General features: G+C 73.6%; 54 protein-coding genes (2 of these 54 only partly in view). 21 read left to right on the forward strand and 33 right to left on the reverse strand.

The window, feature by feature from the left end:
• The 3 genes from BLU42_RS17145 to BLU42_RS17155 form a co-directional block, all read right to left on the reverse strand.
• On the reverse strand, positions 1-1091 hold the 5' portion of the coding sequence (locus tag BLU42_RS17145; RefSeq protein WP_091077178.1) for an ABC transporter substrate-binding protein. Its footprint begins 58 nt before the window's first position; only the first 1091 of its 1149 coding nucleotides appear in the window; its start codon is at positions 1089-1091; its stop codon lies beyond the left edge, outside the window.
• Between the two features lie 225 nt (positions 1092-1316).
• Entirely contained in the window at positions 1317-3026 is a 1710-nt protein-coding gene (locus tag BLU42_RS17150; RefSeq protein ID WP_091077181.1) for a hypothetical protein, read from the reverse strand.
• The gene (locus BLU42_RS17155) at positions 3023-3775 is read right to left on the reverse strand and encodes a TetR/AcrR family transcriptional regulator (protein WP_091077184.1); all 753 of its coding nucleotides are present in this window, start codon (positions 3773-3775) and stop codon (positions 3023-3025) included. The genes BLU42_RS17150 and BLU42_RS17155 overlap by 4 nt, the downstream gene beginning before the upstream one ends.
• Positions 3776-3857: 82 nt before the next feature.
• Here BLU42_RS17155 and BLU42_RS17160 point away from each other — a divergent pair, with 82 nt between their 5' ends.
• Positions 3858-4703 (forward strand): NmrA family NAD(P)-binding protein, encoded by an 846-nt coding sequence (locus BLU42_RS17160; protein ID WP_091077188.1) that lies wholly within the window; start codon positions 3858-3860, stop codon positions 4701-4703.
• A 23-nt stretch (positions 4704-4726) separates the two neighbouring features.
• Here the strand turns inward: BLU42_RS17160 and BLU42_RS17165 are convergent, their stop codons facing one another.
• From BLU42_RS17165 to BLU42_RS17175, 3 genes are all read right to left on the reverse strand, one after another.
• Positions 4727-7036: a heavy metal translocating P-type ATPase gene (locus BLU42_RS17165; protein WP_091077191.1), complete on the reverse strand. Its 2310-nt coding sequence runs from the start codon at positions 7034-7036 to the stop codon at positions 4727-4729.
• 1 nt (position 7037) lies between these two features.
• A complete protein-coding gene (locus BLU42_RS17170; protein WP_091077194.1) occupies positions 7038-7250 on the reverse strand; it encodes a heavy-metal-associated domain-containing protein in 213 nt (70 codons plus the stop codon).
• 82 nt (positions 7251-7332) lie between these two features.
• Positions 7333-7635, reverse strand: coding sequence for a metal-sensitive transcriptional regulator (locus tag BLU42_RS17175; protein WP_091077196.1), 303 nt, complete (start codon positions 7633-7635; stop codon positions 7333-7335).
• A 765-nt stretch (positions 7636-8400) separates the two neighbouring features.
• Here BLU42_RS17175 and dnaB point away from each other — a divergent pair.
• The 6 genes from dnaB to BLU42_RS20915 all read left to right on the forward strand — a co-directional run bounded on the left by dnaB (position 8401) and on the right by BLU42_RS20915 (position 14843).
• The gene (dnaB, locus tag BLU42_RS17180; protein WP_091080829.1) at positions 8401-9744 is read left to right on the forward strand and encodes a replicative DNA helicase; all 1344 of its coding nucleotides are present in this window, start codon (positions 8401-8403) and stop codon (positions 9742-9744) included.
• A gap of 58 nt (positions 9745-9802) precedes the next feature.
• Positions 9803-10933 carry an LLM class flavin-dependent oxidoreductase gene (locus BLU42_RS17185; RefSeq protein WP_091077199.1) on the forward strand — a complete coding sequence of 377 codons (1131 nt, stop codon included), beginning with the start codon at positions 9803-9805 and terminating at the stop codon, positions 10931-10933.
• 375 nt (positions 10934-11308) lie between these two features.
• Positions 11309-12088 carry an alpha/beta hydrolase family protein gene (locus BLU42_RS17190; RefSeq protein ID WP_091080833.1) on the forward strand — a complete coding sequence of 260 codons (780 nt, stop codon included), beginning with the start codon at positions 11309-11311 and terminating at the stop codon, positions 12086-12088.
• The gene (locus BLU42_RS17195) at positions 12085-13464 is read left to right on the forward strand and encodes an alpha-L-fucosidase (protein WP_091077204.1); all 1380 of its coding nucleotides are present in this window, start codon (positions 12085-12087) and stop codon (positions 13462-13464) included. The genes BLU42_RS17190 and BLU42_RS17195 overlap by 4 nt, the downstream gene beginning before the upstream one ends.
• A gap of 124 nt (positions 13465-13588) precedes the next feature.
• A complete protein-coding gene (locus tag BLU42_RS17200; RefSeq protein ID WP_091077208.1) occupies positions 13589-14356 on the forward strand; it encodes an SDR family NAD(P)-dependent oxidoreductase in 768 nt (255 codons plus the stop codon).
• A 346-nt stretch (positions 14357-14702) separates the two neighbouring features.
• Positions 14703-14843, forward strand: coding sequence for a hypothetical protein (locus tag BLU42_RS20915; protein WP_172825816.1), 141 nt, complete (start codon positions 14703-14705; stop codon positions 14841-14843).
• 74 nt (positions 14844-14917) lie between these two features.
• Here BLU42_RS20915 and BLU42_RS17205 read toward each other — a convergent pair whose 3' ends face one another.
• Positions 14918-15409, reverse strand: a complete 492-nt coding sequence (locus tag BLU42_RS17205) for a hypothetical protein (RefSeq protein WP_091077211.1) — start codon at positions 15407-15409, stop codon at positions 14918-14920.
• 228 nt (positions 15410-15637) lie between these two features.
• On the opposite strand from BLU42_RS17205, the gene BLU42_RS17210 reads away from it, so the two are divergent.
• Positions 15638-16780 carry a L,D-transpeptidase family protein gene (locus BLU42_RS17210; RefSeq protein WP_231918240.1) on the forward strand — a complete coding sequence of 381 codons (1143 nt, stop codon included), beginning with the start codon at positions 15638-15640 and terminating at the stop codon, positions 16778-16780.
• Between the two features lie 24 nt (positions 16781-16804).
• Here BLU42_RS17210 and BLU42_RS21530 read toward each other — a convergent pair whose 3' ends face one another.
• The 4 genes from BLU42_RS21530 to BLU42_RS17230 form a co-directional block, all read right to left on the reverse strand.
• Entirely contained in the window at positions 16805-17026 is a 222-nt protein-coding gene (locus tag BLU42_RS21530; protein WP_157720065.1) for an endonuclease domain-containing protein, read from the reverse strand.
• A gap of 14 nt (positions 17027-17040) precedes the next feature.
• Positions 17041-17709, reverse strand: coding sequence for a type IV toxin-antitoxin system AbiEi family antitoxin domain-containing protein (locus tag BLU42_RS21535; protein ID WP_157720066.1), 669 nt, complete (start codon positions 17707-17709; stop codon positions 17041-17043).
• 106 nt (positions 17710-17815) lie between these two features.
• A complete protein-coding gene (gene map / locus BLU42_RS17225) occupies positions 17816-18583 on the reverse strand; it encodes a type I methionyl aminopeptidase (protein WP_091077223.1) in 768 nt (255 codons plus the stop codon).
• Between the two features lie 43 nt (positions 18584-18626).
• Positions 18627-19322, reverse strand: a complete 696-nt coding sequence (locus tag BLU42_RS17230) for a DUF429 domain-containing protein (protein ID WP_091077228.1) — start codon at positions 19320-19322, stop codon at positions 18627-18629.
• Between the two features lie 52 nt (positions 19323-19374).
• Between BLU42_RS17230 and BLU42_RS17235 the strand changes: the two genes are divergently transcribed.
• On the forward strand, positions 19375-20427 hold the full coding sequence (locus BLU42_RS17235; RefSeq protein WP_091077231.1) for an LLM class flavin-dependent oxidoreductase: 1053 nt from the start codon (positions 19375-19377) through the stop codon (positions 20425-20427).
• Positions 20428-20551: 124 nt separating this feature from the next.
• Here BLU42_RS17235 and BLU42_RS17240 read toward each other — a convergent pair whose 3' ends face one another.
• Both BLU42_RS17240 and BLU42_RS17245 read right to left on the reverse strand, forming a co-directional pair.
• The gene (locus BLU42_RS17240) at positions 20552-21316 is read right to left on the reverse strand and encodes an exodeoxyribonuclease III (RefSeq protein WP_091077234.1); all 765 of its coding nucleotides are present in this window, start codon (positions 21314-21316) and stop codon (positions 20552-20554) included.
• Positions 21317-21348: 32 nt separating this feature from the next.
• Positions 21349-22905, reverse strand: a complete 1557-nt coding sequence (locus BLU42_RS17245; protein ID WP_197680491.1) for a molybdopterin-dependent oxidoreductase — start codon at positions 22903-22905, stop codon at positions 21349-21351.
• Positions 22906-22991: 86 nt separating this feature from the next.
• Between BLU42_RS17245 and BLU42_RS17250 the strand changes: the two genes are divergently transcribed.
• Complete coding sequence (locus BLU42_RS17250; protein WP_091077236.1) at positions 22992-23462, forward strand: hypothetical protein; 471 nt, start codon at positions 22992-22994, stop codon at positions 23460-23462.
• A gap of 70 nt (positions 23463-23532) precedes the next feature.
• Positions 23533-24411, forward strand: coding sequence for a DUF559 domain-containing protein (locus BLU42_RS17255; RefSeq protein ID WP_091077240.1), 879 nt, complete (start codon positions 23533-23535; stop codon positions 24409-24411).
• Positions 24412-24472: 61 nt separating this feature from the next.
• Here BLU42_RS17255 and BLU42_RS17260 read toward each other — a convergent pair whose 3' ends face one another.
• The 3 genes from BLU42_RS17260 to BLU42_RS17270 are packed head-to-tail and all read right to left on the reverse strand — an operon-like array spanning position 24473 to position 28730.
• A complete protein-coding gene (locus BLU42_RS17260; protein ID WP_091077244.1) occupies positions 24473-26359 on the reverse strand; it encodes an ABC transporter ATP-binding protein in 1887 nt (628 codons plus the stop codon).
• Positions 26356-28095: an ABC transporter ATP-binding protein gene (locus BLU42_RS17265; RefSeq protein WP_091077248.1), complete on the reverse strand. Its 1740-nt coding sequence runs from the start codon at positions 28093-28095 to the stop codon at positions 26356-26358. The genes BLU42_RS17260 and BLU42_RS17265 overlap by 4 nt, the downstream gene beginning before the upstream one ends.
• Positions 28089-28730 carry a TetR/AcrR family transcriptional regulator gene (locus tag BLU42_RS17270; RefSeq protein WP_172825817.1) on the reverse strand — a complete coding sequence of 214 codons (642 nt, stop codon included), beginning with the start codon at positions 28728-28730 and terminating at the stop codon, positions 28089-28091. The genes BLU42_RS17265 and BLU42_RS17270 overlap by 7 nt, the downstream gene beginning before the upstream one ends.
• A gap of 116 nt (positions 28731-28846) precedes the next feature.
• Here BLU42_RS17270 and BLU42_RS17275 point away from each other — a divergent pair, with 116 nt between their 5' ends.
• On the forward strand, positions 28847-29572 hold the full coding sequence (locus BLU42_RS17275) for an HAD-IA family hydrolase (protein WP_231918242.1): 726 nt from the start codon (positions 28847-28849) through the stop codon (positions 29570-29572).
• A 24-nt stretch (positions 29573-29596) separates the two neighbouring features.
• On the opposite strand, the gene BLU42_RS17280 is transcribed toward BLU42_RS17275, so the two are convergent.
• From BLU42_RS17280 to BLU42_RS20925, 5 genes are all read right to left on the reverse strand, one after another.
• Positions 29597-30154: a YbjQ family protein gene (locus tag BLU42_RS17280; protein WP_091077259.1), complete on the reverse strand. Its 558-nt coding sequence runs from the start codon at positions 30152-30154 to the stop codon at positions 29597-29599.
• 89 nt (positions 30155-30243) lie between these two features.
• Positions 30244-31098 (reverse strand): transglutaminase family protein, encoded by an 855-nt coding sequence (locus BLU42_RS17285; RefSeq protein WP_091080839.1) that lies wholly within the window; start codon positions 31096-31098, stop codon positions 30244-30246.
• Positions 31095-32024: an alpha-E domain-containing protein gene (locus BLU42_RS17290; RefSeq protein ID WP_231918244.1), complete on the reverse strand. Its 930-nt coding sequence runs from the start codon at positions 32022-32024 to the stop codon at positions 31095-31097. The genes BLU42_RS17285 and BLU42_RS17290 overlap by 4 nt, the downstream gene beginning before the upstream one ends.
• Positions 32021-33715: a circularly permuted type 2 ATP-grasp protein gene (locus BLU42_RS17295; protein ID WP_091077262.1), complete on the reverse strand. Its 1695-nt coding sequence runs from the start codon at positions 33713-33715 to the stop codon at positions 32021-32023. Before BLU42_RS17295 ends, BLU42_RS17290 begins: the two co-directional genes overlap by 4 nt.
• 85 nt (positions 33716-33800) lie before the next feature.
• The gene (locus BLU42_RS20925; protein ID WP_091077266.1) at positions 33801-34376 is read right to left on the reverse strand and encodes a hypothetical protein; all 576 of its coding nucleotides are present in this window, start codon (positions 34374-34376) and stop codon (positions 33801-33803) included.
• Between the two features lie 82 nt (positions 34377-34458).
• Here BLU42_RS20925 and lysS point away from each other — a divergent pair, with 82 nt between their 5' ends.
• Together lysS and BLU42_RS17310 are read left to right on the forward strand one after the other, a co-directional pair.
• Positions 34459-35982: a lysine--tRNA ligase gene (lysS, locus tag BLU42_RS17305; RefSeq protein WP_197680492.1), complete on the forward strand. Its 1524-nt coding sequence runs from the start codon at positions 34459-34461 to the stop codon at positions 35980-35982.
• Entirely contained in the window at positions 35979-36413 is a 435-nt protein-coding gene (locus tag BLU42_RS17310) for an ankyrin repeat domain-containing protein (RefSeq protein ID WP_231918246.1), read from the forward strand. The genes lysS and BLU42_RS17310 overlap by 4 nt, the downstream gene beginning before the upstream one ends.
• 156 nt (positions 36414-36569) lie before the next feature.
• On the opposite strand, the gene BLU42_RS17315 is transcribed toward BLU42_RS17310, so the two are convergent.
• On the reverse strand, positions 36570-38216 hold the full coding sequence (locus BLU42_RS17315) for a YibE/F family protein (protein WP_091077274.1): 1647 nt from the start codon (positions 38214-38216) through the stop codon (positions 36570-36572).
• 176 nt (positions 38217-38392) lie between these two features.
• Here BLU42_RS17315 and BLU42_RS17320 point away from each other — a divergent pair, with 176 nt between their 5' ends.
• Genes BLU42_RS17320 through BLU42_RS17330 form a run of 3 tightly spaced genes read left to right on the forward strand, consistent with a single transcriptional unit; the run spans position 38393 to position 40692 of the window.
• On the forward strand, positions 38393-39163 hold the full coding sequence (locus BLU42_RS17320; protein ID WP_091077278.1) for a DUF3152 domain-containing protein: 771 nt from the start codon (positions 38393-38395) through the stop codon (positions 39161-39163).
• A 5-nt stretch (positions 39164-39168) separates the two neighbouring features.
• Positions 39169-39726: a GNAT family N-acetyltransferase gene (locus BLU42_RS17325; RefSeq protein ID WP_091077281.1), complete on the forward strand. Its 558-nt coding sequence runs from the start codon at positions 39169-39171 to the stop codon at positions 39724-39726.
• Between the two features lie 12 nt (positions 39727-39738).
• A complete protein-coding gene (locus BLU42_RS17330; protein ID WP_091077285.1) occupies positions 39739-40692 on the forward strand; it encodes a DNA-3-methyladenine glycosylase family protein in 954 nt (317 codons plus the stop codon).
• Between the two features lie 79 nt (positions 40693-40771).
• On the opposite strand, the gene BLU42_RS17335 is transcribed toward BLU42_RS17330, so the two are convergent.
• The 4 genes from BLU42_RS17335 to BLU42_RS17350 form a co-directional block, all read right to left on the reverse strand.
• Positions 40772-41716 (reverse strand): ferritin-like domain-containing protein, encoded by a 945-nt coding sequence (locus BLU42_RS17335; RefSeq protein ID WP_091077289.1) that lies wholly within the window; start codon positions 41714-41716, stop codon positions 40772-40774.
• Between the two features lie 269 nt (positions 41717-41985).
• A complete protein-coding gene (locus BLU42_RS17340) occupies positions 41986-43392 on the reverse strand; it encodes a sensor histidine kinase (RefSeq protein ID WP_231918618.1) in 1407 nt (468 codons plus the stop codon).
• Positions 43393-43584: 192 nt separating this feature from the next.
• Entirely contained in the window at positions 43585-44280 is a 696-nt protein-coding gene (locus BLU42_RS17345; RefSeq protein WP_091077292.1) for a response regulator transcription factor, read from the reverse strand.
• Positions 44281-44293: 13 nt separating this feature from the next.
• Positions 44294-44980, reverse strand: a complete 687-nt coding sequence (locus BLU42_RS17350; protein ID WP_091080849.1) for a TetR/AcrR family transcriptional regulator — start codon at positions 44978-44980, stop codon at positions 44294-44296.
• A 59-nt stretch (positions 44981-45039) separates the two neighbouring features.
• On the opposite strand from BLU42_RS17350, the gene BLU42_RS17355 reads away from it, so the two are divergent.
• Together BLU42_RS17355 and BLU42_RS17360 are read left to right on the forward strand one after the other, a co-directional pair.
• Complete coding sequence (locus BLU42_RS17355; RefSeq protein WP_091077296.1) at positions 45040-47889, forward strand: efflux RND transporter permease subunit; 2850 nt, start codon at positions 45040-45042, stop codon at positions 47887-47889.
• A 34-nt stretch (positions 47890-47923) separates the two neighbouring features.
• Positions 47924-50227 (forward strand): YhgE/Pip domain-containing protein, encoded by a 2304-nt coding sequence (locus BLU42_RS17360; protein ID WP_091077299.1) that lies wholly within the window; start codon positions 47924-47926, stop codon positions 50225-50227.
• A 22-nt stretch (positions 50228-50249) separates the two neighbouring features.
• Here the strand turns inward: BLU42_RS17360 and BLU42_RS17365 are convergent, their stop codons facing one another.
• The 5 genes from BLU42_RS17365 to BLU42_RS17385 all read right to left on the reverse strand — a co-directional run bounded on the left by BLU42_RS17365 (position 50250) and on the right by BLU42_RS17385 (position 52890).
• The gene (locus tag BLU42_RS17365; RefSeq protein WP_091077301.1) at positions 50250-51173 is read right to left on the reverse strand and encodes an NAD-dependent epimerase/dehydratase family protein; all 924 of its coding nucleotides are present in this window, start codon (positions 51171-51173) and stop codon (positions 50250-50252) included.
• Positions 51174-51235: 62 nt separating this feature from the next.
• The gene (locus tag BLU42_RS17370) at positions 51236-51556 is read right to left on the reverse strand and encodes a hypothetical protein (RefSeq protein WP_091077305.1); all 321 of its coding nucleotides are present in this window, start codon (positions 51554-51556) and stop codon (positions 51236-51238) included.
• 85 nt (positions 51557-51641) lie between these two features.
• Positions 51642-51944 carry an HIT domain-containing protein gene (locus BLU42_RS17375; protein ID WP_197680493.1) on the reverse strand — a complete coding sequence of 101 codons (303 nt, stop codon included), beginning with the start codon at positions 51942-51944 and terminating at the stop codon, positions 51642-51644.
• A gap of 32 nt (positions 51945-51976) precedes the next feature.
• Positions 51977-52486, reverse strand: coding sequence for a low molecular weight protein-tyrosine-phosphatase (locus tag BLU42_RS17380; protein WP_091077308.1), 510 nt, complete (start codon positions 52484-52486; stop codon positions 51977-51979).
• Positions 52483-52890: a phage holin family protein gene (locus tag BLU42_RS17385; RefSeq protein WP_091077311.1), complete on the reverse strand. Its 408-nt coding sequence runs from the start codon at positions 52888-52890 to the stop codon at positions 52483-52485. Before BLU42_RS17385 ends, BLU42_RS17380 begins: the two co-directional genes overlap by 4 nt.
• Positions 52891-53270: 380 nt before the next feature.
• Between BLU42_RS17385 and BLU42_RS17390 the strand changes: the two genes are divergently transcribed.
• Together BLU42_RS17390 and BLU42_RS17395 are read left to right on the forward strand one after the other, a co-directional pair.
• On the forward strand, positions 53271-54137 hold the full coding sequence (locus BLU42_RS17390) for an NAD-dependent epimerase/dehydratase family protein (protein WP_091077315.1): 867 nt from the start codon (positions 53271-53273) through the stop codon (positions 54135-54137).
• A 46-nt stretch (positions 54138-54183) separates the two neighbouring features.
• Positions 54184-55158, forward strand: a complete 975-nt coding sequence (locus tag BLU42_RS17395; RefSeq protein WP_091077319.1) for an aldo/keto reductase — start codon at positions 54184-54186, stop codon at positions 55156-55158.
• A 115-nt stretch (positions 55159-55273) separates the two neighbouring features.
• Here the strand turns inward: BLU42_RS17395 and BLU42_RS17400 are convergent, their stop codons facing one another.
• Together BLU42_RS17400 and BLU42_RS17405 are read right to left on the reverse strand one after the other, a co-directional pair.
• Positions 55274-56185 (reverse strand): hypothetical protein, encoded by a 912-nt coding sequence (locus tag BLU42_RS17400; protein WP_091077322.1) that lies wholly within the window; start codon positions 56183-56185, stop codon positions 55274-55276.
• A 212-nt stretch (positions 56186-56397) separates the two neighbouring features.
• Positions 56398-56728: the 3' portion of an MBL fold metallo-hydrolase gene (locus BLU42_RS17405; RefSeq protein ID WP_091077325.1), read on the reverse strand. Its footprint extends 272 nt past the window's final position; only the last 331 of its 603 coding nucleotides appear in the window; the start codon falls outside the window, past its right edge; the stop codon is at positions 56398-56400.

Here is a 56728-nt window from a genome sequence, read left to right on the forward strand (position 1 = left end):
TCGGTGGTGAGGATCGTCGGCTCTCCGCTGACCGGCGGGAGCTTGCCGTACGCGGCGGCGTCGATCGTCCCGGCCTTCTGCATCGCGTCCGCGCGGACGGGGCGGGCGCCGCCGCCGAGGAAGAGGTTCTGGCCCTCGTCGGAGTAGAGGAACTCCTGCCACAGCCGCGCGGCAGCCGGGTGCGGGGCGTCCTTGCTGACGGCCTGGAAGTAGTAGCCGCCGACGAGCGCGTCGCTCGGCACGGTCACCTTCCAGGTGCTGATCTTGGCGCTCTCGGCCGCGTTGAGGTAGTCCCAGTCGATCACCAGCGGCGTCTGCCCGGACTCGATGGTCGCCGAGGTCGGGTCGGTGGGCAGGAAGTTGCCCGCCTTCTTGAGGTCGGCGAAGAAGTCGATGCCCGGCTGGATGTCGTCGGCCGACCCGCCGTTGGCGAGCGAGGTCATGACCACGCCGTTGAAGGCGGCGCCGGCTTGCGTCGGGTCGCCGTTCAGGGCGACCTTGCCCTTGTACTCGGGCTTGAGCAGGTCCTTCACGCCGCTCGGCGCGGGCACCTTGGCGGTGTCGTAGCCGATGGACATGTAGCCGCCGTAGTCGTTGACCCACAGCCCGGAGCTGTCCTTGAAGTTCGTGGGGATCGAGTCCCAGGTGGAGACCTGGTAGGGCGCGAACTTGGCCGTGTTGGCCAGCGCGACGGCCTGGCCGAGGTCGAAGACGTCCGGCGCGCGGTCCGTCCCCTTCTGCTGGTCGGCCGCGTTGATCTCGTCCTGGCTCGCCGCGTCGGGCTGCGCGGAGTCGACCTTGATCCCGTACTTGCTCTCGAAGGTGGAGATGATCTGGCCGTAGTTGGCCCAGTCCGGCGGCAGCGCGATGACGTTCAGCGTGCCCTCCTTCTTGGCCGCGTCCACGAGGGCGTCCATGCCGCCCGCGCTCTGGGCCGAGGTCCACGTCGCCGCACCGCTCGTGCTCGCGGCGGGGTCCGCCGTCTTGGCCGGCGGGGCGCAGCCCGCGCCGAGCAGGGTGATGGCGCTGGCCGCGGCCACTGCGGCGGTGATCCTGCTGGTGAACCTTCTGCTGGTCCTGGTCGTACGCATCGTTCGGCTCCGATCCCCGCCCTCGCGGGCCCTCTGGACGTGGTCCCGGCTGCCGCCCCGGAGGGTCGCGCCGCCTGTGACAGTGCTGAGGATGGCACGCCCGCGGAGGCGGGCCGAGCAGGAGCGCGGAGCGCGTCGTCCGGGGTCCGGCGCGAGGGGGCCCCGTCGACGGCTCCGAGGGCCGAAGCCGCTGGTCAGAATTTTGTTGATCTTGGAAGGAGAACGTCAGGTGAACTCTCGCCGCACCCCGCCCGAGGGGGTCCGCGCGAGCATCCCGACCGCCTCCTCGAGCGTCGCGGCGGGGTGCAGCCCGAGCGCCCGGAGGTCGTCGCCGACCTCGACGGGGGAGTCGCCGCCGAGGTCCTGGTTGAGCCGCCCGCCCATGATCACGGGCCCGTCGTACGCCGTGTCGTCCAGCGCCGCGCGCAGCTCGCGCCCGACGTCCAGCGCCGCGCCGTTGTAGGTCCCCAGCACCACCGCGTCGGCGTCCTCGGCGACCGCGGCGTGCACGACCGAGGCGGGCGTCGCGCTGCTGGGCAGCAGCACGACCTCCGCCCCGGCACGCGGCAGCAGCCGCAGCAGGGCGTCCCGCACGACGTCGTGGACGTCGAGCACCGCGAGCACGACCCGGGTGCCGCGGAGGTCGGGCAGCCCGGCCGCCGGGCCGCTGAGCGCAGCGACCGTCGCGCCCACCTGCCGGGCCTTCCACGGAACCAGGTCGCCCACGGCGCGCGGCGGCGGGAGCCGGAGGCGGTCCTCCAGTCCCGTGAGCCCGAGCCGGCGCAGGGCGAGGAGCAGCTCCACCGGGTCGGCGACCGCGACGCCGTCCTCGACCAGCAGCGCCAGCGCCGCGTCCCGGAACCGCAGCCCGTACGCCGCCACCTCCCCCGCGAGCCGCTCGGCCGCGGCCCAGTCGAGCACCGGGGCGGAGCGTCGTACGTCCTCGTCGAGGTCGTGGGCCAGGAGCTGGACCGCCAGGTTCTCCGCGCCCGTCGGCACCCGCTCGGCCTCGGTGAGCGGGACCGGGTGGACGGCGTGCCCGGTCGGGCGGTGCTGCTGGGCGCCCAGGTCGACGGTGAGGTAGCGCCGCAGCACCTCCGCGTTGTGCGCGTGGTCGCCGGCCCGCATCGAGACGGTGTCGCCGTAGACCATCGAGCCGAGGTGGTCCCGGTCGTGCACGTCGTCGACGGCGAGGTGCACGACCGCGCGGTGCCAGGGGTCGTCGACCAGGCCGCCGTAGGAGTGGGCGAGCCGGGCGCCGCAGAGGTCCTCGACGACGTGGCGCTCGAGCGCGGCCCAGCCGACGTAGGAGCCGTAGCTGCTCGCCTGCATCGCGACGCCGTCGTCGAGGTAGGAGTGCACGAGCGCCCCGCGGTCGCGCCAGGCCGCGAGCATCCCGACCGCCCGCACCGTCGCCTCGGTGACCTGCCGGTCGTCCTGCCCGCCCGGGACCTCGAACGACCAGTACTGGCCGAGGTTGCCGATCGTCGTCACCCCGGCGGCGAGGGCCAGCCGCGCGTGCTCGGCCCCGGCCGGCGTGCCGATCATGAAGTCGCCGAGGTGCGGCTGGATCGCTGCCGCCTCGCCGAGGCCCGACCACTCCTCGGGCCGCAGCGCCGGGCCGGTCTCCTTGTGCACGCGGCCGCGCGCCGACTCCTCCACGCTCATCGCCCGCGACAGCGTCAGCCCGAAGCGGTCGCACACCGCACCGCGCTCGGCCAGCCCGGCCTCGATCTCCCGCAGCGCCGCGGCGGTCGTCGGCCAGTCGGTCGAGCCGACGTGGGCGTGGAAGGTGGTCCGCCCGTCCCGGCGGGCGCGGAGCTTGACCTCCGCCTCGCTGAGCGCGCCCTCGCGGCGCAGGTACGCCGTCCGGTGGATCGCCGTCGGGGCGGCGGCCCGCCCGGCGGCCAGGACCTCCGCGCCGCGGGTCCTCACCCGCCGGCCCCGACGACGCGGTCGAGCCACTCCACGAGCACGCCGCGCTCGGCGTCGGTGAGGACCTCGAGCCGGGGCGCCAGGGCCCGCAGCGCGACGGCGTGCGCGGTGGCCGTCCGGCCGCTGGCGTCGGCGTCGGCGTGGGCGTGGGCGTCGGCCTCGGGGTCGGCGGGCACGAGGACCTGGGCGAGGACGGCGTCGAGCATCCGCTCGGCGAGGGCCGGGTCGCGGCGGGCCGGCGGGGTCGCGAGCAGGAGCTGGATGGTTCCCTGCCCGGCGGCCTGCACCATCGCGACGGCGGTCGCCTCGCCCACCCGCAGCCGGCCGGTGGCCGCCAGCCGGTGCACCCGGGACTCCAGGACGCGCAGCCCGGCCTGCGCCGCCGGCGAGCCGACGACGCGGTCGGGGTCGCTGAGCAGCCGGAACAGCCCTGGGTTGGCCAGGCCGAAGTCGACCTGCGCCCGCCAGCTCGCGCGGAAGTCCTCGAGCGGGTCGGTGCCCGCCTCGCTGGACGCCCGCTCGTGCTCGGCCTTGGCGCGGACGAACGCGGCCATCACGTGCTCCGCCACGGCCTCCAACAGACCGTCCTTGTCGCCGAACAGCCGGTAGATGGTCGGCGCCTGCACGCCGGCCTCGGCCGCGACCGCCCGGGTGGTCACGGCGCCCGGGCCCGCGCCCTGCAGGAGCTGGGCGGCGACCTCGACGATGCGCGACCGGGTCGCGTCGCGCCCGCTCACCCCCTCGCTCACGGACCGATGCTAACGAACTCTTGCTATCGCCGTGTTTCCGACGCTACTGTCGTTCTGATTCCACTGCTACCAAGGAGTTCGCATGATCGTCATCACCGGTGCGACCGGCGCGCTGAACGGCGCCACCGCCGACCACCTGCTCGACCGCCTCCCCGCCTCCGAGGTCGTCGTCGCCGTGCGCGACCCGGCACGCGCGGGCCGCTTCGCCGAGCGCGGGGTGGAGGTCCGTCGCGCCGACTACGCCGACCCCGCCTCGCTCCCGGACGCCTTCGCCGGCGCCGACCAGCTGCTGCTCGTCTCGTCCAGCGACCCGTTCGCCGACGCCGTCGCGCTGCACGGGACCGCGGTCGACGCGGCCGTCCGGGCCGGGGTCGGCCGGGTCCTCTACACCAGCCACCAGGGCGCGCACCCCGACAGCCCCTTCTTCCCGGCGCGCGACCACGCCGCGACCGAGGCGCTGCTCGCGGCGTCGGGCCTGCCCTGGACCTCGCTGCGCAACGGCTTCTACGCCCACAGCCTCGGCTGGCTCCTCGGCCCCTGGCGCGAGACCGGCGTCATCACGGTCCCAGGGGACGGCCCGGTCTCCTGGACCGCGCGCGAGGACGCCGCCGAGGCGGCCGCGGCCGTCCTGCTCGCCGACGGCGCGTACGAGGGGCCGGTGACGCTCACCGCGCCGGAGGCGCCGACGTTCGTCGACGTGGCAGCGGCCGCGTCCGACCTGGTCGGCCGTCCGGTCCGGCTCGAGGTGGTCGACCCCGAGGAGTGGGTGGCCCGCCAGGTCGCGGCCGGCGCACCCGAGCCCCAGGCCCGCTTCACCCTCGGCCTGTACGCCGCCGCGGCCGGCGGCTACTTCGCCGGCACCGACGCCCTGCTCGGCGAGCTCCTCGGCCGCGAGCCGCGCGGGTTCCGTGAGGTGCTCGCGGGCTGATCTCTCGGCTCAGGGCCGGCGGCTCAGGGGGCCAGCGGACGGAACCGACGCAGCCGCAGGCTGTTGCCGACGACGAACAGCGAGCTGAACGCCATCGCCGCGCCGGCGAGGACCGGGTTGGCGAAGCCGAGCGCGGCCAGCGGCAGGGCCGCGACGTTGTAGGCGAAGGCCCAGAAGAGGTTGCCGCGGATGGTGCGCAGGGTCGCGCGGGACAGGCGGACGGCGTCGGCGGCCTGGCGCAGGTCGCCGCGGACCAGCGTGAGGTCCGCGGCCTCGATGGCCGCGTCGGTCCCCGTGCCCATCGCGACGCCGAGGTCGGCCTGGGCGAGGGCGGCGGCGTCGTTCACGCCGTCGCCGACCATGGCCACCCGGTGGCCCTCGGCCTGCAGCCGGCGGACCGCGTCGACCTTGCCCTCCGGGCGGACGTCCGCGACGACCTGGTCGATGCCGACCTCGGCGGCCACGGCCTCGGCCGTGGCCGCGGTGTCGCCGGTGAGCAGCACCGGGCGCAGCCCGAGGTCGTGCAGGCGGCGGACCGCGTCGGCCGAGGTGGGCTTGACCGTGTCGGCCACGGAGACGACGCCCCGGGCCTGCCCGGCCCACCCGACGAGCACGGCGGTGCGTCCGAGCTCCTGCTCGCCCGCCAGGACGGCAGCGAGCGCGGCGCCCACGGCCAGGCCCTCGGTGCCCAGCAGGTCCGGGCGGCCGACGACCACGGTGCCGACGCCCTCGACCTCGGCGACGACCCCGAGCCCCGCGGGCTCCCGGAGCGCGGTGGCGTGGCCCAACGGACCTGCGCCCGCCGCGTACGCGGCCACGGCCTGCGCGACCGGGTGCGACGACCCGGACTCCGCGGTCCCGGCCAGGCGGACGAGCTCGGCCTCGTCCACGCCGTCGGCCGTGTGCACGGCCGTGACGGCCATCCGTCCCTCCGTGACCGTGCCGGTCTTGTCGAGCAGGACGACGTCGACGTCGCGGGTGGCCTCGAGGACCTCGGGGCCCTTGATGACGATGCCGAGCTGGGCCCCGCGGCCGGTGCCGACGAGCAGGGCCGTCGGCGTGGCCAGCCCGAGCGCGCAGGGGCAGGAGATGATCAGCACGGCCACGGCGGCGGTGAGGGCGAAGGAGGCCCCCGCGCCGGCGAGGAGCCACGCGACGAGCACCACGACCGCGAGCCCGATGACGACGGGCACGAAGACCCCCGACACGCGGTCGGCCAGCCGCTGGACGGCCGCCTTGCCGCTCTGGGCCTCGCTGACCATCCGGGCCAGGCGGGCGAGCTGGGTGCCGGCGCCGACGGCGGTCGCCTCGACCAGGAGTCGTCCGGAGGTGTTGACGCACCCGCCGACCACGGCGTCGCCGGGGCCGACCTCGACCGGGACGGACTCGCCGGTGACCGTGGAGGCGTCGACGGCGCTGTGGCCCTCGAGCACGGTGCCGTCGGTGGGGACCGTGCTCCCGGGGGCGACGACGACCCGGTCGCCCACGACGAGGCGGGCGACCGGGAGCGTGACCTCGCGCCCGTCCCTCAGCACCCGGGCCTCGCGGGCCCCCAGCGCGAGCAGGGCCCGCAGCGCCGCGCCGGAGCTGCGGCGCGCCCGGGCCTCGAGCCAGCGCCCGACGAGCAGGAAGACGGTGATCGCCGCGGCGGCCTCGAGGTAGGGCTCGGCCATCCCGGTGTGGCGCTCGATGCGCAGCGTGAAGGCGTGGCGGTAGCCGAGGTCGCCGGCCGGGCCCGACAGCGCGTACGCCGACCAGCCCAGCGCGGCCAGCGTGCCGAGCGAGATGAGCGTGTCCATGGTCGCCGCGCCGTGGCGCAGGTTGACCGCGGCGGAGCGGTGGAAGGGCCAGCCCGCGCCGAGCACCACGACGGCGGTGAGCACCAGCGCGACCCACTGCCAGCCGGGCACCTGGAGCACCGGGACCATGGAGACGGCGACGACGGGCACGCCGAGGACCACGGCGAGCAGCGCCCGGACGCGGAGGCGGCGCTCGGTGGCGTCGCCCTCGTCCTCGTCGGCGGGCTCGGCGTCGGGTTCCACGACCGACGCTCCGTAGCCGGTCTTCTCCACCGTGGCGAGCAGATCGGCGACGGTCGTCCCGACCGGCGCCTCGACGTGGGCGCGCTCGGTGGCGAGGTTCACCGAGGCGACGACGCCCGGCAGCTTGTTGAGCTTGCGCTCGACCCGGCTCGCGCACGAGGCGCAGGTCATCCCGGTGATGTCGAGGTCGACGACCGACCCCTCCGACCTGACCGCCCCGCCGCCCGTGACGGCCCTACGGGCGCTCACCGCCGGGTCGGCGACCTCCGCCCGGGCGTCGGGGCGGGGCATCTCAGCGGCTGCCGAGGGTGTAGCCGGCCTCGTCGACGGCGGCGCTCAGCGCGTCGAAGTCGATCGGGTCCTCGCTCGTCACGGTCATCGTGCCGCCGTCGAGGTGGACGGTGACCTCACGGACGCCGGGGACCGCGAGCACCTCCTCGCTGACGGCCTGGGTGCAGTGCTCGCAGGTCATGCCGGCGACGACGTAGTCCTGGGTGGTGGTCATGCGGGGCTCCTGGTGCGGGTGGGGTGGGGACGGCTGACGTGGGTGGGCGACGGGGTGGCTGTGGACGACCGGAAACGCGTCCTCAGGAACGGACCAGCCGGGCGATGGCGTCCGCGGCCTCCTTGACCTTGGCGTCCGCCTCGGGCCCACCCGTGCGGGCGGCCTCCACGACGCAGTGGCCGAGGTGGTCGTTGACGAGGCCGAGCGCGACCGACTGGAGGGCGCTGGTCATGGCCGACACCTGGGTGAGGATGTCGATGCAGTACTTGTCGTCCTCGACCATCTTCTGCAGGCCGCGCGCCTGCCCCTCGATGCGCCGCAGCCGGCGGAGGTAGTCCTCCTTGCCGCCCGCGTAACCCCTGGTCGGCGCAGCTGCCCCGGTCATCGTCGCTCCTGTCGTCTGGTACCCCCCCAGGGTATGCCCCGGCTCAAGCGGGCCGCGCCGGGACACCTGCCGGGTCGGGGTGCGGCGTCGTCCGGACAAAGCTCCGGGGCCCACCCGGCGCGCCGGTGTCGGTGCCGGTCGGCGCGTGCCGGAGATCCCTCGACGACCGGTGCGGAGCCGGTGCGTGCGCCTGACCCCTACCTGAACGTGTTCTCAGGAAGTGCGGCCCGACGGTGGAAAACGTGTGGGGACGACGGGGTCCGTAGCGCCTCGTCGGTGCCGTGTCAACGTCAGGTAGCGGTCATGCCGGTCCTGGTCAGACGCGGGTCAGGAACTTTTCCTCCACGGCCTGGTCATAACGTCTTCCCTGGTCAGACGGCACTTGTCTGCCTCGTCCCCCGGTGATCCCCAGGCTTGTCCCCAAGCTGTGCACACGCTCTCAGCGTGTCCTGCACAGGGGCCACCCGGTTGTCCACAGAGGTTGGGGACAAGCGTGTGGTCCTCACAGGCGCAGGCGCGTACGTTCTGCTGATCCCCCGCCGCGGCGGGTCGGCCAGGAGTGGTCGGGACAGCGCGCTGTGTCGGTGCCGGGGTCCTCCTGACGGAGCGGGAAAACTGTCAGCGGGGCCTCCTACCGTCGTCCCGTCTGCACGTGGAGACCCGTCGGCGGAGCCGTGCGCAGACGTCGGCCCGGGGGCAGCAGCCCTGCGGGTCGTGGGGCGTGACGAGGATGAAGGAGCGTGGCCGGTGAGCCTGGCCGAGGTGATGCCGCCGTACTCGGAGACGAGCCGGCCCAACGACCGCACCCCGCCCCAGGACATGGACGCCGAGCAGAGCGTGCTCGGAGCGATGCTCTCCAGCAAGGACGCGATCGCCGACGTCGTCGAGGTGGTGCGCGGCGTCGACTTCTACCGCCCCGCCCACGAGCTCGTCTACGACGCGATCCTCGACCTCTACGGCCGCGGCGACCCCGCCGACGCCGTCACCGTCGCCGACGAGCTGACCAAGCGCGGCCAGATCGCCCGCGTCGGGGGCGCCGGCTACCTCGTCGACCTCATCGGCTCGGTCACGGTCGTGGCCAACGCGAGCTGGTACGCCACCATCGTCCGCGAGAAGGCGGTGCTGCGGCGGCTGGTCGACGCCTCGGTGCGGATCAACCAGATGGGCTACGCCGGCGAGGGCGACGTCGACGAGATCGTCGACCGCGCGCAGGCCGAGGTGTACGCGGTCACGGACCGCCGGGCGTCGGAGGACTACAAGTCCCTCTCGGAGCTGATGCAGCCGACGATGGACGAGATGGAGGCCATCGAGAACCGGGGGGCCGGTCTCGCCGGGATCTCCACCGGCTTCGCCGACCTCGACGAGCTGACCAACGGCCTGCACGGCGGCCAGCTGATCATCGTCGCCGCCCGCCCGGGTTGCGGGAAGTCGACGCTCGCCCTCGACCTCGCCCGCTCGTGCTCGATCAAGCAGGGGCTGACCTCGGCCATCTTCAGCCTGGAGATGAGCCAGATCGAGATCACCATGCGCCTGCTGTCGGCCGAGGCAAGCGTCCCGCTCGGCCACATCCGCGGCGGCCGGATGAACGACGACGACTGGCAGCGCGTCGCGCAGAAGATGGGCCAGGTCGAGTCGGCCCCGCTCTTCATCGACGACTCGCCCAACCTCACGATGATGGAGATCCGGGCCAAGGCGCGCCGGCTCAAGCAGCGCCACGACCTGCGCCTGATCTGCATCGACTACATCCAGCTGATGACCTCGGGCAAGAAGGTCGAGTCGCGCCAGCTGGAGGTCTCCGAGTTCTCCCGGCAGCTCAAGCTGCTGGCCAAGGAGCTCCAGGTGCCGGTCGTCGCGCTCTCCCAGCTCAACCGTGGCCCCGAGCAGCGCACGGACAAGAAGCCGATGCTGTCCGACCTGCGCGAGTCCGGCTCGCTGGAGCAGGACGCCGACATGGTCATGCTGCTCTCGCGCCCCGACCTCTACGACAAGGAGTCCGAGCGCGCCGGCGAGGCCGACTTCGACGTCGCCAAGCACCGCAACGGCCCGACCCGCACCCTGACGGTGGCCTTCCAGGGCCACTACTCGCGGTTCGTCGACATGGCCCGCTGACCCCTCGTCCTCCGAGATCCCTGCCGTCGCGCTAGGGAATCTCGTACGCTCGGTCCCCGTGCCCCTGACGTTCGACTGGTTCCTGCCCACGACCGGCGACAGCCGCTCCCTGGTCGGGGGCGGGCACAGCGTCCCGGCCGACCTCGGACGGGCCGGGGGCGCGCTCGACACGGCCGGACGGTTCCGGGAGCCGGACCTGCGCTACCTGGCCCACGTGGCGCGGACGGCCGAGGACCTGGGCTTCGACGCGGTGCTGACGCCGACCGGCACGCCCTGCGAGGACGCCTGGGTCATCACCTCGGCGCTGATCACGCAGACGGAGCGGCTCAAGTTCCTCGTGGCGCTGCGTCCCGGGCTCATCACCCCGACGCTGCTGGCGCAGATGGCCTCGACCTTCCAGCGCGTCTCGGGCAACCGGCTGCTGCTCAACGTCGTCGTCGGCGGCGACCGTGACGAGCAGCTGCGGTTCGGCGACCGGGTCGCGAAGGACGACCGCTACGCCCGGGCGGCGGAGTTCCTCCAGGTCTTCCGCGGCGCCTTCACCGCCGAGGGGACGAGCTTCAGCGGCGACTGGTACGACGTGACCGACGCGCGGACCCGCCAGCCGGCTCAGGTCCCGGAGATCTACCTCGGCGGATCGTCGCCGGCCGCGGGGCCGGTGACCGCCGAGCACACCGACGTCTACCTGACGTGGGGCGAGCCGCCGGCGGCCGTCGCGGAGAAGATCGCCTGGATCCGCGGTCTGGCCGAGAACGTCGGGCGGACGATCCGCTTCGGGGTCCGGCTGCACACGATCAGCCGGGACCGCACCGAGGAGGCCTGGCGGGTGGCCGACGACATGCTCGCCCAGCTCGACCCGGCCGAGGTGGCCAAGGCGCAGGCCGCGCTCGCGACCAGCGAGTCGGAGGGCCAGCGCCGGATGCGTGCGCTGCACCGGGGCGCCGCGTCGTACGCCGACGCCCGTGAGCTCGAGGTGCACCCGGCCCTGTGGTCGGGCATCGGGCTGATGCGCAGCGGTGCGGGCACCGCGCTGGTCGGCAGCCACTCCGAGGTCGCCGACCTGATCGGGGAGTACGCCGCCGTCGGCGTCGAGGAGTTCGTGCTGTCGGGCTACCCGCACGTCGAGGAGGCGTACTGGTTCGCCGAGGGCGTCCTCCCGGTCCTGCGTCGCCGCGGCCTGCTCGCCTGACCATTACGCCTGACCCGTCCACCTGACCCCGCGTCCCACCCGCGTCCCACCCGGTCCGCCCCTTGTCGGGAACCTGTGCGCGCACAGGTTGCCGACACCGAGCCCAGGTTGCAGCCCGGGCGCAGTGCGGGAGACCTGTGCGCGCACAGGTTCCCGACACCACGGCGGGGCCACCCGCGGCTGCCTCGGCTGCGAACCCCTCGTCGACGGCGCCCGGACGGGCGTCGCGGAAGGAGCCCGACCGTGAGCCCGACGCCGCTGCGACTGAGCCGCCGTCACCTCCTCGCGACCTCGGCCCTCGGTCTGCTGGCGGCCGCGGGCTGCTCGGTGGGAGCCGGGCGGTCGGGCCCGGGGGGCGGGTCGCAGGATGAGGGGGTGCAGACCCTCCGCTACGGCGACCACCCGTCCCAGTACGTCGAGCTCAGCCTCCCCTCCGGCACGAGCGTGGTGCCGGTCGTCGTCGTGGTCCACGGCGGCTTCTGGCGCGACGCGTACGGCGCCGACCTCGGCCGGCCGCTCGCCGCCGACCTCGTGAACCGCGGCTGGGCGGCCCTGAACGTCGAGTACCGCCGGGTGGGCGACAGCCCGACCGACGGCGGTGGCGGGTGGCCCGCGACATGCCTCGACGTCGCCGCGGCGGTGGACACCCTGGCCACCGAGGGCCAGCGCGTCGCCGGCGGACGGCTCGACCTGTCCCGCGTCGTCGCCCTCGGCCACTCCGCGGGCGGCCACCTCGCCGGCTGGCTCGCGAGCCGGACGGGGCAGGAGAGCGGTGCCCCGGGGGCCGACCCGCAGGTCACCCTGTCGGGCGCGGTGATCCAGGCCGGCGTGGTCGACCTGGTCGGCGGCTACGGCGCCGACCTCGGCGGGGGCGCCGTGCCCGGCTTCCTCGGCGGCAGCCCCGAGGAGCTGCCCGACGTGTACGCCCAGGCCTCGCCGACCGCCCGGGTGCCCCTGGGCGTGCCGACCGTCTGCGTCCACGGCCGCTCCGACGACGTGGTCCCGATCGAGCAGTCGGAGACCTTCGTCGCGGCGGCGACGAAGGCCGGCGACTCCGCCGAGCTGCAGGCCTTCGACGGCGACCACATGGACGTCGTCGACGTCGAGCACCCCGGCTACGCGCTCTGCGTCGCGGCGCTGGAGCGGCTGCTGTGAGCGCCGGGGCACCGACCGGCTCCGCCTTCGTCCCCAGCACGACGGTCGAGCAGGGCGACAGCCCCGAGCTCTGGGCGAGCCTGCGGCGCCCGCTGCCCGACTGGTACGCCGGCGCGAAGCTCGGGATCTTCGTGCACTGGGGCCCGTACTCGGTGCCCGCGTGGGCCGAGCCGGTCGGCGCGCTCGGCGCGGTGCCGGAGGACGAGTGGTTCCTCCACAACGCGTACGCCGAGTGGTACTGGAACACGATCCGCATCGAGGGCAGCCCCGCACAGCGCCACCACGCCGAGGTGCACGGCGGTGCGCCGTACGACGAGTTCCTCGACGCCTGGACCGCGCCGGACTTCGACCCGGCGGCGTGGGCGCGCCTGTTCGCCGCGGCCGGTGCGGAGTACGTCGTGCCGACGACCAAGCACCACGACGGCGTCGCCCTCTGGGACGCGCCGGGTACGGGCGCCCGCAACACCGTGCACCGCGGCCCGCGCCGCGACCTCGTCGGCGAGATCGCCGAGGCCGTGCGCGCCGAGGGGATGCGCTTCGGCGTCTACTACTCCGGCGGCCTCGACTGGTCGGTGACCGACCTCCCGCCGCACACCACCTTCGACGAGGTCTCCTCGCTGCGCCCGACCGACGCCGCGTACAACCTGTACGCCGGCGCGCACGTCGCCGACCTCGTGCGCCGCTACGCCCCGAGCGTGCTCTGGAACGACATCGACTGGCCCGACAGCGGCAAGTGCGGCGGCCCGGGCTCGCTGCACGCGCTCTTCGAGGCCTACTACGCGGCCGTGCCCGAGGGCGTGGTCAACGACCGCTGGGGCGACACCCACCACGACTTCGTGACCAGCGAGTACGAGCACAAGCGCGAGCACGAGGGCGACGAGCCGTGGGAGCACAACCGCGGCATCGGCTGGTCCTTCGGCCACAACCGGGTGGAGGACGAGAGCCAGTCGCTCGACGCCCGCGCGCTCGCCCGGCACCTGACCGACGTGGTCTCGCGCGGCGGGCGGCTCCTGCTCAACGTCGGCCCGACGGCCGAGGGCACCCTGCCGCCCGTGCAGCAGCGGGCCCTCGAGGGCCTGGGTCGATGGATGGCCGGGGCGAAGGAGCTGCTGCGCATGTCGACCCCGGTCCCGGTCGGGACCGCCCGTTCCGGCGAGGAGCCCTGGACGCGCTGGCTCGCCGTGCCCGGCGCGCTGGTCGCGGTCCTCGACGCCGACGGCACCGTCCCCCTCGACGTCGACCCCTCGGCCGTGGCTGCCGGCGACCTGAGCGTCGCGAACGGCAGCGCTGACGTCGCCCTCGAGGAGGGCCGTCTCGTCGCCCGGGTCACGCATTCGCCGGACGGCCCGGCCCTGCTGCGGCTGCCCGTCCGCTGAGCCGTCCTCGGCGCTCATCTGAGCGTGTTCAGGTACGCAGAGGAGTGGACGTGAGGTGCGTCGAGGGGGTCGTTCGCCTACGGTGAGCGGGTCGGGACCGTCCCGGCGGTGATAGGAGCGTGGCATGCCTGTTCTGGACCGTTTCCGTCTCGACGACAAGGTCGCCGTCGTCACCGGGGGGACCCGTGGCCTCGGCCGCGGCTTCGCCACGGCGCTGGGCGAGGCGGGGGCCAAGGTCGTCGTCGTCGGCCGTGACGACGCCCTGGGCGACGAGGTCGTGGCCGACCTCGAGGGTCGCGGCGTCGAGTCGATCTACGTGCACGCCGACATCACCGTCCCCAGCGAGGTCGAGCGGGTCCTCGAGCGGACGCTGGAGAAGTTCGGCAAGGTCGACATCCTCGTGAACAACGCGGGCACCTGCGTCCACGCGCCGGCGCTCGAGGTCACGGCCGAGGACTGGAAGTCGGTCATGACGACCAACGTCGACGCCCTGTGGACCTGCTCGCGGGTCTTCGGCCAGCAGCTCGTCGAGCAGGGTGGCGGCACCATCGTCAACATCGGCTCGATCTCGGCCATGATCGTCAACCGCCCGCAGTGGCAGCCCGGCTACAACGCCTCCAAGGCCGCCGTGCACCAGCTGACCAAGAGCCTCGCCGCCGAGTGGGCCCCGCACAACATCCGCGTCAACGCGCTGGCCCCCGGCTACGTGAAGACCGAGATGGCGCCGGTCGACGAGCCGCAGTACCGCCGGCAGTGGATCGAGGACGCCGCGATGCAGCGCTACGCCACCGTCGAGGAGATCGCTCCGCTCGTGGTCTTCCTGGCCAGCGACGCCGCCTCGTTCATGACCGGCAGCGTGCTCGTCGCCGACGGCGGCTACACGCTCTTCTGAGTCGCACCCGGTCGTGCCGCCGTCCGCGGCGGCGCGGCCGCGCGGGTGACGCGTACGAGAGCTGGGATGGGTGACCCGCCGTCGAGCTCCCCGGGACTCGTCCAGCGGGTCACCCCCGGACGGCCGGCGGGAGCAACGGCCCCCCGCGGGACGCTCCCCCAACGGTGGGTCCAGCCTCCCTGCTCCTGCTCGGCAGGACGACGTTAGGCCGTGCACCGCCACACTGTCAGCAGATCAGGGTTTTCTGGGTGGAACCTCAGCCCAGGACCAGTGCCCGGGCCCCGTGGGTCACCTGCTCCACCCGGCTACCGTTGAAGGTCTCCACCTCGACTCCCAGGAGCGTCCGATGAGCATGATCAAGTCGATTCTCAAGACCGCCGTGGCGGCCAAGGCCGTGCAGCTCGTCTCGCGCGAGCTGCAGAAGCCGGAGAACCAGCGCAAGCTCAAGGAGGGCCTGAGCAAGCTGGCCAAGCAGCGCCGCCGCTGACCTTCGTACGCACCGGAGCCCGGACGCCTGACGGCGTCCGGGCTCCGTCGTCCCCGGGACCGTCCGCAGCGCCTTCAGCTGCTGCCGACGGCGAAGAGTCCGATCATCAGCAGCACGACGCCGAGCATCAGCACCCCGACGAGGCTCAGCACGACCGCGGTCACGACCTTGTTGGGACGTCCGCCCACGACCACGACGGTCGAGCCCGTCGTGAGGTTCTGCACCGTGGCGACGTTCCAGCGGTTCGTCGCGTCGGCCGGACCGGCCAGCTCGATCCAGTCCCCGTCACGGACCGTCCCGGACAGCGAACGGCCCCGCATCAGCACGTCCAGCGGCTGCGGGTTGCCGGGCTCGGCCAGCCGGAACTCGAGCACGGTCAGCCCGAGGGTCTGCTGGTTGCTGCCCACCTGCGACTCCTGACGTACCAGGACCCCGTACGCCCGCCCGGCCCGGGCACCGGGGCTCACCGGGCGCGGGGGCAGCTCGGAGACGGGCAGGAGCGGCTGGCCGGCCGGCTCGGGCCGGCGGTCCTCGGGACCGGGGGACCCGTACGGGGAGAAGCTCATGCGCGGCATCCTGCCGCGTCCGCGGGTCGTCCGCAGGGCTTGACGGGTCCTGCGGGCCACGCGTCGGTCACGGTCGCGTCACGCCGGGACGGCGACCGCGCGGGGGTCGGCGCGAGGTCACGGGGTGGGAACTGTTCACCCGCGAGAGGGTGACGTCGGCGCCCGTGTGAATTAGCGTGACGCGGACGACGTGGCCGGACGGCGGTCGCGGCAACGCTGGGGGACGACGTGCGGACACACCCACGCAGCACCGCGAGGGCGGGCTGGGTCGGCGGCCTGGCCGCTGCCGCCCTGGTGCTGGCCGGTTGCGGAACCGTCCCGGCCGGGCCCGTCGGCGCGGCCGAGACGCAGCCGCCGGCTGCGACCGAGGCCCCGACCAGCGCCACGGCGACGCCCGGTGCGACGCCGACGGAGGCGGGCCCATCGACCCCCAGCGCGAGCCCGACCACGAAGCCCGCGTCCGACAAGGCGGCGAGCACCAGGCCCGCGCTCCTGCTGGAGAAGGGCGACAAGGGCGAGAAGGTCCGCGACCTGCAGGTCCGGCTGCGCGACCTCGACTGGTACTCCGGCTCGATCACCGGGACGTACGCCGCGAGCACGGTCACCGGGGTGAAGGGGTTCCAGGGCAAGCGCGGGCTGAAGAAGACGGGTTCGGTCGACGCGACGACCTGGAAGCAGCTGACCAAGCGCACGTCGGCCTCGACGAAGGACGAGCGCCACAACGTGCTGCGCCCCGGCAAGGCGATCTACCGGCAGGGCTCGAGCGGCGACAAGGTGCGCGACCTGCAGGCGCGGCTCAAGCAGATCGGCTGGTTCTCCGGCTCGGTGACCGGGACCTACGGCAGGGCGACGGCCAGCGGCGTGAAGGGGTTCCAGGGCAAGCGGGCCATCCCCGTCACCGGCGACGTCGACGCCCGGACCTGGAGCCGCCTCACCGCGATGACGCGCACGCCGACCGAGGACGCCAAGCACAACCGCACGCCGAAGCCGTCGAAGGCCGGGCTCGACAGCCGGTGCCTGACCGGCCGGGCGATCTGCATCAGCAAGAGCAGCAACTCGCTCACCTGGGTGGTCGACGGCAAGCCGCAGCTGCGCATGGACGTGCGGTTCGGCGCGGTCGGCACGCCGACGCGGGAGGGGACCTTCAGCATCCAGCGCAAGGAGCGCGACTGGACCTCGACGATCTACCACTCGAAGATGCCGTACTCGATGTTCTTCTCGGGCGGCCAGGCCGTGCACTACAGCTCCGACTTCGCCGCCCGCGGCTACGCCGGCGCCTCGCACGGCTGCGTGAACGTCCGCAACCTTCCCGCCCTCCAGACCCTGTTCGCCCAGGCCCGGACCGGTGACAAGGTCATCGTCTACCGCTGAGAACTTCTCGCCCTGGAAGCACCGTCACGGTTCACCAGTGGCGAGAAGTTCTCTGACCGTCGCGACGAAGCCCTCGGGGTCGCCGAGGAGGTCGTCCCAGCAGAAACGTCTGATCGTCCAGCCGTCGCGCATCAAGGCGTTGGATCGCCGCAGGTCCGAGCGGAACGCGACTGCCCCGGAGTGGAAGGCGTAACCGTCGAGCTCGATGGCCAGTCTTCTGTCCGGGAACGCGATGTCGATCTCCACCGACCGGCCGCTGCTCAGCCTGACGACGAGGTTCGGCTCGAAACCAGTGATGCCGGCGTCCCTGAGCAGCGAGACAGCCAGCCGCTCGAGCTCGGAATGAGCGCGGCCGCCCGTGCGGGCCAGCAGGTCCGCATGGTTGAGCTGCCCCAGCATCCGGGATGGCGTGCCAGTGCGCGCTCGAGGTCGATCTGACGAACAGCGCGGGTCTGCTTGGCCCGATCGATCAGGGCGACGCCGGCTCCGGCGCGTCGGCGCTCGATGAGGGCGCTGGTACGCAGCACTGCGAGCGGCCGGCTCATCGTCAGGAGCGAGCGGTGACGCCAGCGGTCCTGCGGGTCGACGAAGGCCGCGCTCAGCTGCACCCGATCAGTGCTTCGGCAGCGCGTCGGGCCGACGAACGACCAGCGGATCGGTGGGTCCTCGAGCACGCCCCACCACCAGGCGGCCGTCTCGTCCGCGAGCAGGACATCGGGTCCGAGCCACAGCCTGGCCGCCCACAGGCCGGTCTCCACGAGGGGGACGGCGGCGTGCAGCCGGAAGACTCCGGGGTGCTCCCTGATCCACTCCTGCCGGGCGAGCAGCCCGGCGATCTCCCGGTCCGAGAGCCCGGCTTCCCGGGCCTGTGCGCGCGACACCGTCCCGGCCTGACGGAGGAGGTGCTGACGGACGAGTGCGTTCTCCACGTCCGGGTCATCAGGACCTGAGCCCCGGTCGTGCCGGGCCTGGCCGGATCTGTGCACAACTTCTTGCCGTCAGCGCACCGTGACGGTGCACCGAGGGCGAGAACTTCTAGCCGCGCGAGGTGAGGACGAGCGGACCGTCCTCGGTGATGGCGATCGTGTGCTCGGAGTGGGCGCCGCGGGAGCCGTCGCGGCTGCGCAGCGTCCAGCCGTCGGCGTCGGTGTAGATCTTGTCCGTGCTCTCGCAGAACCAGGGCTCGATGGCGATGACCAGGCCCGGCTTGAGCGTGAGGCCGCGGCCGCGGCGGCCGTCGTTGGCGACGTGCGGGTCGCCGTGCATGGTGCGGCCGACGCCGTGGCCGCCGAAGTCGGTGTTGATCTTGTACCCCGCGTGGTTGGCCACCCGGGCGATGGCGAAGGAGATGTCGCCGACCCGCGCGCCGGCCTGGGCGGCCTCGATGCCCGCGGCGAGCGCCTCCTGCGTGGTGTCGATCAGCCGCTGGTCCTGCTCGCGCACCTGCCCGACGACCACGCTGACCGCGGAGTCGGAGACCCAGCCGTCGACCGACGCGGCGAAGTCCACGCTCAGCAGGTCGCCGTCGGCGAGGACGTAGTCGTGGGGGAGGCCGTGCAGGACGGCGTCGTTGACCGAGGTGCACAGCACCTTGCCGAAGGGGCTGGCGCCGAAGGACGGGTGGTAGTCGATGTAGCAGGACTCCGCGCCGCGCTCGACGATCATCTCGTGGGCCAGCCGGTCGAGCTCGAGCAGGTTCACCCCGACGTCGGCCTTGGCGACCAGCGCCGTCAGCACGTCGGCGACGAACCGTCCGGCGGGGCGCATCTGCTCGATCTCGGCGGGGGTGCGGTACTCGATCACGCCCGTGATTCTGCCCCAGCGGCCAAGGTCCGAGCGCCGGCCGTCACGCCCAGATCGCCGCGCTCAGCCCGTACGGCACGCGCTGCGGCGGGTCCGGCAGGCTGACGGCCTCGCCGCGGAGCAGGCGGAGCGCGGTCCAGGCGACCGCCGCGGCGTCGACCACGTCGTCCGGTCCCGCCGACCCCGTGTCGCCGGTGAGGCGGGTGAGGTCGACGCCCGCGGCGGCCAGGAGGGCCACGCGCTCCTGCTGCCCGGCCCACGTCTTCTTCGCGTGCTGCGCCGGCCGGCCGGCCATCGTCGCGAACGTGACCTCGGGGTGAACCTCGGCGACCCGGTCCTCCCCGCCACGGACCAGCTCGTCGACCTCCAGCACCTTGCCCCGCAGCCCCCAGGCCTGGATCGAGAACCCGCCCCCGCTGCGCTTCCGGCTCACTGCCACGCCCGTCGCGTGGTCGGCCACCTCGAGCGCCGCGCGGACGGGAGTGGTGAAGATCGACGAGCGTCGCCGCCCGAGCACCGCGGCCGCGAGGCGGTCGGCGTCGCGCCAGCCCTCGTCGAGCAGGCCGATCGGGATGTCGACGCCGACCCGCGCCACCGACCCGTCACGGTCGGCCAGCGCGAGCAGCGTGCGCAGGTCGGGTGCTGCGTAGGCCCGGGGTCCGTCGGGGTCCGGGGCCACGCCGACCCAGCCGTCGCGGCAGCCGTCGACCCCCAGCACGCGCGTCGCTGTCACCGTCACCGCGCCGGTCTACCACCGGAATGACGGGCGGACGGACCGGGTTGCACCTGGCATGAGCATCCGCCGGCTGTCCGTCCTCGACCTCATCCCCGTCCGCGACGGGCAGACCACGGGCCAGGCGCTGGCCGCGAGCGTGGCGCTGGCGAGGCGGGCGGAGTCGGCCGGCTTCCACCGCTACTGGGTCGCCGAGCACCACAACATGCCGGCCGTCGCCTCGACGAACCCGCCCGTCCTCATCGCCATGCTCGCCGGCGCGACCGAGCAGCTGCGGGTGGGCTCGGGCGGCATGATGCTGCCGAACCACGCCCCGCTCGTCGTCGCCGAGCAGTTTGCGCTGCTCGAGGCCGCGTACCCCGGTCGGATCGACCTCGGCATCGGCCGTGCGCCCGGCAGCGACCCGGTCACGAGCTGGGCCCTGCGCCACGGCGGCCCGCAGACCGGAGACGCCGACCGCTTCGGAGAGCACGTCGACAACCTCATCGCGATGATGGAGCCGGCCGGCGTCGGCCTCAGCCTCCAGGGCCGCTCGTACGGCCTGCGCGCCACGCCGCAGGCGGTCGGCCGCCCGACCCCGTGGCTGCTCGGCTCGTCGGACTACTCCGCGCGGCTCGCCGCCGAGAAGGGGCTGCCGTACGTCTTCGCGCACCACTTCTCCGGCGACAGCACCGCCGAGGTGCTCGACCTCTACCGCAGCGCCTTCCGCCCCTCCGACGTCAGCCCGGCGCCGCAGACCTTCCTCACCGTCAACGTCGTCGTCGCCCCCACCCAGGAGGAGGCCGACCGGCTGGCCAAGCCGTACGTCCTGGCGATGGTCGCGCTGCGCACCGGCGGGGAGCTGCGCCCGCAGATCAGCGTCGAGGACGCCGCCGACGTGCGGCTCCCGGAGTCCCACGCCGCGCTCGCCGCGCAGATGAGCGAGCGCTGGGTCGTCGGCACGCCCGAGACCGCGGCCCGCCAGCTCGAGGAGCTGGCCGACCACTTCGGCGTCGACGAGGTGATGGTCCACCCGGTCGCCGGCGCCTCGAACAGCGACCCGTTCGACCGCAACCCGGCCCGCGAGGAGAGCCTCGACCTGCTCGCCTCGGCGGTGTTCGCGACCGCCTGAGCGGGCTGACGCTCCCTGAGCCTGTCGAAGGGCCTCGAAGAGGTCGGCGCTGTCCTAGGGAAGAACGTCAACCCGTTCCGGGCCCTTCGACAGGCTCAGGGAGCGTCCTCGCACTTCTCGAGGTTCAGGGAGCGCTGGGCAGGGTCAGGTCGACCACCACCGGCGCGTGGTCGGAGGGCCCGGTGCCCTTGCGGGCCTCGCGGTCGACGTACGCGTCCTGGACCGTGACCGACGGGCTCAGCAGGACGTAGTCGATCCGCATGCCCAGGTCCTTGTGGAACATCCCGGCGCGGTAGTCCCAGTAGGTGAAGGGCCGGTCGTTCTTGCCCGGGCGCGCGGTGACGTCGACCAGGCCCCAGTCGATCAGCGACTCGAGCGCCTCCCGCTCCGGCGGGGTCACGTGCGTGCTGCCCGAGAACTTGGCGATGTCCCACACGTCGGCGTCGGTGCGCGCGACGTTGAAGTCGCCCATGATCACCAGCGGCTGCGCCGGGTCCTGCTCGTCGAGGGTGGCGCGCAGCTGGGCGAACCACTCCAGCTTGTACGCGTAGTGCGGGTCGTCGACCGAGCGCCCGTTGGGCACGTAGACGCTGACGGTCCGCAGCCCGCCGCAGTCCGCGGCGGCGTAGCGGGGCTCCTCCATCCCGGGCAGCTGCCGCGAGACGGGCTCGAGGCCCACCCGGGAGAGGACGGCGACGCCGTTCCAGCGGCCGTCGCCGACGTGCATCACCTCGTAGCCGAGCTCGGCGACCTCCGCGGTCGGGAAGCCGGCCTCGTTGGTCTTGGTCTCCTGCAGCGCGACGACGTCGGGCTCGCGGGTCTGCAGCCAGTCGAGGAGGCGCGGGAGCCGCGCCCCGACCGAGTTCACGTTCCAGGTCGCGATGCGCACGCGCCCATCCTGCCCGGTCCGGGCAGGGTCGCTCAGCGGACGGTGACGCGTACGGAGTGGTAGCCGGTGGCGCCGTCCGGGGCGGGCGGCGCCTCGTCGGCGACCTGCAGCTCGCCCTTCGCGTCCGTCGCGCGGACGGTCAGCCGGTGGTCGCCGGGCGTCGCGTCCCAGGCGTAGCGCCACTGGCGCCACGTGTCGGGTCCGGTGACCTCGGCCAGCTCGGCGCGCGCCCACGGTCCGTCGTCCACCTGGACCTCGACCTGCCCGATACCGGTGTGCTGCGCCCAGGCGACGCCGGCGACCGCGACCGTCCCGGCACCGACGCTGCTGCCCGGCACGTCGATGCGGGAGGCGAGCTTGATCGGCCCGCGCTCCGACCAGCCGAGCGGGGTCCAGTAGCCGGCGTCCTCGGCGAAGGTGGTCACCTTCAGCTCGACCACCCACTTGGTCGCGGACACGTAGCCGTACAGGCCGGGCACGACCATGCGTACGGGGAAGCCGTGCTCGAGGGGGAGGGGTTCGCCGTTCATCCCGACGGCCAGCAGGCAGGCGCGCCCGGTGTCCTGCAGGACGTCGAGCGGCGTGCTCGCCGTGAACCCGTCCTCGCTCGTCGAGAGCACCATGTCGGCCCCGGCCTGCGGGCGTGCCCGGGCCAGGAGCTCCCGGATCGGGAAGCCGAGCCAGCGCGCGTTGCCGACGAGGTTGCCGCCGATCTCGTTCGAGACGCAGGTCAGGGTGGTCACGTGCTCCTCGAGGGGCTCGGCGAGCAGCTCGTCGAAGGTCATCGTGACCTCCTCCTCGACCATCCCGGTGACCGTGATGCTCCACTTCTCCGGGTCGATCACCGGCACCTGGAGGGCGGTGTCGATGCGGTAGAAGTCGTCGTTCGGGGTGATGTACGGGCTGAGGTCGGCGATCCCGAGGTCGGCACCGGCCGGCACCGCGGGAGCGGGGGTCGTGGGCGTCGGGAGGCGGAGGTTCGCCCGGGCGTCGCTGATCCGGTTCGCTGCGCCGACGAGCAGGCGCCCACCGACGGCGGCCACGGCGGCCGCCCCGCCCCAGAGGGCGGTGGCCACCAGGAAACGCCGGCGCGACGGGTCGCTCGCGTCGTCCGGGCCGGGGAGGACGCGGGCCGGGTGCCACTGCCGGAGCCTCGTCAGGAGGCTGCTGAGCAGGATGGCGGCCAGCAGCATCCCGACGAGGGTGGGGACGTAGGCCTTGACGTCGGTGCCCGAGCCGAGCGCGACCCCGACGAGCCCGATCGCGGCGACGAGGGCGAAGACCGCCGTGCCACGGCCCTTGCGCCGGAGCTCGGCGACGCCGCCGAACGCGCAGAGCGCCAGGACGCCGACGGCGATGATGACCAGCAGCACCGGCTTGTCGGCGCCGCCCAGGAAGTCCTTGCCGAAGTTCACCATCCCGGCGGGCAGCAGGTCGATGATCACGCTGCCGACCGCCGCGAGCGGGGAGCCGGCCGGGGTGACCAGCCGGGCGGCGAGGTCGGAGACACCGATGCCGGCGAGCCCGGCGATGACACCGCAGAGCGCGGCCCACCGGGTCTGCAGACGGGACGGGAGCGGGCGCAGCACCTGTCCATGGTCCGTCGCGCACGACGCGCTCACAACGTCTACGCAGAACTGACCCCGGACGGCCTCCCCGGGGCTAGCGTGCCGCCATGAGGCTGAGGTGCTCGTCCCTGCAGGCGTGCGCGCCCGACCGGCTCGCCGCCGAGCTCTCCCGACCCGTGCTGCTGTGCCGGATCGCGTGGCCGCTGCTCACCTTCACCCCGGTCGACCCGCCCGTGCTCGAGGAGCGGTGGACGACCAAGCCGTACGTCTTCGCGCTGCGCCTGGGCGGCCGGCTCGGGCTGGGGGAGCACACGATCGAGCCGCGCACCCCGACCCGGCCCGACGAGGTGTGGCACGACGCCGGGCACAGCGACCTCGTGCACGTCTGGGACCACCGGGTCGACCTCGCGGAGTTCTACGGGATGACCCGGTACACCGACGTCGTCGAGGTGCGCGCCGGGGCGCTGACGCCGGTGGCCTGGCTCTTCGCCCAGGTCTTCTACCGCCACCGCCAGCGCCGCCTCAACCGCCTCGTGGCCCGCGGCCTGCTCGAGCGCCGGGAGCCCGCCGCACTCTGAGCCCGCGCCGACACCACAGGCGGGTTCTCGGACGACACCCCCGACAACACCCGCGTGACTTCATGGTGCCGTGCGCCTTCAGGACGAGGTTCGAGACGTCGTACGACGCGAGGGAGTCATCGCGCGGAAGGACCACCCCGAGCTGGCCGGGGCCATCAAGACGTTGGTGGGCCGTGGTGACCTGGTGCCGGTGCTGCCCGGGGTGTACGCCCGGCCAGAGGCCCACGACCTCGGGACGAGGGTGCGGGCTCTGGTGCTGAAGGAGCCCAACGCAGTCGTGACGGGCGACGCCGCAGCCCGTCTGGTCTTCTGGCCGGAGCTGGCCGGGTCGACCGTCGAGGCCGCGGTGCCGTGGCAGCGTGTCGACCCGCCGGGCTTTCGCTTCTCGCGCCGGAAGGTCCCGGCCGAGCTGGTCGTGCAGCGCGGGCCGCTCAGACTCACCGATCCGGCTCTGACGGCGCTGGACCTGTGCGCCTCGCGCGGTGGAGACGGTATCGACCGGGCGCTGCGGGCGCGGGCGACGACGCTCGCCCGGATGCGTCGCGCCCTGGATCTGGCGCCGGGTCGAGCGGGCAACCGGGACCGTCGCTGGTTCCTGGTGGACTCGCGGGACGAGCCCTGGTCGGCGGCAGAGCGGCGGTGCCACCGCCTGCTGCGGCAGGCCCGGATCACGGGGTGGAGGAGCAACCTCCCGGTAGACGTGCGCGGCCGGCGCTACTACCTCGACGTCGCCTTCCCGCGGTTGCGCCTCGTCCTGGAGATCGACGGGCGCCTGCACGAGGACGAGCGCGAGGTCTTCGAGAACGACCGCCGGCGTCAGAACGACCTCGTCCTCGAGGGCTGGACCGTCCTGCGCTTCACCTGGCGCATGCTCGACGAACAACCACAGCTCGTGCTCGACCTCGTTCTGGAGGCCGTCGCTGCGCTTTCTAGCGCCAGTCGGGCGTAAGCCGCCACGCTGAGCGCTTGCCGCAGCCCAGAGGTCCGACTGGCGCTAGAAAGTGCAGTCGCTACTCGACGGCCGCGGCGAACTGGGCCTCGTAGAGGCGCCAGTAGGCGCCGCGGCGCTCGAGCAGCTGCTCGTGGCTGCCCTGCTCGACGATCGCCCCGGCCTCCATCACCAGGATCACGTCGGCGTCGCGGATGGTGGAGAGGCGGTGGGCGATGACGAAGCTCGTCCGCTCCGAGCGCAGCGCAGCCATCGCCTGCTGCACCAGCACCTCGGTGCGGGTGTCGACCGAGCTGGTCGCCTCGTCGAGGATCAGCAGGGTCGGGTCGGCCAGGAAGGCCCGCGCGATGGTGATGAGCTGCCGCTCGCCCGCGCTGACGTTGCTGCCCTCCTCGTCGATGACCGTGGCGTAGCCGTCGGGCAGCGACCGGACGAACCGGTCGACGTAGGTGGCCTCGGCCGCGGCGAGGATGTCGGCCTCGCTCGCGTCGGGGCGGCCGTAGGCGATGTTGTCGTGGATCGAGCCGTGGAAGAGCCAGGTGTCCTGCAGCACCATCCCGACCTCCGAGCGCAGCGCCGCGCGCGGCACCGTGGCCACGTCGACCCCGTCCAGCAGGATCCGCCCCGACTGTGGGTCGTAGAAGCGCATCAGCAGGTTGACCAGCGTGGTCTTGCCCGCACCGGTCGGGCCGACGATGGCCACCGTCTGCCCGGGCTCGGCGGTGAGCGACAGGCCCTCGATGAGGGGCTGGTCCTCGACGTAGGAGAAGGACACGTCGTCGAACTCCACGCGCCCCCGCACGACGGGCAGACCGGCGCCACCGTCGACCGTCTGCTCCTCGGCGTCGAGCACCTCGAACACCCGCTCCGCCGACGCGACGCCGGACTGCAGCAGGTTGGCCATCGACGCCACCTGGGTCAGCGGCTGGGTGAACTGCCGGCTGTACTGGATGAACGCCTGCACGTCGCCCAGCGACAACGTCCCGCTCGCCACGCGGAGCCCGCCGACGACGGCGATGACGACGTAGTTGAGGTTCCCGATGAAGAACATCGACGGCATGATCAGCCCCGAGATGAACTGCGCCCCGAAGCTCGCCCGGTAGACGGCATCGTTCCGCTCGGCGAAGACCTGCTCCACCTCGCGCTGGCGCCCGAACACCTTGACCAGCGACTGCCCGGTGAAGGCCTCCTCGATGTGGGAGTTCAGCTCGCCGGTCGAGCGCCACTGGGCCACGAACATCCGCTGCGCGCGCTTGCCGATCACCGTGGTCAGCAGCACCGAGACCGGGATGGTCACCAGCGCGATGACCGCCAGCACCGGCGAGACCACGAACATCATCACGGTCACGCCGATCACCGTCAGCAGCGAGGTGAGCAGCTGGCTCAGCGTCTGCTGCAGCGACTGGGCCACGTTGTCGATGTCGTTGGTGACGCGGCTGAGGAGCTCGCCGCGGGTCTGCCGGTCGAAGTACGACAGCGGCAGCCGGTTGATCTTGGTCTCCACGCCGTCGCGGAGCCGCCGCACCGAGCGCTGCACGGCCCCGTTGAGCAGGTAGCCCTGCAGCAGCAGCGCCAGCGAGCTGACCAGGTAGAGCCCGAGCGCGAGCAGCAGGGTGTCGCCCAGCGCCCGGAAGTCGACCGGCCCCCGCCCGGTCACGCCGGCGAAGATGATGTCGGTCGCGTGCCCGAGGATCCGCGGGCCGAGGACGCTCATGACGATGCCGGCGACGGCCAGCACGATGGCCCCGACCAGCACGCCGCGCTCGGGCCGCAGCTGCTGCAGGAGCCGGCGCAGCGAGGGCAGGAAGTTCAGCGACTTCTCCTGCACCCGGCCCCCGAACGGTCCGCCGCCGGGACCGCCCCGGGCCTGGGCGGCGTACGCGGGACGCTCGGGCGCCTTGGCCGCCGGGCCGGCGGGGGCGGGGCGCGGGGTGGTGGGCGTGCTCACGCGAGGACCTCCTGGGCGCTGCGCTGGGAGTCGACGATCTCGGCGTACGTGGGGCAGCCCTCGAGGAGCTCGGTGTGCGTGCCCTGGCCGACCACCCGGCCGTCCTCGAGGACGACGATCAGGTCCGCCTCGCGGATGGTGGCCACGCGCTGGCCGACGATGATCACGCAGGCCCCGGCGGTCTCCCGCGCGAGCGCCGTACGCAGCCGGGCGTCGGTCGCGACGTCGAGGGCGGAGAAGGCGTCGTCGAAGACGTAGACCTCGGGCCGCTTGACCAGGGCTCGGGCGATGGCGAGCCGCTGGCGCTGGCCGCCGGAGACGTTCGTGCCGCCCTGGGAGACCGGCGCCTCCAGGCCCTCGGGCATCGCGCGGACGAAGTCCTCGGCCTGGGCCGTGCGCAGGGCCGCCCAGAGCTCGTCGTCGGTCGCGTCGGGGTTGCCGTAGCGCAGGTTGCTCGCGACCGTCCCGCTGAACAGGAACGCCCGCTGCGGCACCAGCCCGATCCGGCTCCACAGCGCCTCGGGCTCGAGGTCGCGCACGTCCACGCCGTCGACCTCGACCCGCCCCGTGGTGGCGTCGAACAGCCGCGGCGCGAGCGAGACCAGCGTCGTCTTCCCCGAACCGGTGGACCCGATGATCGCCGTGGTCTGACCGGCCTGCGCCGTGAACGTCACGTCGTGCAGCACCGGGGAGTCGGCGCCGGGGTAGGTGAAGCCGACGTGGTCGAAGCGGACCTGGGCGGTCGTGGTGCCCGAGGTGAGGCCCTCTGCGGGCGGCACGACGGAGGACTCGGTGGCCAGGACCTCGCCGATGCGCTCGGCGCAGACCGCGGCGCGCGGGGCGATCATGAGCAGGAACGTCGCCATCAGCACCGACATGAGGATCTGCACCAGGTAGGTGAGGAAGGCGGTGAGCGCACCGATCTGCATCTCCCCGGCGTCGATGCGCCGCGCGCCGAACCACAGCACGGCGACGCTGGAGAGGTTGAGCACGAGCATGACGATCGGGAACATCGCCGCCTGGTAGCGCCCGACGGAGGTCTGGGTGGCGGTCAGCTCGGCGTTCGCACGGCCGAAGCGGTCGGCCTCGAAGGGCTCCCGGACGAACGCCCGTACCACCCGGATGCCGGTGATCTGCTCGCGCAGCACGCGGTTGACCGTGTCGATCCGGGTCTGCACGACGCGGAACAGCGGCCGCATCTTCCAGATCAGCAGGCCGATCGAGACGACCAGCAGCGGCACGGCGACGATGATCAGCCAGCTGAGCACGACGTCCTCGCGCAGCGCCATGACGACTCCGCCGACCATGGTGATCGGGGCGGCGACGAAGACGGTGGAGGAGAGCAGGGCGAGCAGCTGGACCTGCTGGACGTCGTTGGTCGTCCGGGTGATCAGGGAGGGCGCGCCGAAGTGGTTGACCTCGCGGGCGGAGAAGGACAGCACGCGGTCGAACACCGCCGCGCGGACGTCGCGGCCGAAGCCCATCGCGGCCCGGGCGCCCAGGTAGGTCGCGGCCGCGGCGCAGACGATCTGCACGACGCTGACGGCGAGCATGACCCTCCCGGTGCGCCAGATGAAGGCGGTGTCGCCGCGCACGACGCCCTGGTCGATGATCGCGGCGTTGAGGCTGGGCAGGTAGAGCGAGGCCAGCGTGCCGACGAGCTGCAGGACGAGCACGCCCAGCAGCAGGCGGCCGTACGGGGCCAGCAGGCGCTCGCGGAGGAGCTTGATCAGCACGGGGTCTCCTGGGTTCGGCAGGGGTGCGCGGGGGTGCGGGCGATCCCGTGCAGCACGAGGTCGACGATGCGGTCGGGCCGGGCGAGGGACTCGTCGCCGAGCAGCGGGTGGGTGAGGGAGAAGACGGCGGCCCGCAGCGCGGTGACGGCCTCGGCGGTCGTGAACCGCAGCTGGTCGGTGTCGGGGCCGATGAGGTCGGCGAGCACGAGCTCGAGCTGCTCGCGGTCGTGCTGCTGCTTCGCGTGCAGCGACTCGTGCGCGGGCGGCTCCTCGCCGTCCTCGCGCGCCCAGCCCGGGCGCAGCCGCAGCGCGTGGAAGAGGGCGAAGACCCGGCGGGTCCGGTCCTGCAGGATCGTGACCGCCCTCACCAGCCGTACGGGCAGGGGCAGGTCCCGGTCGATGGCCAGGATCGCGTCGCGGGACCGCTGCTCGTCGAAGACCTCCTCGATGACGGCGTCGATCAGCTCGTCCTTGGTCGCGAAGGCGCGGAAGATCGTCCCCTCCGCGACGCCGGCCGCCTCGGCGATCTGACGGGTGCTGATGTCGCGGCCGTAGCGCTCGAGGAGGGGTTCGGTGGCGCTGATGAGCGCCGAGCGGCGGTCCTCCAGCGGCAGGGGGGCAGCACGGGGTGGCACGACGAAGACCATATGAGTGAGCACTCACTCACGCAAGGGCTCTGTCGGAGCAGCCGCCCGCTCGGGGGTGGTTCCAGGGTCAGGGGTTTGGGCGCGACACGGGGGAGCGGCACCGGGTGGGCGAGGATGGGGGCCTCGCCGGCCAGCAGGCCGGCCCGGGCGGAGGAGTGGGTGTGGGGCTGAACGGGCTCGAGGACAAGGTCTTCGACGCGGTCCTGTTCGACATGGACGGCACGCTGGTCGACTCGACGGCGGCGGTCTACCGCGCCTGGGCCGCCTGGGCGGTGGAGCACGGCATCTCGGAGGAGCAGATGCGCGGCCACGACGGGATCCCCGCCGCGAGCATCGTGGCCAAGTTCCTGCCCGAGGCCGAGCGCGAGGCCGGGGTGCTCCGCATCAACGAGCTCGAGCTGAACGACACCGGCGGCCTGCTGGTGCTGCCCGGTGCCTCGGAAGCCCTCGCCGCGCTGGTCGGCGCGCCGAACGCCATCGCCACGTCCTGCACGATGCCGCTGGCAAAGGCCCGGATCGCCTCGTCGGGGCTGGCCGCGCCGAGCGTCCTCGTGACCGCCGACCAGACCGAGCACGGCAAGCCGGCGCCCGACCCCTACCTGCTCGCCGCCGAGCGCCTCGGGGTCGACCCGACGCTCTGCCTGGTCGTGGAGGACGCCCCGCTCGGCCTCCAGGCCGCGAAGGCGGCCGGCTGCGCGACGCTCGCCGTCGTCACCACGACCGCGCGCGAGAAGCTCGACGCCGACGCCGTGGTCACGAACCTCGCCGAGGTCCGCTTCGAGGCCGGGCCCGACGGCATCCGCGTGCGCCCCGCCCCCGTCGAGGCCTGAGGACCGGGGCGACCGAGACCGTTCTCAGAAGGACGACGTGGGCGCGGCCTGCTCCGCGCCCGCGTCCGCCACGGGGGCGAGCGTCACCGCGGTGCCGTACGCGACGACCTCGCTGAGCGACTGCGTGATCTCGCTGCAGTCGAACCGCAGCCCGACGATCGCGTCGGCCCCCGCCTCCCGGGCCATGTCGACGACCTTGGCGATCGCGTCCTGGCGGGAGTCGGTCAGCATCGCGGTGTAGCCCTCGACGACGCCGGCGTTGCGCAGGTCCGGACGCAGCTCGCGGGTGCGGGCCACGACCGAGACGACCGGGCCGAGTACGTCCGCGGTCTCGCGGCCGGGCACGACGTCCATCGTCACGACGGGCATCCCGAACCGCCGCAGCGACGGGCGCGCGGGCGGCGGCGGGGACCACTGCTGCTGGCCGTACTGCCCGTAGCCCTGCTGCGGGGCCTGGCCGTAGCCCTGCTGGCCGTAGCCCTGCGGCTGCGGCTGGCCGTAGGGCTGCTGGGGCTGGCCGTACGGGTTCGGCTGGCGGCCCGGCTGCCCGTAGGGGGGCTGCTGGCCGTACGGGTTGCTCATGGCCTCAAGATATCCGGCGCCAGGAGCGCGCGGCAGGCGATCCGGCGCCCTCCGACGGCGGTGTCGCGCCGTAGGGGGACCCGTCCGGCTCAGCCGAGCTCGGTCATCGACACGGTCACGAACATCTCCGACGAACCGCCCGAGTACGTCCCCCGCAGCGGGGCGACGTCGCCGTAGTCGCGGCCCTGCCCGACACGCACGTAGCGGTCGGTGAGGCGCCGGCCCTGGGTCGGGTCGTAGGAGACCCACGACCCGCACCACCACTCGACCCACGAGTGGCTCTCGCCCACGACCGTGCTGCCCACCGAGCCGTCGCGCCCCGGGTGGAGGTAGCCCGAGACGTAGCGCGCCGGGAGCCCGATCGAGCGCAGCGCGCCCAGGGCCACGTGGGTGTAGTCCTGGCACACGCCGGTGCCCAGCTCCCAGACCTCGGCGGCGGTGCTGTTCACCGTGGTCGAGCCTCGGCGGTAGGAGAGCCGGTCGTGCACGATCCGGCAGACGTCGAGCCCGGCGAGGCGCGGCGGCTGCTGCGCCACCTCGGCGACCCGGGCGGTGAGCTCGGGCGGCGGCGCCGTGCGGGTGGTCACGGTGAGGAAGTCGGTCATCGGGTCGATGACGCCGCGGTCGCGCAGGGCCGGCCAGCCGAGGTCGTTGCGGGCCGGGCGGCGCTCGGTGTCCCAGGCGATCTCGTCGCCTCGGGTGTCGACGACGGCCTGGGAGTGCACGGTCAAGCGCTCGTGCGGCTCGTGGAGCTCGAAGGTGGTGACGTTCGTGCCCCAGTAGTCGACGTAGCTGAAGCTCCAGGCCGTCGGCTCGATGGTGATCCGGCTGGTCCAGACCGTCTGCCCGTCGCGGGTCTGCGGCGCCATCCGCGCCTCGTTGTACGACGAGCGCACCGGTGAGTCGTAGCGGAAGCCGGTCTGGTGGTCGATCGACAGCCTCATCGCGTCCCCTCCGTCACCCACGCGTGTTGGTCCTCCGCGGCGAAGTACTGCCGCGTCACGAGCTCGGTCACCGCGGCGGTGACGTCCTGCACCGCGCCCATCTCCTCGTCGAGGTGGGCCACCAGGTGGTGCATGTCGGCGTACTCGAGGCGGGCCCGCAGCTGGCCGAGCTGGCGCCGGGCCTGCGAGGCGCGTCCGGAGCCGGTCGGGTCGTCTACCGCGAGCTTGGCCAGGCAGTCGGAGGCGGCGTTGAGCCCGTGCATGATCGAGCGCGGGAAGCGGGCGTCGAGGATGAGGAACTCGGCCGCCGACACGTCGTCGTGCACCCCGCGGTAGGTGCGCAGGAAGGCGTCGTGGCCGCCGCAGCCGCGCAGCACCGACGGCCACTGGGCCGCGCCGCCGGAGACCGACGCCGAGGCCACCAGGCGCGAGGTCATGTCGGCCTGCTCCAGGCAGCGGCCCAGCGACAGGAACTGCCACCCGTCGTCGCGGACCATCGTGCCGCGGGCGATGCCGCCGAACATCGCGCTGCGCTCGCGGGCCCAGTTCAGGAAGCTGTTGGCGCGCGCCACCCCGAAGCCGCCGGAGGGCAGCTGGTGCCAGGTGGTGTTGATGCACTCCCACAGGTCGAGGGGGATGACCTCGCGGGCCCGCCGGGCGTTGTCCCGGGCGGCCGCCCAGCAGGAGAAGATCGAACTCGGCTCGCGGCGGTCGTACGCGAGCAGGCGCAGCAGGTCGAGGTGGGTCGGTTCCTCGACCCCCTCGACGCTCATCAGCGCGAGCAGGTTGGCGCTGGTCTGGATCTCGCTGGAGCTGTCCTCCACGAGCAGGCGCAGGTGGGTCTGCAGGAGCCGGGCCGTGTCCTCGGCCCGCTCGACGTAGCGCCCGATCCAGAACATCGACTCCGCGATGCGGCTGAGGATCATCGGGCCACCTCCCCGGCGTCCGGCCCCGCGTCGGGACCGGCCTGCTGCTGCTGCTCCTCCTGCTGGCGGTGCCCGGCGCCGCGCGGCTCGACGTCGACCCGCCGGCGCCCGACCAGCAGCGGCACCACGGGGCGCGGGAGCACCCGCTCGGCCGGGACCTCGGCGTCCGGCGCCGTCTGCACGGCCGCGGCCTCCTCCGGGGCCTGCTCCTCGGCCCGCAGCTCGGCCTCGACCGCGTCGGCGGTCTCCAGCAGGCGGGGGAGCGACGGGCTGATCACCCAGGTGTCCTTGCTGCCGCCGCCCTGGCTGCTGTTGACGACCAGCTCGCCCTCGGGGAGGGCGACGCGGGTGAGGCCGCCGGGCAGGACGTAGATGCCGTCGCCGCTGTTCACCGCGAAGGGGCGCAGGTCGACGTGGCGAGGCCGCAGGCTGTCGTCGATCAGCGTCGGCACGGTCGAGAGCTGCACGACCGGCTGCGCGATCCAGCCGCGCGGGTCGGCGACCACCCGGGCGCGCAGCGCGTCGAGCTCCTCGCGCGTCGCCCGCGGGCCGATGACGATGCCCTTGCCGCCGGAACCGTCGACGGGCTTGACCACCAGCTCGTCGAGGCGGTCGAGGACCTCCTCGCGGGCCTCGTCCTCCTCCAGGCGCCAGGTGTCGACGTTGCGGACGACCGGCTCCTCGTGGAGGTAGTAGCGGATGAGGTCGGGCACGTAGGTGTAGATCAGCTTGTCGTCGGCCACGCCGTTGCCGATGGCGTTGGCCAGCGCGACGCCGCCGGTGCGCACGGCGTTGGTGAGCCCGGGCACGCCGAGCATCGAGTCGCTGCGGAAGAAGACCGGGTCGAGGAAGTCGTCGTCGAGGCGGCGGTAGATCACGTCGACCCGGCGCAGGCCGGCCGTGGTGCGCATGTAGACCTTGCCGCGGCGGCACTCGAGGTCGCGGCCCTCGACGAGCTCCACGCCCATCGTGCGGGCGAGCAGGGTGTGCTCGAAGTAGGCGGAGTTGTAGACGCCGGGGGTGAGCACGACGACGTTGGGGTCGTCGGTCGACGGCGAGGCCTTGCGCAGCGCCTGGAGCAGCCGGGCCGGGTAGTCCCCGACGCCGCGGATCCGCTGGTGGGCGAAGGCGTCGGGCAGCGCCGTGACCATGGCCGTGCGGTTCGTCATCACGTACGAGACGCCGCTCGGCACCCGGAAGTTGTCCTCCAGCACGCGCACGTCGCCCTCGGGCGTCCGGATGAGGTCGACGCCGGAGACGTGGATGCGGACGCCGTTCGGCGGGCGCACGCCCCACACCACGCGGTGGTAGTGCGAGGAGGAGGTGATGAGCTGGCTGGGGATGACGCCGTCGGAGATGACCTTGGCGTCGGAGTAGACGTCGTCGAGGAAGAGCTCCATCGCCCGGACCCGCTGGGCGACGCCGGCCTCGATCGTGTCCCACTCGGCCGCGGCGATGACGCGCGGCACCAGGTCGAGCGGGAAGGGCCGCTCGACGCCGCCGACGTCGAAGGTGACGCCGGCCTGCGTGTAGTTGCTGGCCAGCGACTCCGCGATCGCCTTGAGCTCCGCGGGCGTCGACTGCGCGAGCGAGGCGTGGACGGCGCGATAGCTCGGCCGCACGTTGCCGTCCGGGTCGACCATCTCGTCGAACGCCGCGCCCGGGCGGTACTCGGACAGGACGTCGCGCATGGCGCTGACCCTACTCAGCGTGCCCGGCCTCACACGCAGGGTGCTCCGGGTGCCTCCAGGGTGTGAGTTCGCTGCTCGGGCGGGCTCAGGCGTTGCCGGCGATCCCGGCGACGACGGCGAGGAGCACGAGCAGGACGACGAAGACCATGAGCCCGATGAAGAGGCCCCAGCCCGGCCGCTTCTGCGGCTCGGTGCCCATCCGGCCACCCATGCCGAACGTGAACATCGGGCCGGTGTAGTAGACCTCCGCGGTGCGTCCGGGCTCGACCGGGACCGTCATCGAGGCCCGCCCGTACGTCCACAGGTAGGTCTGCGCGACGTCGACGCGCCGTACGCCGGCCGGTGCCGGGAAGGAGTTGCGGCCCCAGGAGGCGGTCGCGGTGTAGCCGTCGATGGTCACCAGCGGCGTGATCATGCCCATCGCGCCGAAGGGCTTCTGCAGGTGGAGCACGAGCTCGCCGGTGGGACCGCCGCCGTACGCCGGCGCCTGCGGGCGGGACGCGAAGCCCTCGGCGTCGTAGCCCTGCTGGCCCTGGTCGTGCTGGCCCTGGGGCTGGTAGCCCTGCGGGGCCTGCGGGGGGACGGGGTAGCCCTGGGGCGCCTGCGGGGGGACGGGGTAGCCCTGCGGTCCGTAGCCCTGCGGCGGCTGAGGAGACGACATGGCCGACATCCTGGCAGCCGGAGGGTCCCCGCGAGGCCGGAACGCGAGTTCTCCACAGGCCTTCGACAACTAGATTGAGCGGGTGCCAGACCAGCCGAACGTCCCGCCGACCGAGGCCGAGGTCTCCGAGCAGCGCCGCGTCCGGCAGGACAAGCGGGCCCGGCTGCTGGCGGAGGGCCGGCAGGCGTACCCCGTCTCCGTGCCCCGTACGCACGCGCTCCGCGAGGTGCGCAGCCGCTGGGCGAGCCTGGGGACCGGGGAGGAGACGCAGGACGTCGTCTCCGTCGCGGGCCGCGTGGTCTTCCTGCGCAACACCGGCAAGCTCTGCTTCGCCACGCTGCAGGAGGGCCTGTCGACTCACGACACCGGCACCCGCCTGCAGGTGATGCTCTCCCTGGCCGAGGTCGGCCAGGAGGCGCTCGACTCCTGGAAGGCCGACGTCGACCTCGGCGACTTCGTCAGCGTCACCGGCCGGGTGGTCTCCTCGCGCCGCGGCGAGCTGAGCGTGATGGCGGGCGACTGGGTGCTGGCGTCCAAGGCGCTGCGCCCGCTGCCGAACCTGTACGCCGACGCCGGGCTCTCCGAGGAGACCCGCGTGCGCCAGCGCTACGCCGACCTGACGGTCCGCGAGGAGGCGCGCCAGATGGTGCTCGACCGCGCCCGGGTGACGCGGAGCATCCGGGACACGCTGCACCGCCACGACTTCGTCGAGGTCGAGTCGCCGGTCCTGCAGCTGGTGCACGGCGGGGCGCACGCGCGGCCCTTCCCGACCCACCTCAACGCCTTCGACATCGACATGACGCTCCGCATCGCCCTGGAGCTCTTCCTCAAGCGCGCGGTCGTCGGCGGCGTCGACCGCGTCTACGAGATGGGGCGGATCTTCCGCAACGAGGGCGTCGACTCCACGCACAGCCCCGAGTTCACGATGCTCGAGTTCTACGAGGCGTGGGGCGACCAGCGGAGCGTCGCCGAACTGACGCGGCAGATCGTCCTCGACGTCGCCGACGTCCTCGGCTCGCGGCAGGTCGAGACGCCCGCCGGGACGATCGACCTGGACGGCGAGTGGCGCTGGCTCGGCGTCTACCCCGGCCTGTCGGAGGTCCTCGGCGAGGAGGTCACGCCGGAGACGTCGCTGGACGACCTGCGGGCGCTGGCCGCCGCTCGTGAGGTCACCCTCGACCCGGCGTGGGGCGCGGAGAAGGTCGTGCTCGAGCTCTTCGCCGAGCTCGTCGAGCCGACCCTGCTGCAGCCGACCTTCGTCTGCGACTACCCGCCCAGCGCGCAGCCGCTGGCCCGGCCGCACCGCAGCGACCCCGCGCTCATCGAGGCGTGGGACCTCTTCATCGGCGGCGTCGAGCGCGGCACCGGCTTCTCCGAGCTGATCGACCCGGTCGTGCAGCGCGAGCGTCTCACCGCGCAGTCGCTCGAGGCGGCCGCGGGCGACCCCGAGGCGATGCAGCTCGACGACGACTTCCTCGACGCGCTCGAGTTCGGCGCGCCGCCGATGGGCGGCGTCGGCCTCGGCCTGGACCGGCTGATCATGCTCTTCAGCGGCGCGGGCATCCGCGAGACGATCCTCTTCCCGCTGCTGCGCCCGGGCTCGTGAGCGGGGCGGTGCCCGAGGGCGGCCCCGGCAGCGAGGTCCCGACGGGCGACGACCCCGTCGAGCTGGCCCACTGGCTCCTCGACCGGGCCCGGTTCGGCGAGGCCGAGCGCCTCGCCGCGTACGCCGACCACGGCATGCCGGTCGACCTGACCGACGCGCGCGGCAACACGCTGCTCCTGCTCGGGGCGTACCACGGCCACGCCGAGGTGGTCCAGGTGCTGGCGGCCCGCGGGGCGGACGTCGACGTGGTGAACGACCGCGGCCAGACCCCGCTCGCCGGCGCCGTGTTCAAGGGCTACGCCGACGTCGTCCGCACGCTCGTCGAGCTCGGCGCCAACCCGGACCTGGGTTCGCCGACCGCTCGCGCGACGGCGGCCTTCTTCGAGCGGCCCGACCTCGCGGCCCTGCTTCCCGACCCGCGCCAGGGCTGATCCCTGCCGACCCGCCGCGCCTCGCTCAGCGCCGCGCCGCGCCACGAACTGCCCCTCGATCCGCCGAGAGGTAGGTTGCCGCGCGAATCCGGCCTCGAAAGTCGCGGCAACCTACCGCTCGGCGGACGTCCGGGGCTCGGTAGGAGTCGGCGCGGGTCAGCGGCTGCGGCGCGGGGACGGTTCGTCGGGGTCGCGGAGGTCGGAGAAGTCGCCGAAGTCGTCGTCGGAGCGGCGACGCTTGCGCCGCGACGTCCGCTCGGTGGCGTCGGAGACCACGTCGGCGACCGGGTCCTTGGTCGCCGGGGGAGTCGCCGGCGGGGTCGTCGGTGCTGCCTCGGCCCCCCGGTCGGACGCCGCGCGGGAGCCGCGTACGGCGGGCAGGACCTGGGTCTCGACGTCGCCGTCCTCGTCCCGGGAGGCGGGCGCCGACGCGTCGGGCGTGACCTCCGGCGCCGTACGCCGCTTCGACCGCGCCCGGCGCTCGGACGGGACCAGCGCGGCCCCCTCGGCGTCGTCCCCGGCTCCCTCGGCCGCGGGCCGGACCCGTCCGGCGCGGACGACGGCCACCCCGACGGCGGTGGTCAGCGGGACGGCCAGCACGAGGCCGATCGAGCCCACGAGCGTCCGGACGATCTCGTCGCTGAACTGCTCGGTCTGCAGGACCTGCAGCAGCGGGCGGTCGTAGACGGCGATGAGCAGCAGGACCGAGAGCGAGGCGCCGGCCGTGGCGAAGGCGATGGTGTAGACGGTCGAGGCGATGTGGTCGCGGCCGATGCGCATGGCCCGGGCGAAGAGGTCGCGGTTGCGCAGGCGCAGCGCCTTGCCGTTCTCGTCGAGGTAGTGGCCGTCGGCCAGCTCCCACACCGCGGAGGCCTGGGTGATCGTGACGTCGTTCAGCACGCCGAGACCGGCCACGATGATCCCGCAGATCACCACCGACGTCAGCCGCAGGTCGGGCGTGGAGGCCGCGAGGAGGTAGTCGTCCTCGCTCGCCACCCCGGTGAGGTGCGCCCAGCGCGTGGCGCCGTAGCCGAGGGCGGCGCTGAGGATCAGCCCGAACAGGGTCCCCACCAGGGCGGTCGTCGTCCGGGTGTTGAAGCCGTGCGCCGCGTAGAGGACCACGAACATGATCGCCGACGACCCGATCAGGCCGACGACGACGGGGTTCTGCCCGGCGACCAGCGCCGGGAACATGAACTTCACCAGGATCAGCCCGGCGAACCCCAGCCCGATCAGCGAGGCCAGACCGCGCCAGCGGGCGACCGCGACGACGACGAGGGCGAAGACGGCGGTCAGGATGAGCAGCGGCGCGCGGCGGTCGAAGTCGGAGAACTGGTACGACGCCGGCTGGCCGTCGCCCGGCGGCACGCGGATCAGGGTCACGCCGTCGCCGACCTCCGCGCCCGAGGCGTAGACGGCCTGCGTGAGCGGGACGCTCGCGACGTCGCCCTTGCCGTCGCCGTCGTTGACGGTGGCGGTCATGTTGGCGCACGCGTTCACGCCGGCCTGGCCCGGGGTCGAGCCCGGCAGGCCGTCGCAGGAGATCGGCTCGACGGCGGTGATCGTCGCGTGGGGGTAGGTCACGCCGGGGACGCTGTAGCCGCCCGCGTCGGCGTTGACGTGCTCGGACACGTCGCCGGGCCAGAGGGCGACCAGGCCGACCAGCGTCCAGATCCCCAGCGGGATCAGCACCACGATGAGGATGCGCAGCGCACGGCGGTGGCGGTAGAGCTCGGCGCCGGTGACCTGGTGGCCGCCGCCCTCGTGAAGGGCGCCTGCGGCGTTGCTGTGCGAGTGCGCCACGTGGTCCGCCTAGTCTCTTGGCCGTGAGCCGGTCGTCGGAGGGGCGGCGGACCCACGTCCCCCACGAAGATCCACGTCCCGCGCGGGTGCGCCGCGTCGGCGGACAATCTAACCCAGCGCGGCGACCGCGCCGCCGTCCCGCGCGGCCGTCGGGACGTCCGCCGGGGTCGGGGGCGATGCTCCTCTGCGTCGTCGTGGGGCTGCTCCTCCTCGTCGTCGGCGCGTCGACGCTGACGCGGCCGGCGGCGCCCGTCGCGGCCCAGGTCCGCCCCGACGCTCCCACCACGAGCGCGCCCGGCCCCGCCCCGCCGGGCGCCGCACCCTCCGCGGGGGCGGGCCCGACCGCGACGGCCGACCCGTCGCGGAAGGTCGTCGAGGGGCGCCTCGACGGGGTGTTCGTGGCCGACCGCGGACCGGGCTCGTACGCGGGCGCCGACGTCTCGGTCCCCACGAGCGCGGACTCCGGCCGGCTCTACCGCGTCGACGTGCGCGTCGAGGACGGCCTCGGGCTCGACCCCGACGTGGTCGCCCGGGCGATCGGGCGGACCCTGGACGACCCCCGCAGCTGGCGCTCGACCGGGCGCGCCCGCTTCTCCGTCGTCCCGCTGGGGCAGCGGGCCGACCTGCACGCGTACGTGGTCACGCCGGGCACGACCGACCGGCTCTGCGCCCCGCTCCTGACCCGGGGCGAGGTGTCCTGCCGCGCCGGCGACAAGGTCGTCCTGAACGCCAAGCGCTGGGTCCTCGGCGCCGACGCCTACGGCTCGGACGTCGACGAGGTGGCCGCCTACCGCGAGTACCTGGTCAACCACGAGTTCGGCCACGCGCTCGGGCGCTCGCACGTGGGCTGCCCGGCCCGGGGCCGCCCGGCGCCGGTGATGCTGCAGCAGACGAAGGGCCTGCAGGGCTGCACCGCGAACCCCTGGCCGTCGGTCACCCGGGGATGAGCCCGATGACCCCCGGCCCGTCGGGCCCGCTCGCGCCCGACGCCGTACGGCTGGAGCGCCTGCCGGTCGCGCTCGTGCGCGCCCTGGTCGACGGCGGGCTCCAGCGTCCGGAGGGCTGGGACCCCGGCTTCCCCACCGCCGACACCTTCAGCGCCGCGCGGATGCTGCTCGGCGCGTACGACGCGCTCGGCCTCGACCCGACGAGCAGCCCCTGGTGGGTCTTCGCCATGGTGGTCGGGGACCGCGTCGTCGGGGACGCCGGCTTCCACTCCCCACCGGCCGACGACGGTCCGGCCGAGGTCGAGATCGGCTACCAGGTCGTGCCCGGTGCGCGGCGCCGCGGTGTCGCGACGCGGGCCTGCGGCCTGCTCCTCGAGCACGCCTGGCGCCACGGGGCCGACGTCGTGCGGGCCGAGGTGGAGCCGGGCCCGTACGCCGACGCCTCCCGCGCCGTGCTCACGGCGAACGGCTTCCGGGAGGTCCGGGCCGGGGCGACCGGGGGCGACCCGGGGTCGGAGGTGTCGAGGTTCGTCGTCGAGCGTCCTGTCGGTCCCCGGACGTAGCATCGGCGGGCGATGAGCACACCCGCGGCCGGCCTGACGCGGCGGCTGGTCCTGGACCGGCCGCCGATGCTGGGTGCCGTCTTCGGGCTGCACCGGCGCGGCACCGGCGACCCGACGCACCGCGTCCTCGGTGGCATCCACCTGCGCACCACCCGGACGCCGTGCGGCACCGCCCTGCTCAAGGTGGTCGCCCAGGGCGGTGAGGTGTCGGCGCGGGCCTGGGGCGACGGAGCCGAGTGGGTGCTCGACCACCTGCCGCGCCTGGTCGGCGAGCACGACGACCTGGACGGGTTCGTGCCGCACCACGCGATCGTCGCCGAGGCGCACCACCGCTACGGCCACTTCCGGGTCGGGCGCAGCGATGCGGTGTTCGAGGCGCTCGCGCCGGCCTGCCTCGAGCAGGTCGTGACCGGCAAGGAGGCCTTCCGGGCCTTCCGGCTGCTGGTGCGCGAGTTCGGCGAACCGGCCCCGGGCCCGACGCGCGAGGTGGGATCGGCGGCGTACGGGATGTACGTCGCGCCGACGCCGGAGCAGTGGGCGCGGGTGCCGAGCTGGCGCTTCCTCGCCGCGGGCGTGGAGGAGCGCCGCAGCCGCACGCTGGTGCGGACGGCCCAGCGTGCCGTGGCGCTGGAGCGGACGCTCCTCGGCACCCACGAGGCCGCCGACCTGGCGCTGCGGAGCCTGCCCGGCGTGGGGCCGTGGACCTCGGCCGAGGTCCGGCAGCGCGCGCACGGCGACGCCGACGCGTGGAGCATCGGCGACTACCACGTCGGCAAGAACATCACCTGGGCCCTGACCGGCGAGGTCCTCGACGACGCCGCGGCCACCGAGCTGCTCGAGCCCTACCGCGGCCACCGCTACCGCGTCCAGGTCCTGCTGATGATGGTCGCCGGCGGCCGCCCGCGCCGCGCGCCGCGCATGACCCTGCCGACCCACACCCCGTACGCGACCCGCGGCCGGTCCTGACGTGAGAAGGCCCGGGACGACGCGCGTCGCCCCGGGCCGGAGACCTCACGAGCCCCGGAGGGGGCTCAGGTCGTGAGGATCAGGCGTTGTTGTTGCTGGTGTTGACGGCACCGTTCACGCCGGCCGGGAAGAACCCGCCCTTCGTCGCCTCGCTCGGGGTGAGGTAGACGATGTTCAGCACGTTCGCCGGGGTGCGGCTGAACGCGATGCTGTTCGAGTCGGTCGGCACGATGTTCGCGTGCTTGCCGCTGCTGCGCAGGTTCTGGTCGTCGTCCGACGAGCCGTCCACCGCGTCTCGGAGCGCCGAGATCTTCTTGACCTCGGCGAAGAGACCCTTCTGGTAGAGCGCCGAGCGGACGATGCCCGCGTGGTACGCCTCCACCGCGAGGATGCCGGCGGCCGCCTCGAGGTAGGTCTTGTTGGTGATGAGCGGGGCCGCGCCCTTGTAGGCCGTGACGCCGACGTCCTCGAAGATGAACGCGCCCAGGAGGAAGTTGTTCTCGTTCGCGAACGGGTCGAACGTCTGGTTGCTCTTGATCAGCCCGGCCGCACGGGCGGCCGCGGTGAAGCTGGTCTTGAGGTCGATCGCGGGCTGCGACACCTGCTGCCCGTCGAGCGCGTTCCGCAGGAACTTGACGTGGTTGCGCTCGTCCATGGCGATCTCGCGGGCGTACTCGCGGATGGCCTTGGACTTGAAGTGCACCTTCTTGCCGCCGGTGACCTTGCCCTGCGTGCCGGTACCGGTCACGTCGGTCGAGTCGAGCCCCTCGCCCCAGTAGGCGTAGGAGTAGAACTGCGCCTCGAGGTACTCGAGGTTCAGCGCGAAGTTGAGGATCGCGCTGTCGCTCGGTCCCCCGTCGCTGCTGGGTGCCGCAGAGGCGGACTCGGTACCGGCACCGGCCAGGGCCACGGCCCCGACGGTCCCGAGGCCGGCCACACCGGCGGCGCGGAGGAACGAGCGGCGGTCGTGCTCGTTCTCGGCGCTGCGGCTGATCATGTCAGCCACGACTTTCTTTCCGAACATCTTGCTCCTTCGCAGAGGCTCCGAGTGGTGCCACAGCGGTGCCCTCCCGTCCGCGGAGCGCGGTCCCGGGTGGCCACGGAGACGTCTCCGGCGGATCACCCGCCGAACCCGTACCGCTGTGGTCGCGAGCGGGCCCAGGGCTCTCCGGCCCCGCGCGGGGCCGGTGGGCGAGCAGTCCGTTCGAGGCTGCTTCGTCGCTGCCTCGACGGGGGTTTGGTGGTTCTTCAGGAACTTTTCGCCACGATCTGCGTACGTCGTGTCAAGAACCGTCAGGAGCGGGCGGGCTGCTCGAGCGCCTCGGAGGACCGGGCGCCGGGCAGCACCATCGTGAACTCCGCCCCGCCCTGCGCCGAGCGCCCCGCGCGGACGACGCCGCCGTGCTGGTGCACGACCTGGGCGACGATCGACAGCCCGAGACCGGTGCCGGGGGTGGTCCGCGCGGTGTCGGCGCGGAAGAAGCGGTCGAAGACGTGCGGCAGGTCCGCCTCGGCGATGCCGGGCCCCTCGTCGGCGACGCGCAGCCGGTTGCCCTCGAGCTGCACGCGGACCGTCCCGCCGGGCGGGCTCCACTTGACGGCGTTGTCGAGGAGGTTGGTCACCGCGCGCTCCAGGTCGGCCGAGACCCCCACCACGAAGAAGGGGTCGAGCTCGACGTCGAAGTCCAGGCTCGGCCCGCGACGGCGCGCCCGCTCGAGGGCCGCGGTGACGACGTGGCGGAAGTCGAGGGGCTCGGGGGTCGCCTCGCCCTCGTCGCGCGCGAGCTGGACGAGGTCACCCACCAGCTTGGTGAACTCACCGAGCTGGCCCTGGACGTCGCCGAGGATGGCGAGCCGGTCGCCCTCCTTGAGCATGCTGGTGCGCGCGTCGATGATCAGCAGGTCGACGTTGGTCCGCAGGCTCGTGAGCGGCGTGCGCAGCTCGTGCCCGGCGTCGGCGATGAGGCGTCGCTGCCGTTCGCGCGAGGCGGCCAGCGAGTCGACCATGTCGTTGAAGGACCGGGCGAGCACGGCGACGTCGGCCGCCCCGGACACGTCGACGGGCCGGAGGTCCTTGGTCTCGGCGATCCGCTCGACCTCGCCGGAGAGCTGTCGCACCGGACGCAGGCCCGAGCGGGCGACGGCCAGGCCGGTGCCGGCCGCGAGCGCCACGCCCACCAGGCCGGTCGTGGCCACCACGACCAGCAGCGAGGTGAGCACCGCGGCCGTCCCGCCCAGCGGGCGACCCACGACCAGGGCGACCCCGCCCAGCTCCGGCACGGGGATGGCGACGATCCGGTACACGGCCCCGTCGGAGGTCTCGCCCGAGCGCGCCGAGTGGCCGAAGTGCAGCCGCGCGACGGCGAGCTCCTCCGGCCCGAGCACCAGGTGCTCGCGCTCGTCGGGGACGTAGTAGACGCGGCCGTCGGCCCGCACCGCGGCGACGCTGATGTTGCCGGCGCGCAGCGTGCGCTCGGTCAGGCCGCCGAGGTTGCTGAGGTCCTGCGCGGTCGGGGCCGTGAGGCTGGAGGCGACCTCGACCAGCTCCTCGTCGAGGGAGGAGTAGAGGGAGGCCCGCACGCTCACCCAGCCGGCGAGGCTGCTCACGGCCACCGCCAGGGCGACGGCCGTCGTGGTCAGGTAGCTGACGCGCCGCTGCAGGGGGAGCGTCGAGAGCCACTCACGGAACCGCTGGTACAGGCCCGGCCGCCGCTGCCGGACGGGGTCCCCGTGGGCCCGGGCCGGTGCCCGGCGGGCACGCCGCTGCACCGCGGCCTAACCTGCCGCGCTCGTACGCACCGCAGCCGTACGCACCTGCGACGACCTCCTCGCGTCCCGGGGGCCAGCCCCGGGTGGACCGCCGCTCGCCGTCGACCGACCTCGCGGGTCGACCTACGGAGGGGTCTCCCGCAGCACGTAGCCCACCCCACGCACAGTGTGGATGAGCCTCGGCTCGCCGTCGACCTCGGTCTTGCGCCGCAGGTAGCCGATGTAGACCTCGAGCGAGTTGGCCGTGGTCGGGAAGTCGAAGCCCCACACCTCGTTGAGCAGCCAGCTGCGCTCGAGCACGCGGCGCGGGTGCTGCATGAAGGCCTCGAGCAGGGCGAACTCGGTGCGCGTCAGGCTGATCTGGCGGGCGCCCCGCAGCACCTCGCGCGTCTGGGTGTTGAGCACCAGGTCGCCGAAGGCGAGGCTCTGCGTGGACGGGTCGTTCGAGTCGGCCGTGGTGCCCGAGCGCCGCACCAGCGCCCGGAGCCGCGCGAGCAGCTCGTCGAGCGCGAAGGGCTTGGCCATGTAGTCGTCGCCGCCCGCGTCCAGGCCGTCGACCCGGTCGCCGACCGCGTCGCGCGCGGTGAGGACGAGGATCGGGACGTCGTTGCCGGCCGAGCGCAGCATCCGCGTGGTCTCGAGCCCGTCGAGGCGCGGCATCATCACGTCCATGATGACGGCGTCCGGGCGGTGCGCGGCCAGCTTGGCCAGCGCCTCGACGCCGTCCTCGGCCGTGCTGACCTCGTAGTCGTTGTACTCCAGGGAGCGCGCGAGCGAGTCCCGGACGGCCTGGTCGTCGTCCACGACGAGGATGTGCATGCGGTGGAGTCTGTCAGACGGTCCCGGCGTCGTGGTGCACCGCTCGTGGAGTGCGCGGGCGTGTCAAGTTCATGATCAACGCGTGCATGGCCGTCGGGTCGAGCCGACCGGTGAAGAGCGCGCGCTGGTGCATGTGGTCGTGGGCCGCCATCAGCAGGTCGAGCGCGAGCTCGACGGGCATCGTGAACTCGAGCTCGGCGAACTCGAGCGCGTCGGCCACGAGCGCGTGCACCTGCGCCCGGCACGCGTCCACGAAGGCCTCGTACGGAGCGCGCAGGTCGGCCACCCGCGCGGCGTAGAGGAGCAGCTCCTGCTGCGCGAGCAGGCTGGTCCGGTCCCCGTCGCCGCCGAGGTTGAGGCGACCGAGGACCCGGGAGACTGCCTCGGTCGGCGCGAGGCCCTCGTCCTGCGCCTTGAGCTCCGCCACGGCCCGCTCCGCCGCCGCGTACTCCTCGGCGATGCCCTGCTCGATCAGCGCGAGCACGAGCGCGTCCTTGTCGGCGAAGTTGGAGTAGAAGGCGCCGCGGGTGAAGCCGGCGGCCTCGCAGATCTCCTCCACGCTGGCCCCGATCACGCCCCGCTCGGCGAACACGGCGACGGCGGCGGCCATCAGGCGCTGGCGCGTACGGGTCCGGCGCGCGCTGAGCGCGGGGACCGGCGTCGTCGTCGGTGCGGCGGCCGCCTCGGGGAGCGACGTCATGGGGATCACCTTAGCGCTCGTTGCATACACACCTGTATCGCATACAGTCGTGTATCGAGATGAGTTCCTTCCTGTACGGCCTCGGCCGCTCCTCGTACCGGCACCGCCTGCGCGTCGTGCTGATCTGGCTCGCGGTCCTCGCCGTGCTCGGCGGCTCCTCGGTCGCCGTCAGCAAGGGGTTCGACGAGAACTTCTCGCTGCCGGGCACCGAGTCGCAGACCGCCCTCGACTCGCTGAACCGCACCTTTCCCCAGGCCGGTGGCACCACCGCCCAGGTCGTCGTCGTCCCCCGCGAGGGCGAGTCGGTGCGGTCCTCCGCGGCGCGGAAGGCCATCGATGCGAGCGCCGAGCGGCTGCGCGACGTGAGCCAGGTCGACACCGTGTCCGGGCCCTTCGACGAGTACGCGAAGGGCCAGGTCGCCGGGGACGACTCGGCCGCGATCATCAACGTCACCTTCGCGGTGCCCGCCGTCGACATCGGCGAGGCCACCTTCGACGAGCTGGCCCAGCAGCGCGCGGAGCTGCAGGCCGCGCTGCCGGGTTCGGAGGTCTCGGCGGGCGGCGACGCGTACACCGGCGGCACCCCGGGCGTGAGCTGGGTCGAGGGCATCGGCGTGCTGGTGGCGCTGATCGTGCTGTGGCTGACGCTCGGCTCGCTCCGCGCGGCGGGCATGCCGCTGCTGACCGCGCTGCTCGGCGTCGGGCTGACCGTCGCCCTCATCTTCGGCGCGACCGGCTTCGCCACGGTCTCCTCGACCACCCCGCTGCTGGCCCTGATGCTCGGGCTGGCCGTGGGCATCGACTACGCGCTGTTCATCACCTCGCGCCACCGCGACCAGCTGCGCGACGGCATGGACCCCGAGGAGTCGGTGGCGCGCGCCGTGGCCACGGCGGGCTCGGCGGTGGTCTTCGCCGGGATGACGGTGATGATCGCACTGGTCGGCCTGTCGGTGGCCGGCATCCCCTTCCTCAGCATCATGGGCGTCGCGGCCGCGGTCGGCGTAGCCATCGCGGTCATGATCGCCCTCACCCTGCTGCCCGCCCTGCTCGGCTTCCTCGGCGACCGGCTGCGGCCCAAGGCCAAGGAGCCCCGCACCTCGAAGGCCCGGGCGAAGGCGGCCGCCGAGCCGCAGCGCCGCCCGCGCGTCGGCCTCGGCCGGCGCTGGGTGCGCCTGGTGACGCGCGCCCCGGTCGTCACCGTGGTGCTCGTGCTCGTCGCGCTCGGCGCGATGGCCTACCCCGCCAAGGACCTCCGCATCGCCCTGCCGAGCAACGGCACGGCCGAGGAGGGCACCCCGGCGCGCGTCACGTACGACCTCGTCGCCGAGCACTTCGGCCAGGGCTACAACGGGCCGCTGATCGTCACCGCGACCATCGTCGGTTCCGACGACCCGCTCGGGGTCATGGACGGCATGGCCGACGAGCTGCGGGACCTCCCCGGCGTGGCCAGCGTGCCGCTCGCGACGCCCAACGAGGACGCCGACACCGGCATCATCCAGGTCATCCCCGAGGGTGCTCCGGACAGCGAGGAGACCAAGCAGCTGGTCCGCGACATCCGCGCGCTCCAGCCGCACTTCGAGGACGAGTACGGGGTGGCCACCGCCGTCACCGGCTTCACCGCCGTCGGCATCGACATCTCCGACCGGCTGGGCGCGGCCCTGGTGCCCTTCGGGATCCTCGTCGTCGGCCTGTCCCTGGTGCTGCTGACGATGGTCTTCCGCTCGGTCTGGGTGCCGGTCAAGGCGACCGTCGGCTTCCTGCTGAGCGTGGGTGCGGCCTTCGGCGCCACCGCCATGGTCTTCGAGTACGGCTGGTTCGGCTCGGTCTTCAACGTCCACCAGACCTCTCCGGTGATCAGCTTCCTGCCGATCCTGCTGATGGGCATCCTCTTCGGGCTGGCCATGGACTACGAGGTCTTCCTCGTCTCCCGGATGCGCGAGGAGTACGTCCACGGGGTGAACGCTGCCTCTGAGGGGGGACGACCCCCCACACCCCCCGCAGGGGTTCCACTCGCTGGCGCTCGCGAAACCCGCGCCGGCGGCCCGTCCAAGGCGGTGGCCCGGGCGGCCGTGGAGAACGGGTTCGTCGCCTCGTCGCGCGTCGTCGTCGCGGCCGCGGTGATCATGCTGTCGGTGTTCGGCGGCTTCGTCCCCGACGGCGAGGGCCCGATCAAGACCATCGGCTTCGGGCTCGCGGTCGGCGTGTTCGTCGACGCGTTCATCGTGCGCATGACGCTCGTCCCCGCAGTGCTCACGCTGCTCGGCACGAAGGCCTGGTGGCTGCCGCGCTGGATCGACCGCCGCCTGCCGTCCTTCGACGTGGAGGGCGAGGGCCTGCACCACCAGGTCTCCCTGGCCGCCTGGCCGTCGGCCGACGACACCCACCTCGTGCTCGCCGACGGGCTCCGCGTCGGCGGCTGGGACGTCAGCACCGCCCTGCCCCCGGGGGAGGTGCTCGTGGTCGAGGGCCCGGCCGGCCCCGGCCGTAGCGCGCTGCTGCTCACGCTGTCCGGGCGCATGCGGCTGCCCGAGGCCGAGCCCGGCGAGCACGGCGGACACGTCTCCCGCGTCAAGGTCGCGGGGTTCGTGCTGCCCGAGCAGGCCGGCCGCGTCCGGCGGCGGACGGCGTACGTCGATCTCGCCGGGACGACCGACCTGCCCCGCGAGCTGGCCTCCGTGGCCCGCGCGAAGCCGGACGTGCTGTTCCTCGACCACGTCGAGGCGCTGACCGACCCGGGGGCCGACCCCGACGCCCGGGCCGCGCTGGCCCGGACGCTCGACGAGGTCGTCGCCGGTCGCACCACGGCGGCCGTCCTCGCGGTGACCGACCGCTCCGGGCTCGACACCCTCCTGCGCGGCCCCAGCCGCGTTCTGGACCTGCGCCCCCGCCCGGCGCTCGCCCAGGCCTGACTCCTCCCGCACGACCTCTGACAAGGGACTTCGCATGTTCTCGCTGGAACGCGCCGACGGCAGCCGCCGGGTCGGCCTCGCCTCGCTGATCGGGCTCCTGCTCGTGCCGCTGGTGCTGGCCGGCGGCTTCCTGGCCGCCACCTGGAAGTCGACCGACCGCCTCGACCGCGTCCAGGCGGCGGTCGTCAACCTCGACGAGCCGGTCAAGATCGACAAGCAGACGGTGCCGCTCGGGCGGCAGCTCGCAGGTGGGCTGGTCGACGGCAAGACGGGGGACGGCGACGGGGCCGAGCGGGCCGCGGACACGAACTTCTCGTGGGTCCTCACCGACGCCGACGACGCCCGCAGCGGTCTCGACTCCGGCCGCTACGCCGCGGTGGTCACCATCCCCAAGGACTTCTCGGCGCGCGCCACGTCGTACAGCGACCAGTCCGGCGACTCCGCCGAGCAGGCCGTGCTCGACGTCCAGACCTCGCCGGTCAGCGGCGTCACCGACCCCGTCGTCGGCCAGGCCATCGCGAGCACGGCGACGCGCGTGCTCAACAACACCCTGACCGAGCAGTACGTCCAGAACGTGTTCGTCGGCTTCAACGACACCAAGAAGCAGTTCAGCAAGGTCGCCGACGCCGCCGGCCAGCTCGACGACGGCACGAAGCAGCTCGCCGACGGGCTCGACCAGACCTCCGAGGGCACGACCAAGCTCTCCGACGGCCTCGACCAGCTCGCCGACGGCGGCCCGCAGCTCGCGAGCGGGACCAAGCAGCTCAGCAGCGGCCTCGACCAGCTCGCGGCCGGCGGGCCCAAGCTGGCCAGCGGCACCAAGCAGCTCGCGAGCGGGCTCGACCAGTACGCCGACGGCGTCGGCACGCTCGCGGACAAGACCGCCGCGCTGCCCAAGGGCGGGCGGCAGATCGCGGACGGCGTCGCCGGGATCGAGGGCGGGCTGAAGCAGTACCAGAAGGCCCTGCGTGAGCAGGCGGACCAGGCGGCCTCGCTCCCGCAGCCGACGCCACCCACGGAGGCGGAGATCGCGGCGGCGATCCAGAAGGCCTCGCCGGCAGCGCCCACCTGCGCCCAGCTCAACCGGGGCTTCGCCGCGGCCGGTGCCACCGAGCTCGACGCGGCGCAGTGCGCGGTCGTGCTCAACCTGCTCACGCAGGCCGGCACCGACGCGACGACCACAGCGCTGACGGTGGCGGGCGAGCAGACCGCCCCCTTCACGCAGGCGCTGGCCACCTACTCGGGCAGCCAGGGCGCGGCGAAGGCGCTCGACGGCGCGGCCGCCGGGCTCAGCACCAAGGATCCCGAGACCGGCCAGAGCATCATCTCGGGCACCGCCGCGCTCGCCGACGGCGCGGACCAGCTCGCCGACGGCCTCACGCCGCTCGCCGCCGGGATCAAGCAGCTCGACACCGGCGCTCAGGGACTGGCCTCGGGGGCGGGCGAGCTCAGCAGCGGGGTCGGCCAGTACACCGGCGGCGTCACCAAGATCGCCGACGGCGCCGGCACCCTCAGCACCGGCGTCGAGCAGTACACGGGCGGCGTCACCGGCGTGGCCGACGGTGCGCGGCAGCTGAGCACCGGTCTGGTCAAGCTCTCGGCCGGGGCGGACCAGCTCGCCGACGGGACCGGCCAGCTGGCCGATGGGCTCAAGGACGGCGCCAAGCAGATCCCGACGTACGACAAGCAGGCGCGCGAGCGCCTCTCGACCGTCGTCGCCGCGCCGGTCGCGTCGTCCGACGTCACCTCGGTCTTCTCGAACGTCGCCACCACGACCCTGCTCGCCGTCCTGGCGCTCTGGGTCGGCGGCCTCGCGAGCTACCTCGTGCTGCGCGCGGTGTCGGCCAAGGCGCTGGCGAGCATGAAGTCGTCGTGGCGCCTCAGCCTGGAGAGCCTGCTGCCGGCCGCGGTCGTCGCCGCCGTGCAGTCGGTGGTCCTGACCGTGCTGATGACCGCGCTGCTCGACCTCGGCGCCGGCCAGGTCGTCCGGCTCCTCGGGCTGAGCCTGCTGGCGGGGCTGGTGTTCGTCGCCCTGAACCACGCGCTGGTCGCCTGGTTCGGCGGGGTCGGGCGCTTCGTCTCGGTCGTGCTCGTCGTGCTCACCGCGGCCGCCGCGCTGACGTCGGCCGTGCCGGAGGTCTTCGACTCGGTCACGCCGCTGCTCCCGCTGACCCCGGCGCTCCAGGGGATGCGGGCCGTGGTCACCGGCAACGGCGGGGGGGCCCAGGCCGCGCTGCTGCTGGCCTGGCTCGTCGTCGGGCTCGCCGCGGGCGTGCTCGCGACGGCCCGGCACCGCACGGTGCGCTCGAACGCGCTGGTCGCCGCCCCCGCCCGCTGAGCGCTGGCGGGGTGGGGCCCGGTCAGACCAGGGCGCGGGAGCACTGGGCGAGCTCGCCCAGCGCGTCGGTGAGCGGGACCCGCGGCGCCCAGCCCCAGCCGCGGGCGCGGCCGGTCTCCAGCTGGCCGGTCCAGGCCGGCCCGTCCTCCCAGACCGGCTCGACGCCGACCGCGTCGGCGACCGTCTGCAGGTAGTCGCGCTGCGTGGCCGGCTCGCCCGCGACGTTGACGGCGGTGCACCCGCCCGCGACGGGACCGTGCGCGACGTCGGCCTCGGCGCCGATCCGCCCGGTGGCGACGTCGGCGAGCAGGTCCACGAGGTCGTCGACGTGCACCCAGGCGAAGGTCGCGTCCGCGACGCGGTGCCGCTCGGCCTCGTCGTCGCGGATCCCGGTCGGGCGCAGGGTGTTCCAGACCGAGCTGTCGCCCGCCCCGAGGATGGCCGGCGGGCGCACGAGCACCCGGGTGAGGCCGTCGACCTCGGCGAGCGCGAGGTCGACGTCGCGCTTGGTCGCCCCGTACGCGTCCGCGTCGTCGCCCACGAGCGCGGACGACTCGTCGACGTCGCCCACGCCGGGGCTGCGGTCGTAGACGGCGGCGGTCGAGACGTGCACGAGCCGGGCGACGCCGGCGTCGCGCGCGGCCTGCGCCAGGCGCACCGTGTCCTCGACGCCGACGCGCTGCTGCACGTCCAGCGCGGAGCCCATCGGGTGGACCGTGGTGACCACCGCGTCCGCGCCCTCCACGACCTGCGCGGCGAAGGCGGCGTCACCGAAGTCGCCGACGTGCTCCTCGAGACCCTCCTGCGCCCGCGCGGTGCCCGGGCGCCGGACGACCGCCCGCACCGTCGCCCCGCGGCGTACGAGGGCGTCGCTCACGCGCGCACCGACGAACCCGTTCGCACCGGTCACCACCACGACGGGGCCGGGCCCCTGCTCTGACGTCATGACGCCAGCCTGGCACCTGCGTCCGAGCCCTCCCTGGGCCGTACGCCGGTCGGGACCGTCGCTCAGCCGCCCTGGACCTCGCGGCGCTCGTCCAGGGCGCTGCGCCAGGCGCGGAGGTCGCGCGGCACGTCGACCGCGAGCCGCCAGGTGATCATGCCGAGCACGACGGCGGCCGGAGCGCCGACGACGAGGCCCACGACGTCGGCTGTGAGCGGCCGGCCCGGCTCGCCCTCACCGAGGATGCCGACGAGGCCGGACGCGGCCAGGCCGAGCGCGCCGAGCGCCACGAGCCCGCTCAGCACGGCGCCGGGCAGCCAGCAGGTCGACAGGACCTGGAGGCGCCGCGCGGGCACCGGCGTGCGGGGCGACGTGGTCGTGGTCACGACGGGAGCGTAGGCCCGGACGGGTCCACCCGCGCCAGGGCTCAGCGCAGCGGTGCGCCCGAGGTGACGTGGACGTGCAGGTGCTCTAGTCCTGGTAGGCCCCGAGGTTGGTCAGGACGGCGGCTGCGCCCTCGCGCTCCTCGACCTCGCGGGCGAGCCGCTGGACCACGCCGAGCAGCGCGCGCACGTCGGCCTCGTCCTCGTCGACGAGCGTGGTCAGCGAGGCCAGGTGGCGCTTGGGCACGACGACCAGGTGCACCGGCCAGGAGGGCCGGGTGTGGTGGAAGGCGAGCACGCGGTCGTCCTCGTGGACGACGTCCAGCTCCTGGCGCCGCGGGATCGCGACGTCGCAGGAGAAGTCGGAGCCCTCGGACGCCGCCTCGCCCACGACGCCGATGCTAGGCCGAGGGGCCCGGCGGTTCAGCGCGTGCGGGCGCCCAGCCTGCGCACCTCGTCGAGCACGCCGGGGACGGCGGCCTCGACCGCGGCGAGCGTCTCCTCGAAGCCCTCCGGCCCGCCGTACCAGGGGTCCGGGAGCCCGGAACCCTCCGGCGCCTGCGGGTCGAAGTCGCTCAGCAGCGACAGGTTGTCGGCGTCCGGGGCGATCCGCAGCATCCGGTCGACGTGGATCGGCTCGGCGGCGATCACCAGGTCGGCGCCCGCGATCTCGTCCGCGGTGACCTGGTGCGCCGCGTGGTCGTCCGCGCGGTAGCCGTGCGCGCTCAGCACGCGCCGGGCCCGGGGGTCGATGGGCGCCCCGATCTCCTCGCGGCTGGTCGCGGCGCTGGTGAACTCCACGCCCTCGAGGCCCGCGTCCGCCGCCATCCGCTCGGCGACGCGCTCGGCGATGGGGGAGCGGCAGATGTTGCCCCAGCAGACGAAGACGACCCGGACCGGCCCGGACCCCGTGGAACCGCTCGAGGCGGTCACGCCCGGGTGCCGCGCAGGCGGCGCGGCGGCTGGTTGCGGTCGGGCAGGAAGGCGTTCAGCACGAAGCTCACGACCGACACGATGATCGCGCCCAGCAGCGCGGTCCAGAAGCCGTCGACGTACCAGCCGATGCCGATCTGGCCGGCCACCCACGACGTGAGCAGCAGCATCAGCGCGTTGATGACGAGCAGGAAGAGCCCGAGCGTCAGCAGCACGATGCAGGCGGTGACCGCGGTGAAGACGGGCTTCACGACCGCGTTGACCACGCCGAAGATCAGAGCGACGACGAGCAGGACGAGCACCTTGTCACCGGTGCCGGACGCCGTCAGCTGGATGCCGGCGAGGAGCCAGGTGGCGACGGCGAGGGCGGCCGCGTTGGCGACGAGCCGGAGGAGGAAGCGCACGCGACCATTCTTCCAGCCCTGCCCGTCGCCGGACCGGCGTCGTCGCCGTGCTGGACGAGGGTGTCCGAGGCCCCGCGGCGGCCCGCCGCGACCGTGAGGTCGGACGGGCCACCGGGTCTCTCGGCCCCGGCCGGGTCGACTCGGCGTCCCCCGACGCGCGCCTGTCGCCAGGCTGGGGCAGCTCCGTGGACCGAGGTGAAGCAGCGAGACGCTCGTCAACGTACGCGAACCGTGACCGCGAGGGGCGCTTCTCGGGGCGCGTCTCGTCGGAGGGCCTGAATTCACACTTCCCTGCCCCCGCTGGGATCCAGGGCACCGCGGGGGAGCGGTGCAGGACCGTGGGAGCAGCCGCCAGGGGGCCGAGGCCTAGGGTCGAGGGCATGCACATCGTCGTCACGGGTGGGTCCGGCAAGCTCGGCGGGGTCGTGGTGGAGCACCTGCTCTCCCTCGGCCACCAGGTCACGAACGTCGACGCGAAGCCGGTGCCCGACGGGGGCCTCGGCGCGGGCGCGCGGTTCCTGCGGATCGACCTGACCGACTACGGCCAGGTCGTCGAGGCGCTCACCGGGATCGACGACGCGTACACGTCCGTGGACGCCGTCGTCCACCTCGCCGCGATCCCGGCGCCGGGGCTGACGGCCAACGCCGCGACGTTCGGCAACAACGTGCCCTCGACGTTCCACGTCTTCCAGGCCGCCAAGCTGGCGGGCATCCACAAGGTCGTCTGGGCCTCGAGCGAGACGGTGCTCGGGCTGCCCTTCGACGCCCCGCCCGCGTACGTGCCCGTCGACGAGGCCGTGCACGAGCCCAACTCGACCTACTCGCTCGGCAAGGTCGTCGAGGAGGCGATGGCGGCGCAGTTCTGCCGCTGGGACCCGGGGCTGTCGATGGTCGGGCTGCGTTTCTCCAACGTCATGCGCGTCGAGGACTACGCCGACTTCGGCGGCTACACCGCCGACCAGCGCCGGTTCAACCTCTGGTCCTACATCGACGCGCGCGACGCGGCCCAGGCCGTCGAGCTCGCGCTCGCGTACGAGCCGCGGGGCATGGAGGTCTTCGTCATCGCCTCGCCCGACGTGGTGCCGCACGTGCCGGTCGAGCAGCTGCTCCGGGAGCGGTTCGGGGAGGTCGAGCACACCCGCGAGCTCGGCGAGTACGAGTCGCCGCTGAGCATCGACAAGGCCCGTTCCCTGCTCGGCTACGACCCCCAGCACAGCTGGCGCGACCACACGGAGCAGGGAGCCTGACGAGGGCGCTCCGCAGGTGGTCCGCCGCGTGAGGTAGGCAGGAGCCATGGACTACGTGAAGCTCGGCAGCACCGGCCTGGACGTCTCCCCGATCTGCCTCGGCTGCATGACGTACGGCGACCCCGCCCGCGGCAACCACGCCTGGTCGCTGCCCGAGGACCAGTCGCGCCCGTTCTTCGAGCGGGCCGTCGAGGCGGGGATCAACTTCTTCGACACCGCCGACGCCTACTCCGACGGCTCCAGCGAGGAGATCACCGGACGCGCGCTGAAGAAGCTCATCCCGCGCGAGGACCTCGTGCTCGCGACGAAGGTCTTCAACCCGATGCGCCCCGGCCGACCTAACGGCCGCGGCCTGTCGCGCAAGGCGATCCTCACGGGCATCGACGCCTCGCTGACCCGGCTCGGCATGGACCACGTGGACCTCTACCAGATCCACCGCTGGGACTACGGCACGCCGATCGAGGAGACGATGGAGGCCCTCCACGACGTCGTGAAGTCGGGCAAGGCCCGCTACATCGGCGCCTCCTCGATGTACGCGTGGCAGTTCCAGAAGGCCCAGAACATCGCGCTCACCAACGGCTGGACGCCCTTCGTGACGATGCAGGACCACTACAACCTCCTCGCCCGCGAGGAGGAGCGCGAGATGCTGCCGTACTGCCTCGACTCCGGCGTCGGCGTCATCCCCTGGAGCCCGCTGGCCCGCGGCAAGCTCACCCGCGCCTGGGACTCCGAGACGAGCCGCAGCGAGACCGACGAGTTCGGCAAGACGCTCTACGCCGACACCGACCGCGAGATCGTCCAGGCCGTGCTCGACGTGGCGCAGGCCCGCGGCGCGGCCCCGGCGAGCGTCGCCCTCGCCTGGGTCATGCGCCACCCGGCGGTGTCCTCGCCCATCGTCGGCGCCTCCAAGCCTCACCACCTCGACGACGCCCTCGCCGCGATCGACCTCGAGCTCACCGACGACGAGGTCGCGACCCTCGAGGCCTCCTACACCCCGCGCGACAACTCCGGGTTCCAGTGAGCCGCTGAGCCCGGACCTCGCACCCCTTCTCGCTCCTCGCACCCTTTCCGGCTCTTCGCACCGGGTCTGCCCGGTGCGAAGAGCGACAAGGGGTGCGAGGTCGCGTGACACGGGGTCAGGCCATCGGACGGCCGATCGCGAACGCGGCTCGCAGCCGCTGGGCCAACCTCTCCGGGTGATCCAGGTCCATCCAGGTCCAGCGCACGACGACCCAGCCGAGGCGTCGGATCGCGTCCTCGCGGAGCTTCTCCGACCACAGCACCTCCTCCAGGTCGGCCTTCGCGCCGAGCGCGCGCCCGTACTTGACCCGTCCGTCGAACTCGCCCACCACGCCGAGCGCCGCCCAGCCGAGGTCGACGCGCGCGACGAAGGCGCCGGCAGCGTCGTGGAGCACGAGCTGCGGCTCCGGAGCAGGGACGCCGACCTGCGCCAGGAGGACCCGGCTCACCGACTCGCCAGGGCTCTCCGACCTGGCGTCGAGGAAGGCGAGGGCCCGCCGGGCCGCCGCGACGCCGTGGCGTCCTGCCGCGTGCTCGACGGCCCCGACGAGGGCGGCGAGCGGTACGCCCGTGCGGAGGACCGCGTCCCCGAGCGTGACGTTCGTCGTCATCGGATGCGCCCGCGCGACGTCGACGAATGTCCGAGGCACCGTCGTCAACGTGATGCCGTCACGGCTGGTGACCTCGTTCGGGGCCAGGGGCGTGCCGTGGACCTGCACCCAGCGTCGAGCGCGTCCGCCGCCTTCACGGTCGCGCGTCACGTGGACGCGCGAGAGGTCCGCGTACGGGACCGGGAGACCGTGGACGACCGCCGCTGACACGTGGCTGACCACAGCGCCAGCGCCGATCTGGCCGGTCGTCGCCTCGACGAGCCGTCGGTGGGCGGCGGTGCGGTCGAGCTCAACAGCGGACGAGACGTAGGCGCCCCGCCGTACGGGCACGAGCGCCCCGGCACGCCGGAGCCGACGGATCTCGTCAGCCGCGAAGCCGTTCCGAAGGAGCTGGGCGTGGGTCTTGACCTCGGTCACGCGCCGAGCCGACCACGCTTCTCGCTCCTCCGCACCACCCGGAACCGCGACCTGTGGACAAGCCCGGCCCGTTCATCGACCTGTGGATGGCCGGCCGCCGCGCCCTGATCCGGTCGTTGCACCTCTTCTCGCTCTTCGCACCGTGCAGACCCGGTGCGAAGAGCGATAGAGGGTGCGAGGACCGAGAGGGGGTCCGAGGGGTGCGGAACCCGTCACACGTTCGCGCGCTCGGCGCCGAGCGTGGTGTCGTCGCCGTGGCCGGTCTTGACGACGGTGTCGTCGGGGAGGGCGAAGAGGCGCTCGCGGATGGACGCGACCAGCACGTCCTTGTCGCTGAACGAGCGGCCTGTCGCCCCCGGGCCGCCGTTGAACAGCGTGTCGCCGGTGAAGAGCACGCCGAGGTCGCGGGCGTAGAGGCAGACGCCGCCGGGGGAGTGCCCCGGCGTGGCGATCACCTGGAGCGAGGTGCCCGCGACCGCGATCGTCTGGCCGTCGACGAGCTCGCCGTCCGGGTCCTGGTCGTGGGTGAGGTGCCAGACCTCG

This window comes from Microlunatus sagamiharensis (assembly GCF_900105785.1).
Lineage (GTDB): Bacteria > Actinomycetota > Actinomycetes > Propionibacteriales > Propionibacteriaceae > Microlunatus > Microlunatus sagamiharensis.

Coding starts and splice junctions, on each gene's coding strand:
- BLU42_RS17160 (WP_091077188.1), top strand. CDS start 3,858: ATGATCGTCATCACCGGTGCGACCGGCGCGCTGAACGGCGCCACCGCC.
- BLU42_RS17165 (WP_091077191.1), bottom strand. CDS start 7,036: ATGCCCCGCCCCGACGCCCGGGCGGAGGTCGCCGACCCGGCGGTGAGC.
- BLU42_RS17170 (WP_091077194.1), bottom strand. CDS start 7,250: ATGACCACCACCCAGGACTACGTCGTCGCCGGCATGACCTGCGAGCAC.
- BLU42_RS17175 (WP_091077196.1), bottom strand. CDS start 7,635: ATGACCGGGGCAGCTGCGCCGACCAGGGGTTACGCGGGCGGCAAGGAG.
- dnaB (WP_091080829.1), top strand. CDS start 8,401: ATGCCGCCGTACTCGGAGACGAGCCGGCCCAACGACCGCACCCCGCCC.
- BLU42_RS17200 (WP_091077208.1), top strand. CDS start 13,589: ATGCCTGTTCTGGACCGTTTCCGTCTCGACGACAAGGTCGCCGTCGTC.
- BLU42_RS20915 (WP_172825816.1), top strand. CDS start 14,703: ATGAGCATGATCAAGTCGATTCTCAAGACCGCCGTGGCGGCCAAGGCC.
- BLU42_RS17205 (WP_091077211.1), bottom strand. CDS start 15,409: ATGAGCTTCTCCCCGTACGGGTCCCCCGGTCCCGAGGACCGCCGGCCC.
- BLU42_RS17235 (WP_091077231.1), top strand. CDS start 19,375: ATGAGCATCCGCCGGCTGTCCGTCCTCGACCTCATCCCCGTCCGCGAC.
- BLU42_RS17250 (WP_091077236.1), top strand. CDS start 22,992: ATGAGGCTGAGGTGCTCGTCCCTGCAGGCGTGCGCGCCCGACCGGCTC.
- BLU42_RS17280 (WP_091077259.1), bottom strand. CDS start 30,154: ATGAGCAACCCGTACGGCCAGCAGCCCCCCTACGGGCAGCCGGGCCGC.
- BLU42_RS17285 (WP_091080839.1), bottom strand. CDS start 31,098: ATGAGGCTGTCGATCGACCACCAGACCGGCTTCCGCTACGACTCACCG.
- BLU42_RS17290 (WP_231918244.1), bottom strand. CDS start 32,024: ATGATCCTCAGCCGCATCGCGGAGTCGATGTTCTGGATCGGGCGCTAC.
- BLU42_RS17295 (WP_091077262.1), bottom strand. CDS start 33,715: ATGCGCGACGTCCTGTCCGAGTACCGCCCGGGCGCGGCGTTCGACGAG.
- BLU42_RS20925 (WP_091077266.1), bottom strand. CDS start 34,376: ATGTCGTCTCCTCAGCCGCCGCAGGGCTACGGACCGCAGGGCTACCCC.
- BLU42_RS17320 (WP_091077278.1), top strand. CDS start 38,393: ATGCTCCTCTGCGTCGTCGTGGGGCTGCTCCTCCTCGTCGTCGGCGCG.
- BLU42_RS17325 (WP_091077281.1), top strand. CDS start 39,169: ATGACCCCCGGCCCGTCGGGCCCGCTCGCGCCCGACGCCGTACGGCTG.
- BLU42_RS17330 (WP_091077285.1), top strand. CDS start 39,739: ATGAGCACACCCGCGGCCGGCCTGACGCGGCGGCTGGTCCTGGACCGG.
- BLU42_RS17335 (WP_091077289.1), bottom strand. CDS start 41,716: ATGTTCGGAAAGAAAGTCGTGGCTGACATGATCAGCCGCAGCGCCGAG.
- BLU42_RS17345 (WP_091077292.1), bottom strand. CDS start 44,280: ATGCACATCCTCGTCGTGGACGACGACCAGGCCGTCCGGGACTCGCTC.
- BLU42_RS17350 (WP_091080849.1), bottom strand. CDS start 44,980: ATGACGTCGCTCCCCGAGGCGGCCGCCGCACCGACGACGACGCCGGTC.
- BLU42_RS17355 (WP_091077296.1), top strand. CDS start 45,040: ATGAGTTCCTTCCTGTACGGCCTCGGCCGCTCCTCGTACCGGCACCGC.
- BLU42_RS17360 (WP_091077299.1), top strand. CDS start 47,924: ATGTTCTCGCTGGAACGCGCCGACGGCAGCCGCCGGGTCGGCCTCGCC.
- BLU42_RS17365 (WP_091077301.1), bottom strand. CDS start 51,173: ATGACGTCAGAGCAGGGGCCCGGCCCCGTCGTGGTGGTGACCGGTGCG.
- BLU42_RS17390 (WP_091077315.1), top strand. CDS start 53,271: ATGCACATCGTCGTCACGGGTGGGTCCGGCAAGCTCGGCGGGGTCGTG.
- BLU42_RS17395 (WP_091077319.1), top strand. CDS start 54,184: ATGGACTACGTGAAGCTCGGCAGCACCGGCCTGGACGTCTCCCCGATC.